The following is a 54,800-nucleotide window of genomic DNA, read 5'->3' as shown; positions in this document are numbered from 1 at the left end:
CGAGGCCTCCGCGGCGGAGATCCCGTCGCTGGCCGAAGCGACGCGCGCCGCCATCACGGCCTTCCTGCATGCCGGCACGTCGCCTTCGTTCTTCGTCGCGGACCTGGCGAAGGAACGGGTGCGCCAGATGGTCCGCAAGCACATCACCTCGGCACGGCTGACGCCTGCCCGGCTCGCCGCCGCCGCCGGCCTGTCGCGTTCCGCGCTCTACCGGTTGTTCGAGGCGGAGGGTGGAGTCGCGGCCTATATCCGGGACATGAGGCTGGCCCTGGTGCATTCGGCGCTGCGCGACCCGGCCAGCGCAGGCCTCAGCATCGCCGAGCTCGCCGCGGCGCACGGCTTCCCCGAGCCCTCGGCCTTCTCGCGCGCCTTCCGCCAGGTCTATGGCGCGACGCCGGGCGAGGTGCGCGCCTCCGGGTTGCCGGGCCCGGCGCCGCCGCCCCGGCGCGCCACGTCGCTGGTGGCGCCTCCCGCCAATTCGGTCGGCGACTTTGCCGCATTGCTGTACGGAACGCCGGGCCGCCGCGGCGACGGGCGGCCGCTCGGGTAGCGCAGGATTCGCCCGGCGCGGAGGGCGTTGCGCGGCGGCAGCCGCCACGTTGCCTCCGGGGCCGGTGAGCCGCGCGGCACCGATGCCGCGCGCTGCCGCCATGGGCCCGATGACCGCCAGCCCTGCGGTCCCGGGCCGTCGCGTCAGGCCTTCGGCTTGGCCGAATAGGCGCCGCCGGCCGCCCGCACCTCGGCCGCCGTCTTCGCGGCGCGCAGCCGCGCCAGATGCTCGGCCTCGCCGGCCAGCATCTTCTCGGCATTCTCCAGCACCTGCGCGGCCCGATCCGCGGGAAACTTCACCGCGCCATTCTCGTCCATGTGGATCAGCTCACCCGGCGCGACATCCATGCCGCCGACCGAGACCGGCACGTTCACCGCCTGCACCGCCATCTCGCCATGCCCGGCCGTGACGCCGCCGAGCAGCATCTGGAAGCCCAGCTTGCGGACCGCATCCACGTCGCGCGACGGGCCGTTCGACAGCATGCCGATGCAGCCGACCGACAGCATGGAGGTGATCATGATCTCGCCGGCGAGTCCGGCCTTCGCCATCAGCTCCGGCGGCCATTTCTGCTGGATGACCAGGATGGTCGGCTTCGGCATGGCATCGAGCGCGTCGATCACGTCCATGAAGCCGAGGCGTCCGCTGTAGTTCGGGTCGGGCAGGCCGTAGACGCAGGTGACCGCATGGCCGATGACCGGCCCCATCTCCGGATAGAGGCAGCGGATCGAGGTATCGGTGTACCAATTCTCGGTCCACGGATTGTACAGCCCGAGGCAGAGCGGATTCTTCGGGTAGGTCGCCACGACGTTGGTGATGGTTGGCGTGTCGATCTTGCGCAGTCCGGCGAAGATCTTGTCCGTGTCGGTCGCCATGGCGGCGCTCCCCTGGTTAGGCGGGCGCATGGTTGCGGGTTGGGCGCGCCCCGTCCAGGCCCCCTCGCCGCGACCTGGCGCCCGCCGCGCCCTCGGGCCTGGCAGCGCAGACCGGGCCGTGTCCCTGCCCTGCCGCTGGCCGCGGCGGGATCCGCCGGGTCCTCGGGGCGTTGTGGTTCATGGCCTGCGCCAGCGTCGCCTTGCTGCCAGGGGGTGCAGGGAGACGGGGCATCGAAACCCTCTCACTGGCGATGAGGTGACGCGCGCTCTTCCCGATACCTGGGTATCTAGCCTCATGACCGACGACGCTCCCGACCCATCTCCCCTGTCCTCCGCGCGGCGCCAGGCGTTGCAGGATCGCTTCCAGCGGGCCAAGACCATCGCGGCGCAGGCCGCACGGGCGCGGGTCGCGGGCGGCGCGCCAAGCGCCGAGGAGGCAGCGCGGCTCGTGGCCGAATTCCACGCGCAGGGCGGCCAGGTCACCGTTTGCCCCCCCGCGGAGGATGAGCCGACGGAGAAGGGCGCCAAGCGCTAGGCGATGCTTCCGCTCGCACAGGCTCGCGGAGCCTGGTCCAGGCCGTTGTTTGATCGCGTGATTCACGCTTTTCGGTAAGTCCACCTCAAGCGATCACGCTCTGGACCATGAACCGCTCACTCAGGTTCGCGGATCATGGTCCAGGCCGTTGTTTGATCGCGGGATTCACGCTTTTCGGTGCAATCCACCTCAAGCGATCACGCTCTGGAGCCGGGCGTGGTCCAGCCGCCGGCGCGGGACGCGGGCGGCCGCCCTGCCATCGGCGGCTGGCCCCGCAAATCGCTGGATGGGGCATCACAGGATGCGTAACGTCCTGCCGGGGCGGCCAGAGACCGCCGGCAGGGAGGACCGCATCCATGATCGACCAAGCCCAGCGGCGCTGGCGCCGCTTCGGCCGCAGGGCCCTGATGACGGCGGGCGCCGGGCTCGCCATCCCCGGCCTCGCCGGCGCGCAGGGACCGCGCGGCTCCGGAAGCTGGCCCGAGCGGCCGGTCAGCCTCGTCGTCGGCTTCCCGCCCGGAGGGCAGACCGACCTCGCCGCCCGCGTGTTGCAGAATGCGCTGCAGGCCGCGCTGGGCCAGCCGGTGCCGATCGACAACCGCGCCGGCGCCGGCGGCAACATCGCCGTCGAGCAGGTCCTGCGCGCCCGCCCGGACGGGTACACCCTGTCCGTCGGCAATGTCGGCACCTTCGTGCTGAATCCGCACACGATGCCGGGCATGACCTTCGATCCGCTCGACCTCGTGCCCATAGGCTTGATGCTGCAATCGCCGCTGCTGCTGATGGTGCATAGCGGCATCCCCGTCCATACCTTTCCCGAGTGGCTCGCCTGGATGCAGCGGCAGCAGCCGACCGGCATCGATTTCGGCACCACCAGCGCCGGCGGCATAGGCCATGCGACGGCGGAAAAGCTGCGGGCGCGCCTCGGCGGCGACCCGGTCTTCAACATGATCCATTACCGCGGCAGCGGGCCGGCGCTGCAGGACTTCATCGGCGGGCGCTATCAGACGCAATTCGAAGCGCCGTCGCTGGTCCATGGCTTCGTGCAGGAAGGGCGGTTGCGGCCGATCTTCGTCACCTCGCCCACCCGCAACCCGGCCTTTCCGGATGTCCCGACGGCCGAGGAGGCGGGCTTGCCCGGCTTTCACGTGGCGGCCTGGGTCGGCCTGTTCGGGCCGCGCGGCCTGCCGCCGGAGATCGTCCAGCGGGCCAATGCCGCGCTGAACGAGGCCTGCCGGGACCCGGCGCCGCGTCAGCGGCTGGCCGAACGCGGCGACGAGATCGGCGGCGGCACGACCGAGGCCTTCGCCGCGCGCGTGCGGCGCGAGCACGCCGAATGGGGCGCGCTGGTGCGAGAGGCCGGCATCCGCGCCGCCTAGGGCACGTCCCCTGGACACCGGTTCAGGGGACGTGCCCTGGACCATTGTTTTCGGAGCATCTTCACCCGATCGGGTGGACCCGCCCGAAGGGGGTGAGGTTGCCCCGACAACAACACGCTGGAGCATTGGCCGCGACCGCGGGGGAGCGGACAATGCCCGGGTGTTCTGCCCGCGGCCGTCGTGGGTGGATCGACGCGGGCCGTGGGCCGGGCGCCGGCCTCCTGTCCCGGCGACACCCTCCGCCATCAGCCGACCCGCGACGCCCAGATCCGCCAGGCTGCCGGCGCGTTGCCAGGAGCCCAGGGGCAGGCCCCCGGATGGATGGCGATGCCCCGGGCGCAGGACGCCGAGGCGGGATCGCCGGGACCACGGGGCCGGGACGGACGAAGGCTGGAGGAGGCCCCGTGAACCATCCTGTCACGCCGGACGGACGATACATCGTGGTGCGCGGCCGGTTGTGGCGGCGCTCCAACCCGATGCTCGATCCCGCCACGCGGGCCACGCTGACGCGCGAGCTGATGGCGGCGCGTCGGGCCAAGGGCGAGGCGCTGCGGCAGGACGATGCCGCGGCGCGCGAGGCCGCGCGGGCGCGCGTGGAGGCGGCCAAGCGGGCGCTGGGCGAGCGCGGCCCGGTCTGGTGGGCGGATGGCGCGCCCGACTACAACCGCCACATGGTGCACACCACGCCCTACGCGGCCTGGTACGGCGCCCTCCCCGGAGCCGGGCCGGCCGATGCCGCGCCGACGGGTGGCTGATCCTCGGGCGGCATCCCGCGGCTGCGCCAGGCTCCGGCTTCCCCGGCGGCCGGGGATGCGGCCAGGGCCGGCCCCGCCCCAGTCCGCGTCCATGCCTTGAAAGGCGTCGGACGCTCGCCATCTACCATCCACATGGATGGCAAGAGGATGCTCCCGGGATGGCGGACAACGTGCGGGACCTCCAGCCCAGGACCGGCGGCGACACCGAGAAGATCACCATCAACCTCGGCTATGTCGATCTCGGCCATATCGACCTGCTGGTCCAGGACGGCTTCTACTCGAACCGCACGGACTTCATCCGCACCGCGATCCGCAACCAGATCGAGCGGCATGCCGACGCAACCCGGCAATCGGTCGCCCGGAAGAGCCTGGATCTCGGCCTGCGGCATTTCAGCCGCGCCGATCTCGAGGCGGTGCGTGCCGCGGGACAGCGTCTCGACATCCGGGTGCTGGGCCTCGCCAGCATCGCCGCCGATGTCACGCCGGAGCTCGCCCGGGCGACGATCGCCTCGATCTCCGTCCTGGGCGCGCTCCAGGCCAGCGCCGCGGTGAAGGCCGCGCTCGCCGACCGCACCCGCTGACCGCCGCCGCGCGGCGGCACGGCCCCTCTCCGCTTCCACCACCGGCATTCCAGGACGGGATGCCGGACGACCCCGCCTGCGCCCAGGGCAACCCTGCGGCCGCGCATCGAAGGCACCCGACATGAACGCGATCCGTCCGAATGCCATGCTCGAGGCGACCCGCCTCACCCGCGAAGGCAAGCTGGCCGAAGCCTCGGCGCTGCTGCAGCGCCTGCTGCACGGCCAGGCGCCGGCTGGCGCCGCTCCGGCCGATCCGGGCGCCGCGACGCCGCCGGGGGGTCGATCCCCGTCGCGCATCGTCGATGTCGATCCGGAGACGGGCGAGGTATCGACGCCCGCCGCGGCAGGATCGCAGGCGGGGAGGACGGGTCGCGGGCCCGCCGCTGGCCCGGGCGCGACCCCGCGGCCGCGGCTGCCGGAGGCGCTGCGCGACCTCCTCGACCGGGGCGGCCTGGCGCAGGGCGCGGCGGCGCGCCGGGTGGAGCCCTTGCCGGAGGGCGCCCGGTTCCTAACCGGGCGGTTCGACGGCGCGGCCGGGAGCCGTGGCTACAAGCTCTACATCCCGAGCAGCCATCGCGGCGAGGCGGCGCCGCTGGTGGTCATGCTGCATGGCTGCACCCAGTCGCCCGACGACTTCGCCGCCGGCACGCGGATGAACGCCCTGGCCGAGACGCATCGCTGCCTGATCGTCTATCCGGGCCAGAGCCAGGCCGCCAATGCGCAGAAGTGCTGGAACTGGTTCAGCCCGGCCGACCAGCGGCGCGACCAGGGCGAACCGGCGCTGATCGCCGGCATCACCCGCCAGGTCATGCAGACCCACAGCATCGACCCGCGCCGGGTCTACATCGCCGGCTTGTCCGCCGGCGGCGCGGCCGCGGCCATCATGGGGCAGGCCTATCCCGATCTCTACGCCGCGGTGGGCGTGCACTCGGGCCTGGCCTGCGGCGCGGCGCACGACATGCCCTCGGCCTTCGCCGCCATGCGGCAGGGGGGCCCGAGGCCAGGGGCTGCCGACCCAGGCGCGGCCCCGGAGCGCCGCCGCCGCATCGTGCCGACCATCGTGTTCCATGCGGATCGCGACCACACGGTGAACCCGCGCAACGGCGACCAGGTCATCGCCCAGTCCGCCGCCGCCGGCGAATTGCGCACCGACATGCTGCGCGGACAGGTCCCGGGGGGCCATGCCTATACCCGCACCCTCTATATCGACCGCGGCGGCCGGCCGGTGCTGGAGCAGTGGCTGGTCCATGGCGGCGGCCATGCCTGGTCCGGCGGCAGCGCCGCCGGGACCTATACCGACCCGCGCGGCCCCGACGCGTCGCGGGAGATGCTGCGCTTCTTCCTGGAGCATCCGCGCGACACCGGGGCGGCCTGACCGGGCCGGCGCAAGCGAGCGCCGGGGATCCCGGCCGAGCGCGTCCGCGGGCAGGCCGGAAGCCATGGCGATCGGCGCCGGAGGCGGCGATCCCGCCCCCGGCGGCCTGTCAGCGTCGCGCCAGGATCGGCGGGCCTCTCGACGCTCTCCCCGCCGGGCGGCTTAATGAGGCCATCCACGCCTGAGGCAGGCCGCGGCGCGCCCCTGGCCCTTGTCCGGAGACGGAGCATGTCCGACGCACCCGCCAGCCCCGTCACCCTCTGCCCGCCGGTCCGGCGCGGGCCGTCCCGGTGCGCATGAAGGCGTGCGCATGAAGGCTGTGCTGCTCGCCCTGCTGGCCGCCCTGCTGGCCGCCCTGGCCGGCGCCGGCTGGTACCTCTACGACCCGGACAAGCCGCGTGCCGCGCTCGAGGCACGCTGGGCGCCGCCGCCCTCGCGTTTCATGGACGTGCTCGGGCTGCGGCTGCATGTGCGCGACACCGGCCCGCGCGAGGCGCCGGTGCTCCTCCTCATCCACGGCTTCGGCTCCAGCCTGCACACCTGGGAGGCCTGGGCCCCCTTGCTCGAGGACCGGTACCGGCTCATCCGCCTCGATCTGCCGGGCTTCGGCCTCACCGGCCCGGATGCATCGGGCGATTACACCGACGAGCGCTCCATCGCGGTGCTCCGGGCATTGCTCGACCAGCTCGGCGTGCCGCAGGCGGTGGTGGTCGGCAGTTCCATGGGGGGACGCATCGCCTGGCGCTTCGCGGCGGCGGAGCCAGGGCGCGTGGCGAGACTCGTGCTCATGGCGCCGGATGGCTTCGCCAGCCCGGGCCGCGACTACGATACGGTGCCCCGGGTTCCGATGCTGATGCGGGTGCTGCCCTACACGCTGCCGCGCTTCCTGCTCCGCCAGACCATGACCAACGCCTATGCGGTGCCGGGCGTGCTGACGGACCAGCTGTTGGAGCGTTACCGCGACATGCTGCTCGCCCCCGGGGTGCGGCGTGCCATCCTCGCGCGCCTGCCCCAGACGGTGCTGCCGCCGCCGGAGCCCATCCTCGCCACCATCCGCGCGCCCGTTCTCCTGCTCTGGGGCGCGTTGGACCGCGCCATCCCGGCCACGCATGCCGCGGACTACCTCCGCGCCCTGCCGGATGCCCGTGCCGTGGTGCTCCCCGGCGTCGGGCATGTGCCGATGGAGGAGGCGCCCGAGGCTTCGGCCGCGGCGCTGCGGGCCTTCCTCGATCACGGGTCGGACGGCAAGGACGACGACCGGTAGAGCAGATCCCGATCAGGGGGACTCACCTGATCGGGTGAAGATGCTCTGAAAACAATAGTCCAGCGCGGTGTTGGGCCGCGTGAGGGACGCTCCGGAGGCCCTCCCCGTCGCGGCCCGAGCCGGGGGGAAGCCCTACCCCGCCTTCAGATCGGTCGGCGGCACGCCCTGGGCCACGAGCGCGGCTTGCTGCGCGTCCCGTGCCCGCTGATAGCCGGGGCGCCTCGAGAGGCGCTCCCAGTACGCCGCCGCCTCCGGCGTGAATTGCGCCGCCATGCCGAGCTTCGTGGCGAGCAGCAGGGCATAGCCGATGGAGATATCGGCGGCGGTGAACCGGCCCGCGGCGTAGAAGCCGCCCTCCAGCCGCCCGAGGCCCTTGCGCAGGCGGGAGAGGAACCAGCGTTCGTAATCCTCCGCCACCTGCGGCAGCCGGCGTTCGGGTGGCTCGAGACGCCGGTAGCGCAGCACGAGGGTCTGCGGAAAGGTCAGCGTGGCCTCGCCGAAATGCAGGCCGTTCAGGAAGGCCGCATAGCCCGGCTCCTCCGGTGCGACAGCCAGGGATGACGGGCCGTGGCGGCTGACGAGGTAGTGGCAGATCGCCGCCGATTCCGTCATGCGCACCTCGCCGTCCTCGAGCAGGGGAATGGTGCCGAGCGGGTTGAGGGCGAGATAGTCCGGCGCCGCGGCGCGCGGCGGGAAGGGCAGCATCCGCAACGCATAGGGCAGCCCCATCTCCTCCAGCGTCCAGAGCGGACGGAAGGAGCGCGCATCGGAACAATGGTGCAGCACGATCATGATCGCCTCCCCGCCTCGGCCCCAAGGATGCCGCAATGTCCATGGGCCCGCCGCGCGGGATGCGTGCCCCGCGCGGCGTGGCGTCCGCGCGGGAAGTGCGAGACCATCCCGATCCATTCGGCGCCGGCAAGCCTGAACGGCCGCGGAATGGAAGAGTGGGGCAGCGAACGGGTGGCTGGCAAGGGGCCACCCGGAGGGAGGAACGACAATGACAGCAACCGGGACGCCGGACCCATCGCGGCGCAGCCTGCGCCACGCGTCACGCCGGACCACGCTCGGCGCGGTCGGCACCCTGCTCGCCGCGCCGCTGGTCGGACGCGCCGGGCCGAGCCAGGCCCAGACGGGAACGGACTGGCCCAGCCAATCGGTGCGCTACATCAACCCGTTCCCGCCCGGAGGCGCCACCGACACGCTGTCCCGCCTCTGGTGCGCCCGGATGACCGAGATCGCGGGCCAGCCCTTCGTGGTCGAGAACCGCAGCGGCTCCGGCGGCAATGTCGGGGTCGATGCGGTCGCCAAGTCCCGACCGGACGGCTACACGATCGGCATGGGCGGCATCGCCTCGCATGCGATCGCGCCGACGCTCTACGCCAGCCTGCCCTTCGATCCGGTGCGCGACTTCACCTTCGTCTCGGGCCTGTGGCAGCTCCCGAACATCGTGGTCGTCAACAACGACCTGCCGGTGCGCAGCGTGCCGGAGCTCATCGCCCTGTTCAGGGCCAGCCCGGGCCGATACGCCTATGGCTCCTCCGGCATGGGCACGACGCCGCATCTCTCGGGCGAGCTGCTGAAGCAGCTGGCCGGGGTGGACATCCTGCACGTGCCCTATCGCGGCGGCGCGCCGGCGCTGCTCGACCTCATGGCCGGGCGGGTGCATCTGATCATGGACAACATCCCGGGCTACCTGCCGGCGGTGCGCGACGGCAAGATCCGCGCGCTGGCCGTCACCAGCCCGCAGCGGAACCCGGTGGTGCCGGACCTGCCCAGCATGGCGGAGGTCGTGCCGGGCTTCCAGATGACCTCCTGGGCCTGCGTCTGCGGACCGGCCGGGATGCCGCGGCCGATGGTGGAGCGGCTCTCCGGCCATGCGCGGCGGGCCCTGGAGAGCGCCGAGCTGGTGCGCAGCTACCAGGATCTCGGCGCCACGCCCTGGTGGACCACGCCCGAGCAACTCCTCGACATCCGAGCCCGGGAGGAGGCGCGCCTGGCGCCGCTGGTCCGGGCAACCGGGGCACGGGTCGAGTAGGCACGCCCCGCCCGGGAACCGTCATAGCCTGCCGCGGCAAGGCCGCGGCAGGACAAGGGTCGGCGCCGGCTTCGACAGGCGTCCGAGGTCGCCGCACGGCGCATCGACGATCAGCGCTCCTGATCGACCTGGAGAAGGTCCCGATCAGGTGGACTCACCTGACCGGGTGAAAGAGGCGCTGAACCAGGAGCCTGGAGCGCTACCCATGAACCGGTGTTCGCGGGCGGCGGCAGGCGCGGCGTCAACGGGACGTGCCGGCGCGCCCAGGCTGGTTGCCGCTGCCGATGCCGCCGGCACCACCGGGCATGACGGGCGTGGGGACGCCGCCCCCCGTGGCCGCTCCACCCGCCGAACCGGTGGGAGACATCGCCGAGGGCGCCATGGGTTCGCCCGCGGTCGCCCCGCGGCGTGACGAGCCGGTGTCGCAGCCAGCGACGAACAAGAGGGCCGCGACGCCGCAGCCTGCACGTAAGATCATCGAGGTATCGTCCCGCTTCAATCCGAACCCTCAACGGCGCGACCAGTGAGAGGTTGCACATGTCCAACTGCTCCCCCTTGCGCCGGGCGAGGCAGGGCGGCGTCGTCCGCCGCAGGGCCGAGGGTCTCGACGGCCCGAGGCCCGGGCGCGGATCACCCCTTCGCCGCGGCTTTCGCCAGCTTCTCGCCGAGCGCGCTGGCATACTCGTCGGCCTTGTAGATATCGGCGACGATGGCCTTCAGCCGGGCGACGTGATCCTTCATGCCGAGGGCTTCGGCATAGGCCGTCGCGGTGCCGAAGCCGGCGATCCCGTAATGGGACATGCGCTGGTACTGCGAGATGATCTCCGCATCGAGCAGCTCCTCGGTCTTCGGCGCATCGTCGCCCGTGTGCTTCAACGCCTCCCTCACCAGGCCTTCCATTCCCTGGCAATGCTCCTTCGCCACCTCCGCGCCAGCCTCCTGCAGCAGGGCCTTCAGCGCGTCGCGGTGCGTGTTGATGCCCTTGATGGAGGTCTCGAGCGTCTGCTTCAGCTTGGGATCGTGCGCCTTGCCGGCCATTGTCCCGACGGCGCGCGCCATCTGGTCGTTGGCCGACCACAGGTCCTTCATCTCGTCCGCATAGACGTCCTTGAGGGTGCCGGGATTGGACATCGTTCGCTTCCTCCGCCAGCAGCCACCGGTGCGATCGCCGCTGCAAGCAGCGAGAACAACAGACCCGTCGGAGGAGTTCGGCGAAGGCGGCGAGAAAGTTGGCCCGCATCGCCACCAGCGGGGAATGGGTGGAGCATGGGGCTGGCTTGCGCTCCCGCTGCCTCGTGCAGCGCCAGGGTCCATGCCGCGGAGCAAGCGACGAACGATGCCGGGCCGGCTTGGCGCGAGGGCGTTTCGAACCGACGGCCCGGCGGCGGACAGGGTCGGGTGGCGCCCGCTCGCACAGGTCCGCGGCCATGGTCCAGCGCCGCGTTTGGTCGCGTGCGCCGCGCCCTCGGCGATTCCACCTTGGGCGATCACGCTCTAGCCTCGTCCTTCCTGATGGTGAGGGAGGAACACGGAATGGATCGACGTCGCTTCCTGGCGCTGGGCGCGGGCGCCGCGGCGCTCCAGGCCGGCCCGGCGCGTTCGCAGCATGCCGGGCATGGCGGGCTGCAGCCGGCCCCCTCCTCGCCCGAACCCTATGCCCGCCTGCAGGGCGGCGGCATGATGGGCCACCTGATGCCGGACCAGGAGGCGCAGCGCGTCACCGACAGCCCGGCGCCGCCCGGCCCGCCGGGGCGATGGAGCCCGCGCGCCGCCCTGCCCTTGCCGCGCTCCGAGATGGCCTGGGCGACGGCCTGGGAAGGGCGCATGCACATCGTCGGCGGCTATGGCGAGGGGCGCGTGGACCGCGCCTATCACCATGTCTACGACCCCGCGGCGGACCGGTGGCTGGTCGCGGCGCCGCTGCCGCGCGGCGCCAACCATGTCGCGGTCTGCGCCGATGCCGGGCGGGTCTATGCGCTCGGCGGCTTCATCGAGCAGAACCGCAACCCCGACCACAACGCCTATGCCTATGAGGTGGCCAGCGACCGCTGGGTGCCGATCGCGCCGCTGCCGCGCCCGCGCGGCGCGGCGGCGGCGGTGGCGCTGGGCGGGAGGATCCACCTGATCGGCGGCGCCTCCGAGCCGAGCCTGGAGCGCGCCAGCGTCGGGTGGCACGAGGTCTACGACCCCCAGGCCGACCGCTGGGCGAGGCTGAAGGCGCTGCCCGGCGCGCGCGACCATGTGGGTTGCGTGGCGCATGCGGGCGGCATCCACGTCATCGGTGGCCGCTTCAACACCTTCGAGTACAACACGGATCTGCACCATGTTTACGTCGCGGCCCGCGACACCTGGGAGCTGCGCGCGCCGCTGCCCACGCCGCGGTCCGGCCATGGGCTGGTGCTCTATCGCGGCCGCTTCTTCGCCATAGGCGGCGAGGCCGGGGTCGTCGCGGACGGGCGCATCACCCAGGCCCGGGTGTTCGGCCAGATGGAGAGCTACGATCCGGCCGCCGATGCCTGGCAGTCCCACGCGCCCATGCTGACGCCGCGCCACGCCGTGGGCGCCGCGACGCTGGGCGACGCGATCTACGTGGCCGGCGGCGGCGCGGTGACGGGCGGCGCGGTGCAGTCGGCGGTGCACGAGGCGTTCACGCTGGCCTGATACGAACGGCCGTTGCTGGCGACCCAGCAACGGCCCCCACTGGCCGTCCCCTTGGCGCCGGGCGCAACCCTCCGGTTTGCCAGGGCCTGCGCCGTGTCGCGCCGACAGGCGGCGCCCATCCGGGCGCTCGGCATGCACGACGCGGTCATGTCGTTGGCATGAGGACGATGGGCTGCCGGAAAGCCGGGCCTCTCGCGGGCCGCCCGCGCAAGAACCGGAACCGTCCGCGTCCGGCAGGCCGGCTGGCTGGGGCGCCAGGATTCGAACCTGGGAATGGCGGTACCAAAAACCGCTGCCTTACCGCTTGGCTACGCCCCACCGTCGCCTGGGCGCTGAATAGGCGTCAGCCGGCCTCGCCGTAAAGCCCCCCCGCCTCACGCCACCAGCCCGCCGGCAGGCGCGTCGCCGCCGCGCGGGCCGCGGCGGCATCGGCAAAGAGGCCGAAGCAGGTGGCGCCGGAGCCGCTCATGCGGGCCAGCAGGCAGCCCGGCAGGCTGCGCAACGCCGCCAGCACGGTGCCGATCGGCGGGCAGAGCGCGATCGCCGGCGCCTCCAGGTCGTTGCGCAGCGCCGCCAGGTCGCGCGCCATGGCCGGGCCGTCGGGCCAGCGGGTCGGCAAGGCGGCCGGCGGGCTGAACCCGCCCTGCCGCGCCCGGAACACCGCCGGGGTCGCCAGCGCGAGGCCGGGATTGGCCAGCAGCAGCCCGCAGGCGGGCAGGATCGGGGCGGGCGTCAGCACCTCGCCGATGCCCCCCATGCGCATCGGCCGGCGACCGAGGCAGACCGGGATGTCGGCCCCGAGGGAGGCGGCGATGCCGGCCAGGGCCGCCGCATCCAGGCCGAGGTCCCAGAGCCGGTGCAGCCCGCGCAGCGCCGCCGCCGCATCGGCCGAGCCGCCCCCGATGCCGGAGGCGACGGGCAGATGCTTGGTCAGGGTCAGCCCCGCCGCCGCCGGCCGGCCGGCCGCCGCCGCCAGGGCCCGCGCCGCCCGCAGGACGAGGTTGTCCGGCTCCGCCGCCAGCGCCCCGCCGAAGGGCCCCTCCAGGGCCAGGGTGAGGGACGCCGCCGGCGCGAGGGCCAGGACGTCACCCGCCGGCCCGAAGACCGCCAGGCTGTCCAGCAGGTGGTAGCCATCCGCCCGACGGCCGGTGACGTGCAGGTAGAGATTGACCTTGGCGGGCGCGAATTCGGCGAGCATCACCGCTGCGCGGTGCTGGCGGGGTCCCCGGCCAGGCCGTCGCGCAGCTTGGCCTCGATCTTCCCCACCTCGTCCGCCTCGGGCTCCATGGTGAGGGCGCGCTGCCACTGGAAGCGGGCCTCGCGCTGCCGGCCGCTCGCCCAATAGGCATCGCCGAGATGGTCGTTGACCACGCTGTTGCGGGATTCCAGCTCGGACGCCTTCTCCAGCCAGGTCACCGCCTCCGGCAGGTCGCCCAGCCGGTACAGCACCCAGCCCAGGCTGTCGGCGATGTTGCCATCCTGCGGCCGGAGCTCGGTCGCCCGCAGCAGCATCGCCTTGGCGCGGTCGAGGTTCTTGCCCTGCTCGGCCCAGGTGTAGCCGAGGTAGTTGAGGATGTAGGGCTGCTCGGGCGCCATCTCGAGCGCCCGCAGCAGGTCGGCCTCGGCCCGCGGCCAGTCGCCGGACCGCTCGAGCGCGATGCCGCGGGAATAGAGCAGCGGCCAGTCCTCGGCGGTGATCTCGCCGGTGCGGGAGACGGCGAGGTCATAGGCCTTTGCCGCCTCGGCGAAGCGGCTCCGCCGGCGCAGCAGGTCGCCGAGCCGCGCCGGCGCCTGCGGCAGGGTCGGATAGGCCTCGGTGAGCCGGCCCAGCAAGGTCACCGCCTCCTCCGTGCGGTCGAGCTTGTCGAGCAGCATGGCGCGGCGGAGATCGATCACCGGCGTCAGCGGATCCTCGGCCGGGATGCGGCCCAGCATCGCCAGCGCCTCGGCGGTGTGGCCCTGATCGGCCAGCGTGTCGGCGGTCAGGGCAAGCGCCGGGGCGAAGCCGGGCCGCAGCCGGCTGGCGAGCTGCGCCAGGACCAGGGCGAAATCCCCCGATCCCTGCGCCCGCAGCGCCGAGGCGAGCGCGGTATAGGCCTCCGCCCAGCCATCGGCCGGCGAGGCGACGCTGCGCTGCGCCAGCAGGCTGCGCCGGGCCTGGTCGGTCACCGCCAGCGCTGCGTCGTCGCCGCTCCGCGCCATCTGGTCGAGCAGCCGCTCGCCCTCCTGCGGCTTGCCGGCGCGAGCGAGCACGCCGGCCACCAGCACCGCGAGGCGCCAGGAGGGCTGTGGCTGGTCGGCGAGCGCCAGGCGGGCGAAGCGCTCCGCCTCACGCGGGCGGTTGGCCAGGTCGGCGATCAGCGCCGCATGCAGCCCGTTCAGCGCCCGCACCCGGTTCTGCTCGACCAACGGCCGCAAGGTGGCGATCGCCTGCTCCGGCTGGCCGCGCCCGAACTGCACCCAGGCGGTGAGCACGGGCTGCAGCATCTGCACCGGGCCGGTGCGGCCCATGCTCCGCAGCCGCTGCTCGGCCTTGTCCCAGCGGCCGGCCTGCACGTCGGTGCCGGCCAGCAGCAGGTTCGCCGCCGGGTTGTCGGCCAGCCGCCGGGCCAGGCGCGGCGCCTCCGGCCGGCCGTCCAGCAGGGTGGCGAGGAAGGCGCGGTTCAGCACCTCCGGCTGGTCCGGATCGGCCCGCAGCGCCGCCAGCATGTTGGTCGCCGCCGCGGCGGTGTCGGTCTCGGCGGCGGCGAAGCGGCCGGCGAGATAGGCGCCGAAGGCCCCGGCCGCCGCCGGGGCGCCGGGGCCGCCGCGGGCGCCCCGCTCGCTGGGCGCGGCAGCGGCGCTCGCCGAGAGAAGCACGGCGGTCAGAAGGGCGAGCCGCGACGGCAGGGCGGGAAACTGCATGCCGCGAGGCTAGCAGCGGCGCCGGGCGCACGCCACGGTCAGGATGGCGGGCGGCTCGTTCCAGTGCAGGTTCAAAGGATACGGCCATAGCCGCCGAATTGCGCCTGCACCTCGGCCAGCTCGGCCTCGGTCAGCAGCACCGGGGCCAGGCCGGCGCCGCGCAGGGCGAGATACTGCCGCGCCAGGTTCTCCACCTCGATCGCCAGGGTCCGCGCCCCGGCCAGGCTGGCGCCGAGGGCGACGACGCCATGATTGGCCAGCAGCGCCGCCTTGCGGCCGGCGAGCGCGACGAGGCAGGCCTCGGCCAGGGCGGCGGTGCCGAAGGTGGCATAGGTCGAGCAGCGGATATCGGCGCCGCCCCCGAGGGCGATCATGTAGTGGAAGGCGGGAAGGCCCAGCCGGGCGCAGGAGAGCGCCGTGGCCATGGGGCTGTGGGTGTGCACCACCGCCCCGGCCTCGGGCCGCGCCGCATAGATCGCGGCGTGCAGCCGCCATTCCGAGGAGGGCGGGCGATGCCCCGCCAGCACCCGGCCCGCCGTGTCGAGCGTCACCAGATCCGCCTCGGCGATCCCGGCATAGGGCAGGCCGGCGGGGGTGATGAGGAAGCCGCCCGCGACGCGGATCGAGAGGTTGCCGGATTTCGAGGGCATGAAGCCCATCGCGTCCAGCAGCCGCGCCGCCGCGATCAGCTCCGCCGCCTGCGTCATGCTCAGGCCGGGTGGCGGCGGCCGACGATCAGCTCCGCCCCCTCGGGGCCGGCGGCCTCGGTATGGCGATGGCCGGCCGCGAGGGTGAAGACCTGCCCCGGCCCGCAATCCTGCCGCTGCGCGCCCGCGGTGACGATGAAGCGGCCGCGCAGCACCAGGCCGCGGACCTCCCAGTCATGGTCGTGCTCGTCGAGCGCCTGGCCGGGCGGGATCTCCCGCCGCACGGTCTGCTGGAACCCGTCCGCGCGCAGCGCGGCCTCGAAGGCGGCGGTGTCGGTCATGCATCCTCCCTGCGGGACATCCCTGGGCCGGCCCCGCGCCCGCGGCGCGGCCCGCCCGATCCGGCGCATCCCGGGCAGAAGACTAGCCTGAAACGCCATCGGCACCGATGCCGCAATCCCTGCCGGCAGGTTGCTTCTTCGCCAGGGTCGGGTCGCCGCCCCCCCGGCCGGCCCGATGCGATGCGGGACCCCTGGCCGCGGCAGGGGGATGGGTGGAGCATGCCCCCGGCCCTGCCGATCCGCCGCGCCCGCGGGAGCCTCCCGGGCGCGGCGGGCCGGACGGGCGCTGACACGGGCGGGGCGCCGAGACCCCGCGGGGAGGATCATCCGATGCAACGCCGCACCCTCTTGCCGGGCCTGGCCGCCCTGCCCTGGGCCGCCGCCGCCATCCCTGCCGCCCGCGGCCAGCCCGCCGCCGGGCCGGGCTGGGCGCCGGACCGGCCGATCCGCATGCTCGTCGGCTTCGCCGCCGGCGGCAGCACCGACACCACGGCGCGGATCGTGGCGCAGGCCCTCACCCCGGCGCTCGGCCAGTCGGTGGTGGTCGAGACCCGCAGTGGCGCCGGCGGCAACGTCGCCTCCGAGGCGGGGGCGCGGGCGACGCCCGACGGCTACACCCTGGTCATGGGCTCGATGGGCACGCATGCGGTGAACCAGTCGCTCTACCGCTCCCTGCCCTTCGACGTGGCACGGGACTTCACCCCCATCTCGCTGGTCGCGCTCAGCCATTGCCTGCTGGTGGTGCACCCTTCGGTGCCGGCGCGCAGCGTGGCGGAGCTGCTGGCGCTGGCCCGGGCGAAGCCGGGATCGCTGAATGCCGGGACCGGCGGCTCCGGCAGCTCGCAGCATTTCGCGCTGGCCTTGTTCGAGCACGAGGCCGGGGTTCGCTTCACCCAGGTGCATTACCGCGGCGGGGCGCCGGCCATGGCCGATCTCGTCTCCGGCCGGGTGGAGCTCGTCTTCGCGCCGGTGGTCGAGAGCCTCCAGCAGGTCCGCGCCGGCCAGATCCGGCCGCTCGGCATCACCCGGCAGGAGCGCTCGCCGCAATTGCCCGACCTGCCGACCATCCGCGAGACGGTGCCGAGCTACGGCTTCCAGAGCTGGCTCGGCGTCTTCGCGCCGGCCGGCACGCCGGCGCCGGTCGTCGAGCGGATCTCGACGGCGATCCAGGCGGCGATGCGCGAGCCCGCCATGCGCAGCCGCATGACCGAGCTGGGCTACGAGCCGGTCGGCAGCACGGCGGAGGAATTCGCCGGCTTCCAGCAGGCCGAGATCCGCCGCGCCGCCGAGCTGGTCCGGATCTCCGGCGCAACGGTGGAGTAGGTGGCGCCCGCCATTGCCCTTCCGGGGCTTTGCCTCGGAAGGGCGTGACGCGCCTTTGGCCCAAGGCGACTCACGGGGCCCCCGCGACGGCGCGCAGCGACGTCGTGGGGATGGAATTACATCCCGCCGATGTAGTTCGGGCCGCCGCCGCCCTGGGGCGTCGTCCAGTCGATGTTCTGCGACGGGTCCTTGATGTCGCAGGTCTTGCAGTGCACGCAGTTCTGCGCGTTGATCACCAAGCGCGCCCCGGCATCGCCGGCCTCGACCTCGGCGCCCTCGCCCGTCGCCTCGGCATCCGGCGTGCCCTTCAGCTCCCGCTCCGCCTCCGGCCCCACCGCCTCGTAGACCGCGGCCGGGCAGTAGCGGCTCTCCGGGCTGCGGAACTGGTCCCAGTTCACGCCCTTCCAGCGGCCCGGATCGCGCAGCTTCAGATGCGCCGGCTGGTCCTCCTCGTGGTTGGTGTTCGAGAGGAAGACCGAGGAGAGCCGGTCGAAGGTCAGCTTGCCGTCCGGCTTCGGATAGGTGATGCGCTTGGCCTCGGAGGCCTTCTTCAGCGTCTCGTTGTCGGCATGGTGGCCCCAGGTCCAGGGCGCCTTGCCGCGGAACAGGTAGGTGTCGAGCGCGGCATTCACCAGCCCGCCCCAGAGGCCGTACTTGGCGAAGCCCGGGCGGATGTTCCGCACCCCCTGCAGCTCGGTCCAGACCCAGCTCCGGCGCAGCGCCTCGGGATAGGCCTCGAGCACCGGCGGGCGGGCCTCGCCGGCCAGCGCCGCGGCGACGGCCTCGGCGGCGACCATGCCGGACTTCATGGAGGTGTGCGTGCCCTTGATCTTCGGCACGTTGAGGAAGCCGGCGGTGTCGCCGATCAGCATGCCGCCCGGGAAGACCAGCTTCGGGATGGCCTGGAAGCCGCCCTCGTTCAGCGCCCGCGCGCCATAGGCGATGCGCTTGCCGCCCTCGAGCATCCTGCGCACCTCCGGGTGCGTCTTGAAGCGCTGGAACTCGTCGAAGGGCGAGAGCCAGGGATTGGGGTAGTCGAGCCCGATCACGAAGCCGATCGAGACCAGGTTCTCCCCCAGCATGTAGAGCCAGGAGCCGCCATAGGTGTCGCTCTCGAGCGGCCAGCCGGTGGAGTGCCAGACGAGGCCGGGCGTGTGCCGCTCCTTCGGGATCTCCCACAGCTCCTTCATGCCGAGGGCGAAGGTCTGCGGCGCGACGCCCTCGCGCAGCTTGTAGCGCTCGAAGAGCTGCTTGGTGAGCGAGCCGCGGCAGCCCTCGGCGAAGAGGGTGTAGGTGGCGCGCAGCTCCATGCCCGGCTCGTAATTCGGGCCCTTGCTGCCATCCTTCAGGATGCCGGCGACGCCGGCGACGACGCCCTTGACCTGCCCGTCCTCGATGATGGTCTCGGAGGCGGCGAAGCCGGGATAGATCTCGACGCCCAGCGCCTCGGCCTTGGCGCCGAGCCAGCGGCAGACATTGCCCAGCGAGACGATGTAATTGCCGTGGTTGTTCATCTGCGGCGGCGTCGGCAGCTTGTAGGCCTTGGTCGCCGTCAGCAGCATGAAGCGGTCGTCGCCGGCCGGGGTCGCGAGCGCCGGCGGGTCCTCGCGCCAGTCGGGGATCAGCTCGTCGAGCGCCCGCGGCTCGAGCACCGCGCCCGAGAGGATATGGGCGCCGATCTCGCTGCCCTTCTCGACCAGGCAGACCGTGGCGTCGGGCGCGACCTGTTTGAGGCGGATCGCCGCGGCGAGCCCGGCCGGGCCGCCACCCACGATCAGCACGTCGAACTCCATCGCTTCGCGCTGTTCCGCCTCCGACATGCCCGGCTCCTCCATATCGTCGGGGCATGTAGCCCCGCTCCGGGTTGCGCGGAACCCCGTCCAGGACCGATACCGGCCCCGGAAGCGGGCGGATATGGGCATGGAGGCCGTGACACCGGAGGCGTTGCTCGCGGCGCTCAGGCTGCAGATCGACTGGGGCGCCGACGAGGCGCTGGACCTGGCGCCGCAGGACCGGACCCGGCCCATGCCGCCCGCCGTGGCGCCCGCCCTGCCGGCAGCCGGGGCCACGCCCGCCCGGCCGGCGCTGGTGGCGCCGCGCCGGGCCGCCATCGCCGCCCCGCCGGCGGCCGGCCGCGCCGCCGCCCTCGCCGCCGCGGCCGACAGCCTGCCGGCGCTGCGCGAGGCCATGGCCCGCTTCGACGGCAGCCCGCTGCGCGAGACGGCGACCAACCTCGTCTTCGCCGATGGCGCGCCGGAGAGCGGGCTGATGCTGATCGGCGAGGCGCCGGGCGGCGACGAGGACCGCCAGGGCAGGCCCTTCGTCGGCGTCTCCGGCCAGCTGCTCGACCGGATGCTGGCCTCGATCGGGCTGCGGCGGGAGGCGGGCGGCTTCTACATCACCAACATCCTGCCCTTCCGGCCGCCCGGGAACCGCACCCCGACGGATGCGGAGATCGCCCTCTTCCTGCCCTTCGTGCTGCGCCACATCACCCTGGCCCGGCCGCGGCACCTGGTGCTGCTCGGCGGCGTCGCGGCCAAGTCGCTGCTGCGCTCGCGCGAGGGGATCACCCGGCTGCGCGGCCGCTGGCACGAGGTGACGACCGAAGCGGGGGAGGCCTGGCCGGCGCTGGCGACGCTGCACCCGGCCTATCTGCTGCGCACCCCCTCGGCCAAGCGGGAGGCCTGGAGCGACCTGCTGCTGTTGCAGCGCCGCCTCGCCGCCGAGCCGGCGCCGCCGCCCTCGCCTGGAGCATGATCCGCGCACCGGCGTGAGCGGATCATGGTCCAGGGCGTTGCCTGGCCGCATGGGCCACGCCCTGGTTGTATCGTTTCCGCATTGAGTGGTAACGGGAATGTGCCATGCCCGTGATCCCATCCCTGGCCCGGCGCGCCTGCGGCTGCCTCCTGGCGGCGGCGATGCTCGCCACGGCGCCCCCCGCCCGCCGCCCGGCCCTGGCGCAGCCGGCGCCGCGGCCCGCCGCGACGGGCGAGGCCGGCCTGCCGCAGGTCCTCGCCGCCGCCGACGCGGCCCGGCTGCGGCGCATCCTCGACCTGCAGGCCGGCGGCGACATCGCCGGCGCGGCCCGCGAGGCGGAGCGGCTGGCGGATCGCCGGCTGCTCGGCCACGTCCTCGCCGACCGCTACCTGCGCCCCGGCGCCAGCCCGGGCGCGGCCGCGTTGCGCGCCTGGCTCGCGCTCTATGCCGACCACCCCGAGGCGCGGCCCGTGCAGGCGCTGCTCGGCAGCCTCCGGCCGGGCGAGGCGGGCCCGTCGCCGGAGGGCCCGGCCTCCCCCGACGCAGCGCCGCGCGACCCCGAGCTCGAGCGCCTGGTGCGCGAGCGGGCGCGCGAGGGCGACGCGGCCGGCGGCCTCGCGCGCATCGCCGAGGCCAGGGGCCTCACCCCGGCCCAGGCCGGGCGGCTGCGGGCCGAGCTCGGCCTCGGCCTGTTCCGCGCCGGCCGGGATGCCGAGGCGCTCCGCATCGCCGCCGAGGCCGCCCGGGCCGGCGAGCCCAGCGGCCTCGCCGCCTTCGCCGCCGGCCTCGCCGCCTGGGGCCTGACGCAGCCGGAGGCCGCCCTGCCCTATTTCGAATGTGCCGCCCGGCAGGAGGGGGCGCCGCCGGCGCTGCGCGCGGCGGCCGCCTTCTGGACGGCGCGGGCCGCGGTGCGGGCGCGGCGGCCGGCGCTCTACGTGCCCTGGATGCTGCAGGCGGCGCAGGCGCCGCGGAGCTTCTACGGGCTGGTCGCCCGGCGCGCGCTCGGCCTCGGCGCCGGCTTCGCCTGGGAGGAGGCGCCGGCCGATACGGGCCCCGTCTTCGCCCCCCTGGCCGAGACCGCCGGCGGCTGGCGGGCCCTCGCCCTGCTGCAGATCGGCGAGCCGGCGCGGGCGGAGGCGGAGCTGCGCCAGCTCCGGGAGCAGGCCGGCCGCAATCCCGCGCTGCTGCGGGCGATGCTGGCCCTCGCCCGGCACGCCCGGCTCGCCGGCCTCGCGGCGCAGCTCGCCGCCGAGGCGGGCGAGGCCCCCGCGCGTGACCTCGCCCGCTACCCGGTGCCGCGGCTGCAGCCCGAGGGCGGCTACCGCATCGACCCGGCCCTGCTCTATGCCGTGGCGTTGCAGGAGAGCCATTTCGATGCCGCCGCCGTCTCGCCGGCCGGCGCGCGGGGGCTGATGCAGCTCATGCCGGCGACGGCGCGCTTCCTGACGCAGGACCCCGGCCTCGGCGGCGAGGGGGCGCGGCGGCTGCACGATCCCGCCCTCTCCCTCGAGCTCGGGCAGCGCTACCTGCACCACCTGGCGCGGCAGGTGGGGATCGAGGGCAACCTCGTCCGGCTGCTCGCCGCCTACAACGCCGGGCCGGGCAACCTGCTGAAATGGCTGCCGGCGCATGGCCGCCGCGAGGACCCCTTCCTGTTCATCGAGGCGATCCCCGTCGAGGAGACCCGCCTCTACGTGCAGCGGGTGCTGGCCGCGTCCTGGATCTACGCCTCCCGCCTCGGCCTGCCGGCGCCGAGCCTGGAGGCGCTGGCGGCCGGGCGCGTCCCGCGCTTCGCCGGGCCCGAGCAGGTGACGGCCTTGCTGCAAGGGCGGGAGCGCAGCCTACATTAGGGGCAACGGGCCAGGCGGCCCCCGGGGCGGATGGCCTGCCTGGAGGGCCGGCGACCCGCTCCCCCGCGACGCATCCGGAGCGCCCCATGCCGATCGACGAGAGCCTGCCCTTCCTCCCCGTCAACATCGCGGTGCTGACCGTCTCCGACACCCGCGACCTGGCCAGCGACCGCTCCGGCCAGACCCTGCAGGAGCGGATCGAGGGCGCCGGCCACCGCTGCGCGGCGCGCGAGATCGTCCGCGACGAGGCGGAGGCGATCGAGGCCATCCTGCGCCGCTGGATCGCCGACCCGGCCATCGACTGCGTCATCACCACCGGCGGCACCGGCATCACCGGCCGCGACGTGACGCCGGAGGCCTTCAAGCGGGTGCTGGAGAAGGAGATCGAGGGCTTCGGCGAGCTGTTCCGGATGCTGAGCTACCGCAAGATCGGCACCAGCACGATGCAGAGCCGGGCGCTCGGCGGCGTCGCCGGCGGCACCTACCTCTTCGCCCTGCCCGGCAGCACCGGCGCCTGCAAGGATGCCTGGGACGACATCCTGGTCTTCCAACTCGATGCCCGGCACCGGCCCTGCAACCTGGTGGAGCTGATGCCGCGGCTGCAGGAGCATCTGAAGGCGGCGTGAGTGAAGGCGGCGTGAGTCCTGGCCGACGACGCCCGCCGCCCGTGCCGTCGCGGGCGCGCGGCCATGCCCGCCTGCGGGCCAGACCACGATCCAGCGCGGTGTCGGGTCGCGTGCGTCACGCCTTCGGCGAGTCCAGCCCGGGCGGTCACGCTCCAGGCGGGATGCCGGGGCCTTGCCCGGGCGTGGCGACGGCCGGCTGAGCCCGCCATCCGGCTGACGCCAGCCCTGACCCGGGCAGGATCCTGCTTGCCGGGCCTTTTCGTTCCCTATATGTTCCGATTTGGCGCGATCCCGCGCCCGGGCGACGAGGGAGGTGCGCATGCGGCAGCCCGTCACGCTCCGCCGCCCGGCCCCCAGCCGGCTGCCGCGGCCGGCCCGGCCCGGACTGCCCCTCCCCGTCCTGCGCGGACGCTCGCCCGGGACGGATGGGCCCGAGACGCGCGGCCATCCCGATGGCGGCGGCTGTGTCCGAAACCCGCCGCCGGTCGCGATCAGGGGATTTGTCCGAACGTCGCGCAGGCTGCGCCTGGCGCGCGGACACGGAGCCCGCAGGCCCGACCGGCGGCGGCGGAGCCCTGGACGGGCGCCGCTTCGCCCAAGGCCCCGGGTCCCTACCCCGCTCCCTCCACCGGCGGCACCGCCCCCTCCCGCGGCAGGATCGGCAGCAGCCGGTCCTGCCCGGCGATGCGCTCGAACACCGCCGCCGCGGCCAGCGCCACCGCGTCGCGCCGCGGCGGCGCCGCCACCTGCAACCCGACCGGGCGGCCATGCTGGTCCTGGCCGCAGGGCACGGCGACGGCGGGGCAGCCGGCCAGGGTGAAGGCGGCGTTCCACATCGAGCCGGCCATGTAATTCTCCAGCTTGCGGCCGCCGATGCTCTCTGGATGCCGCAGCATGACGTCGAAGGCGGGCGTGCCGGCGCCGGGTGTCACGATCACGTCGAAGTCGGCGAAGACGGCGATCACCCGGCGGTACCAGGCGGCGCGCTCGCGCTCGGCCCAGGCGAGTTGGCTCGGCGTCGCCGCCAGGCCGCGCTCGGTGTTCCAGACGATGTCCGGCTTGATCTGCACCCGGTGCGCGGCGAGTTGCAATTCGCGGTCGATGACGAATTGCTGGCTGCGCAGCACCAGGAAGGCCTCCTGCAACGCGCCGAGCGGCAGGTCGATGGCCTCCACCGCGCAGCCCGCCTCGGCGAAGCGGCGCACCGCCGCGTCGCAGAGCGCCCGCATCTCGCGGTCGATCGGCAGGCTGCCGAAATCGGCCGTGTAGGCGACGCGCCGGGGCGGCCGCGCCGCCGCGACGGCCTCGGCATAGGGCGTCGCCGGCGCGTCATAGGTCAGCGGGTCGCGCGCGTCCCAGCCCGCCATGGTGTCGAGGAAGAGCGCCAGGTCGGGGATGCTGCGCGCCATCGGCCCCTGCACCGAGAGCGGCGAGAACAGCCCGTTCACCGTGCCCCGCGTCACCCGCCCCGGCGAGGGCCGCAGCCCGGTCACGCCGCAATAGGTGGCCGGCCGGCGCAGGCTGCCGCCATGGTCGGTGCCCTGGGCCAGCCAGCACTCCCCCGTCGCCAGCGCCACCGCCCCGCCGCCGGTGCTGCCGGCGGGGGTGAGCGCGGTGTTCCAGGGGTTGCGGGTGCGGCCGAAGACCTCGTTGAAGGTGGAGCCGCCGGCGCCGAATTCCGGCGTGTTGGACTTGCCGATGACGATGCCGCCGAGCGACTCGATCCGCTCGACCAGCGGGTGCGAGCGCTCCGGCACATGGTCGCGGAAGAGCGGCGAGCCATAGGTGCTGCGGACGCCCGCCACATCGGTGAGGTCCTTGATCGTCACCGGCAGGCCGGCGAGCCAGCCCGGCTCCCCCGCCCGCTCCGCGCCCTCACCGGCCATCAGCCGCCGGGCCTGCGCCCGCGCCCGGTCGAGGCAGAGGGTCGGCAGGGCGTTCACCGCCGGCTCGACCGCGGCGATGCGGCGCTCGGCGGCATCGATGAGCTCGAGCGGCGAGACCTCCCGCCGCCGCAGACGGGCGACGGCCTCGGTGGCGGTGAGGCGGATCAGCGCGTCGGACATGCGGCACCCCTGGGCAGAGACGGGAGTGCAGCGCGTCCCGGCGCCGACGGCAATGCGCGCCGGCCGCGCTCAGGCGCGATGCGCCTCCAGCCCGGCCCAGTCGAAGCCGATGCCATGGCCCGGCCGGTCCGGCGCCACCGCCATGCCCGCCTCGATCAGCAGCGGCTGCTCGATATAGCGGTCGAGGCCGAAGCCATGCGCCTCGAGGTAGAAGCGGTTCGGACAGGCGGCGAGGAGCTGCACCGTCACGTCATGCGCGCCATGGCTGGTCAGCGGCAGGTGATGCGCCTCGGCGAGATGCGCGATCTTCATGAAGGCGGTGACGCCGCCGCAATTGGTCACGTCCGGCTCGGGGTAGGAGACGCCGCCGGCGGCGATCAGCGCCTGGAAATCCCAGAGCGAGCGGAGATTCTCCCCGGTGGCGATCGGCACCCCGCCCTCGCGCAGCACCCGCGCATGGCCGGCGACATCCTCGGGCACCACCGGCTCCTCCAGCCAGGTCGGGTCGTGCGGCGCGAAGGCGCGGGCGGCGCGGATCGCCACATCGGCGGTCCAGCGCATGTTGGCGTCCACCATCAGCGGGAAGCCCTCGCCGAGATGCGCCCGCATGGCGGCGAGCTTCGCCACATCCTCGGAGAGGCGCGGCCGGCCGACCTTCATCTTGATGGCGCGGAAGCCGCGCGCCAGGTTGCCCTCGGTCTGCCGGATCAGCGCCTTGGCGTCGAGCTCGAGATCGATGCCGCCGGCATAGCAGGGCACGCGCGGATCGTAGCCGCCGAGCAGCCGCCAGAGCGGCAGCTTGGCGCGCCGCGCCTTCAGGTCCCAGAGCGCGATGTCGATGGCCGATTGCGCCAGCACCGCCGGCCCGCCGCGGCCGCCGTAATGCAGGCCCCACCAGAGATGCTGCCACAGCGCCTCGATCGCATCCGCCTCATGGCCGGCGGCGAGCTCGGCGATCTCGCGCGCCAGGATGTCGTGCGCCGCGCCGCCGTTGCGGCCGACCGTGTAGGTGTAGCCCACCCCCTCGGCCCCCTCGGCGTCGCGCAGGCGGCAGGTGACGAGCTCGAAATGCGTCATCGCGCCATGGGTGCTGTCGGTCAGCACCTCCGGCAGCGGGATGCGGTAATGCCCGGCCTCGATGCGTTCGAGCTTCGGCATGGCGTCTCTCCCCGTCTCGCGTTGCGCGGCAGGCTACGCCGCGAGGCCGGGCGGCGCGAGAGGGTCAGCCAGCGCGCAGCCAGCGCAGCCGGGCCGGCTGCCCGAGGCGCAGGGTCACGATGGCCCGCTGCCGGAAGCGCCGGCCGAGCACGGCGAGGCGGCGCGGATCGCCGGCCAGCAGCAGGTGGCGCTCCCGCCAGCGCGGCGTGCCGCCCCAGCCCTCGATGGCCGGCAGGCGCCGCGCCGCCGCGCGCAGCGCCCGGTGCCGGCGCGCGTTCCAGCCCGGCGGATAGCGCCGGCTGCCGGGATTCCAGGCGCCGACGAAGCCGCCCTGGCGCGCGCCGAGCCGGCGCAGCAGCGCCTCCACCGCCGCGCTGCGCCGGCCGATCCGCGCCACCGCGCCCGCCGCCTCATAGGCGCTGGCGGCGTAGGCGGTGCGGAGCGCGGCCGTCACGCGAGCTGGACGAGCAGCGCCTTCAGATAGGCGCTCTCCGGCAGCTGCGGATGCACCGGGTGGTCCGGCCCGGCGCCGCCCTGGAAGAGCAGCTTCGCCTCCCGCCGCGCCCGCCCGAGGCCCCAGATCACCGCATCGGCGAAATCCCCCGGCGCCACGTGATGGGAGCAGGAGGCGATGAAGAGGAAGCCGCCCGGCGCCACCAGCGCCGCGGCGAGACGCGCCAGCTTGCCGTAGCCGCGCAGCGCCTGCGGCTGGTCCTTGCGCGACTTGGCGAAGGCCGGCGGGTCGGCGACGACGATGTCGAAGCGCGTCCCGGCGGCGCCCATCCGCTCCAGCGCCTCCAGCGCCTCGCCGCGCTGCGCCTCCACCCGCTCCGCCAGGCCGTTGCCGCGAGCCGTTTCCATGGCGAGGTCGAGCGCAGGCGCGCTGCGGTCGAGCAGCGTCACCCGCGCCGCCCCGGCGGCGGCGCAGCGCAGCCCGAAGCCGCCGGTGTGGCAGAAGGCGTCGAGCACCGTCGCGCCCGGGGCCAGGCGGGCCACCCGGTCGCGGTTCTCCCGCTGGTCGTAGAACCAGCCGGTCTTCTGGCCGCCGAGCAGGTCGACGGCGAAGCCGAGGCCGCCCTCCTCCACCCGCGCCGTGGTCTCGCTGCCGAGCAGCGGCGCCACCCGCTCCTCCAGCCCCTCGAGCTGGCGCACCGCGGCATCGTTGCGGGCGACGACGAGGCGGGGCGCGAGCAGGCGCCGCAGCGCCTCGATCAGCACCGGCGTCAGCGCCTCCATGCCGGCGGTGTTGGCCTGCAGCGCCAGGGCATCGCCGTAGCGGTCGATGACGAGGCCGGGCAGCCCATCCGCCTCGGCATGCACGAGGCGGTAGAAGGGCGTGTCGTAGAGCCTTTCGCGCAGGGCCAGGGCGGCGCCGAGGCGGCGCTCCGCCCAGGCGGCGTCCAGCGCCGCGTCCGGATCGCGGTCGAGCCGCCGGGCGGCGATCAGGCTGTGCGGGTTGAAGCTCCAGCAGCCGTGCCGCCAGCCATCATCGCCCTCCAGCCGCACCGCGCCGCCCGGCGGCAGGGCGCGGATCGCCGGGGTCATGGCGATCTCGTTGGAGAAGGCCCAGGGGTGCCCGGCCTTCACCCGGCGGTCATGCCCGGGGAGGAGGCGGATCAGGGGACGGTCGCCAGGGGAGATGGCCGGGGTGCTGCTCATGCGGCGGCGGATATGCGCCCCCCTGCCCTTGCGGCGCAATCGGCAACGGTGCAGATGCTGGGGCATGAGGATCGCCCGAGACCTGAGCAGCCTGCGCGCCGAAGCGGCACGCCTCGGCCCCATCGCCCTGGTGCCCACCATGGGCGCCCTGCACGAGGGGCATCTGTCGCTGATCCGCGCCGCGCGGCGCGAGGTCGCGGCGATGGGCGGCGCGGTGGCCGCCTCGATCTTCGTCAACCCGCTGCAATTCGGCCCGAACGAGGATCTCTCGCGCTACCCGCGCGACGAGGCGGGCGACCTGGCGGCGCTGGAGGGCGCGGGCTGCGACCTCGCCTGGCTGCCGAGCGTCGAGGCGATGTACCCGCCCGGCCGCGCCACCGCCATCGAGGTCGGCGGCCCCTCGGAGGGCTGGGAGGGCACCGCCCGCCCCGGCCATTTCCGCGGCGTCGCCACGGTCTGCGCCAAGCTCTTCCTGCAGACCGGCGCGCGCGTCGCCATGTTCGGCGAGAAGGACTGGCAGCAGCTGCAGGTGATCCGGCGCATGGTGGCCGATCTCGACCTGCCGCTGCGCATCGTCGGCTGCCCGACGGTGCGGGAGGCGGACGGGCTGGCCATGTCCTCGCGCAACCGCTTCCTCTCGCCGGCCGAGCGGCACCAGGCGGCACGGCTTTTCGCCGCCCTCACCGAGACGGCGACGGCGCTCGGCGCCGGGCAGCCGGCCGCGGCGGCGCTGGCGGCGGCCCGGGCGCGCCTCGCCGCCGAGGGCTTCGGCCTCGACTACCTGGCCCTGGTCGAGCCGGAGAGCCTGCGAGAGACCGATTCGCTGCCCGGCCGCCTGATCGCCGCGGCGCGCCTCGGCAGCGTGCGACTGCTCGACAACATCGCCGCCGGCTGAGCCGGGCCGCATGGGGCGCCGGCGCGGCGGCGCGTCACCAGCCCGCCAGCCGCCGCACCGCGTCCGGGCCATGGCCGGCCGCGCGCAAGGCCTGCAGCGTCGGGGCCTTGTCCCGCTTCGCCAGCCGCCGCCCGTCCGCGCCGAGGATCAGCCCGTGATGCGCATAGGCCGGCTCCGGCCAGCCGAGCAGCGCCTGCAGCAGCCGGTGCAGATGCGTCGCCGGCTTCAGGTCGCGGCCGCGGGTGACCAGCGTCACCCCCTGCCGCGCATCGTCATGCGTGACGCAGAGATGGTAGCTCGCCGGGATGTCCTTGCGGGCCAGCACCACGTCGCCGAAGGGCGCCGGGTCGCAGGGCAGCCGGCCCTCGCCGAGCTCGTGGAAGGAGAGGCCGCGCGGCGCCGCGGCCAGGGCGGTCGCCATGTCGAGGCGGAGCGCATGCGGCGTGCCGGCGGCGAGCCGCGCCGCCCGCGCGGCGGCGGACAGGCGGCGGCAGGTGCCGGGATAGGCGGGCCCCTCCGGCCCCCCGTCCTGGCCCTGGCCTTGGGGCGCGCCGCCGGCCGCCGCGATCTCGCGCTGGATCTCGGCCCGGGTGCAGAAGCAGGGATAGAGCAGGCCGCGCGCTTCCAGCCGGGCGAGCGCGGCGCGATACTCCGGCATGTGGCGCGACTGCACCCGCACCGGCCCGTCCCAGCGGAAGCCGAGCCAGGCCAGGTCGGCCTCGGCCGCCGCGGCGAATTCCGGGCGGCAGCGGCTGCGGTCGATATCCTCGAGGCGGAGCAGGACGCGGCCGCCGGCCTGCCGCGCCAGGGTCTCGGCGAAGAGCGCGGCATGGACATGGCCGAGATGCAGCAACCCAGTCGGGCTCGGCGCGAAGCGGGTCACGGCGCCCGCGGGCAGCTCGGGCAGCAGGGGGCGCAGGCCATCGGGGACAACCATCGGGGTCGCGCGTAGCGACCGGAGCAGCAGGGGAGCAAGAGGCATGGCGCAGCTCGACGGACCCCGTTTCGGTCCCCTCTCGAGGGGACCCGCGCAGCAGCTCGTGGTGGTGCTGCACGGGCTCGGCGCCGATGGCCAGGATCTCATCGCGCTGGCGCCGCACTGGGCGCGGGCGCTGCCGGACGCCGCCTTCGTCGCGCCCGATGCGCCGGAGCCCTGCGACATGGGCCCCTATGGGCGGCAATGGTTCAGCCTGCAGGACCGCCGGCCGGCGGCGATGGCGGCCGGGGCGCGGGCGGCCCGGGGGGCGCTCGACGCCTTCCTCGAGGCCGAGCTGGCGCGGCTGAGCCTGCCCGGCTCGGCGCTCGCCCTCGCCGGCTTCAGCCAGGGCTGCATGATGGCGCTCTATGCCGGCCTGCGCCGGGCGGTGCCGCCGGCCGCGATCCTCGGCTATTCCGGCGCCCTGGTCGCGCCCGAGACCCTGGCCGCCGAGGCGACCGGCCGCCCGCCGGTGCTGCTGGTGCATGGCGAGGCGGACGAGGTGGTGCCGGCGGCGGCGAGCCGGGCCGCCGAGTCGGCCCTGCGGGCGGCCGGCATCCCGGTGCAGGCGCTGTACCGCCCCGGCCTCGCGCATGGCATCGACGAGGCCGGCATCGAGGCCGGTGCCCAGGCCCTCAAGGCGGCCTTCGCCGGCCCTGCCCTGGCATGACGATGGGATGAAAGACCGGCCGCTGTCCGGGGCGTGGCTTGCGTCCTGCCGCCGGCCCGGGCAAGAATGCCGCGTAACACGGCGGTGCCACAGGATATGGGGCCCAATCGTTGTTCGGCCCTCTATCGGTAGCGGCGCTGCTTCGCATAGGAGCGGCAGTTGCCCGACGGCGGCAGTTTCATCACCGGCCAGTCCTTCCCGGCCCTCGTGCTGAACGCGGATTTCCGCCCGCTCTCCTATTTCCCGCTCTCGATCTGGGCCTGGCAGGATGCGGTGAAGGCCGTCTTCCTCGACCGCGTCTCGGTGCTCAACGAGTACGAGGCGGAGGTGCATTCGCCGACCCTGTCCATGCGCCTGCCGAGCGTGATCGCGCTGAAGGAATACATTCCCGCGGCCCGCCGCCCCGCCTTCACCCGCTTCAACGTCTTCCTGCGCGACCGCTTCGAATGCCAGTATTGCGGCGAGGGCCGGCCGACGCATGACCTGACCTTCGACCACGTGATCCCGCGCAGCCGCGGCGGCCGCACCACCTGGGACAATGTCTGCACCGCCTGCGGCCCCTGCAACCTGCGCAAGGGCAACAAGCTGCCGCGCGAATGCCACATGCAGCCGCGCCAGGCGCCGCGCCAGCCGACGAGCTGGGAGCTGCAGGAGAACGGCCGCGCCTTCCCGCCGAACTACCTGCACGAGAGCTGGCGGGACTACCTCTACTGGGATTCCGAGCTGGAGAGCTGAGGGCGGGCGTCGCGCCTCAGCAATGCCGCACCGCCCATTCCGGCGGCCGCCCGGCGAAGGTCTCGCGCAGCCAGCCGGCCGCCTCGCGCATCGCCGCCGTCGCGTGATCCACCTTGCCGGTCCAGGAGTAGAAGCCGTGGTTCAGCCCGCGCCAGCGGGTGCAGGCGACCGTGACGCCGGCCTTGCGCAGCGCCTCGGCATAGGCCTCGCCCTCGTCGCGCAGCGGGTCGTATTCGGCGGTGGTGACGAGGGCGGGCGGCAGGTTGGCGAGGCTCTCCGCGCGGATCGGCGCGGCATGCGGATGCGCGGCCTCGCGCGCCGGATCGGCCAGGTAGTGGCCCCAGAACCACTCCATCGTCGCCCGGCCCAGCCCGTAGCCCTCGGCATTCTCGGCATAGGAGGGCCAGCCGGGCGTGTGCCAGTCGGTCACCGGATAGAGCAGCATCTGGCCGAGCAGCGCCGGCCCGCCCTCGTCGCGCACCCGCAGCGCCGTCACCGCCGCCAAGTTGCCGCCGGCGCTGTCGCCGCCGATGACGATCCGCGCCGGATCGGCGCCGAGCTCGGCCGCATGCGCCGCGCACCAGCGGGTGGCGGCGAGGCAATCCTCCGGCGCCGCCGGGAAGCGGTGTTCCGGCGCCAGCCGGTAGTCCACCGAGGCGACGACGCAGCCCGCCCCGGCGCAGAGGTTGCGGCAGGTGCCGTCATGCGTGTCCAGGCTGCACAGCACGAAGCCGCTGCCATGGAAGAAGACCAGCAGCGGGAAGGGCCCCTGCCCCTCCCCTGGCCCCTCTGGCGTGTAGACGCGCAGCCGCAGCGGCGCGCCCTCCGGCCCGGGGATCGTCCGCTCCTCCACCCGCGCCACGGCGGTCGGCGGCGCATAGGCGGCGGTGCGGGCCTCGTACATCGCCCGCGCCTCGGCGACGGGCAGGGACTCGGTGCGCGGCAGGTGGCGGCCGGCATCGAGCAGCGCCTGGATCTGCGGATCGACGGGCATGGCGGGCGTCCCTCCTCGGTCTTTGCGCCGAGGGTGGCGCAGCCCCGGCCGCGCCACAACCGGGGCCGGCGGCGCCGGACCGCGATCCGCTCAGCCGGGTTCGCGGACCATGGTCCAGCGCGGTCCCGGGTCGCGTGAGTCACGCCTTCGGTGATCCCACCTCAGGCGATCACGCTCTGGACCATGATCCGCTCACTCCGGTTCGCGGATCGTGGTCCAGGCCGCTGCTTGATCGCGTGATTCACGCCTTCGGTGATCCCACCTCAGGCGATCACGCTCAACGCGCCTTGACCGGCCGCGTGCCGTGGCTGTCCTGCGGCACGCCCTTGCCGAGGGACATGTGGCTGTGCACGCCGAGCCAGCGCCCGTCCGGCTGCCGCGCCAGCACGATGGTCGCGCGGCCCGGCCGCGGGAAGGGGGTGCCGTCGGGGTGGAAGCCGGTGCTGGTCCAGGGCGCCACCGCGACCGCCATGGCGCCGTCGGGCGAGGCCAGCACGAGGGTGTTGTCGAGGTCGAAGGCGAACTCCGCGGTGCGCGGCCAGACATTGTCCCATTGCCGGTCGGTCCAGGCCTGCCGGCTCCGCACCAGCTCCTGGTAGGTGCCGAAGATGACGATGTCCTCGTGCCAGAAGGGATAGGCGCCGGCATAGTCCACCTCGCGGACGCGGGCGGCGAAGCGGTCCAGCCAGTCGCGGATCGCGGCGCCGGTCTCGGCATCCGCCTCGGGCAGGGGCAGGGTCGTCATGGCGCGGCTTCTCTCGCCTTCGGATCGCGCCATGGCGCGGCAAGCCGGCCGGGGGGTCAAGCCGGAAGGTCAAGCATGGGGGTAAAGCCTGCCCGGGCGGCCGGGCTACACCCGTTCGCTCACCTTGATCGCCAGCTTGCAGCCGGCCTTGATCACGGCGCTCAGCGCCCGGTAGGCGGGCGCCAGCTCAGCCTCGTTCTCGAGGCCGATGTCGCGGTGCTCCAGCTCCTCAGCGCGGAATTGCGCGATATGCGCGCGCAGCGGCGCCTCGTCCTCGCCCAGCTCCCGCTCCTGCGCCTGGTAGTGCTCGTCGATCGCCTCCTCGACGGCGACGGTGCAGGCCATGGCGCCGCGATGGCCGAGCAGCGCCGTCGCCGCGCCGAGGGCGAAGCCCGCCACGTGCCAGACCGGCAGCAGCGCCGTCGGCCGCACCCGCCGCGCCGGGATCATCCGCGCGAAGGTGTCGAGATGCACCTGCTCCTGCGCTTGCATGTGGCGGATCAGCCCCTCCCAGCGGGTGCCGCGCAGCACCGCGAGCTGGCCCTGGTAGATGCGCTTGGCGCCGTACTCGCCGGCATGGTCGACGCGGATCGCGCGCTCGACGACCTGCCGCGGCGTCGGGTCGCCGGGCAGCCGCCCCTCCCCCGTCCGCCGCCCCTGCCCATGCGCCATCCCCGTCTCCGTCATGCCGTGGTTCCCTTGCGCAGGAAGATGAGGCCGAGCCCGGCCAGGGCAAGCGCATAGAGCAGGTTCATCGCCGCCATCGAGAGGGGCAGGCCGGGGATCAGGTAGGTCGGCGCGTCGCAGGGCTTCGAGGGCATGGCCGGGAGGCTGCGCAGCATGTCCTCGACCCCCGTGCCTCCGAGGGCCCGCGGCGCCTGGCAGCCCGGCAGCGGCGAGGGCCACCAGCCCTGCTCGACGCCGATATGGAAGCCGGCGACGAGGCCGGAGCCGAGCACCGCCAGCACCGCCAGCCCGCCCAGCAGGCGACGGCCCCGCGGCAGCAGCGCCGCCGCCAGCGCCAGCGCCGCCGCCGCCCAGTAGGGCCAGCGCTGCCACAGGCAGAGCTCGCAGGGGGCGATGCCCCAGATCCCCTCGCTGGCCCGGGCGAAGAGCGGCGCGGCGGCGGCGAGCAGCGCCAGGAGCAGCATGGACGGCATGCGCCCTTCTCCCGCGCGGCCCGCGGGCTGGCAAGCCGCCCGGTTGGGGACCGGGAGCGCGGGTGGTAGGGTCCGGCGAACTGGAAGGGGATGCGCCATGCTGAAGATCTGGGGACGGACCAGCTCGAGCAACGTCATGAAGGTCCTCTGGCTCTGCGAGGAGCTGTCGATCGAGTACGAGCGGATCGATGCCGGCGGCGAGTATGGCCGGACCAGGGACCCCGCCTACCTCGCCATGAACCCCAACAGCCTGGTGCCGACCATCGAGGAGGCGGACGGGTATTCGGTGTGGGAGAGCCACACGATCCTCCGCTACCTGGTGGCGACGCGCACGCCGGGCGATCCGATCCATCCCACCGCGCCGCGCCACCGCGCCGATGTCGAGCGCTGGATGGACTGGCAGCTCGCCAGCCTCAGCGGGCCGATGACGCCGCTCTTCTGGACCTATGTCCGCACGCCGGAGGCGCAGCGCGACCTGGCGGCGGCGGCGAAGGCGCGCGACGCGGCGGAGGCGCTGTGGCAGATCGTCGACCGGCAGCTCGCCGGCCGCGACTACGTCGCCGGCGGCTTCTCGCTCGCCGATATCGTGCTCGGGCCCTATCTGCATCGCTGGTTCGCCCTGCCGCTCCAGCGCCCCCCGATGCCCAACCTCGAGGCCTGGTACGAGCGGCTGCGGGAGAACCATGCCGGCTTCGCCCAGCACGTCGCGGTGCCGCTGGCCTAGCATGCCGAAGCTCCTGACCGTCTGGGGACGGGCGAACTCCGTCAACGTCATGAAGGTGCTCTGGCTGCTCGACGAGCTCGCCCTGCCCTTCGACCGCATCGATGCCGGCGGCGCCTTCGGCCGCACGGGCGACCCCGATTACGCGGCGATGAACCCCAACGCCACCGTGCCGACCCTGGTGATGCCGCATGGCTACACGCTGTGGGAGAGCCATTCGATCCTGCGCTACCTCTGCCGCACCCAGCCCGGCGGCAACGGCTTCTACCCGGAAGCGCCCGAGGCGCGGGCCGATGTCGAGCGCTGGATGGACTGGACCCTCGCCTCGCTGAACGACCCGCTGCGGGTCATCTTCTGGACGCTCGTGCGCACGCCGGAGGCCGAGCGCGACATGCAGGCCGTGGCACGCGCCCGCGACGCGGCGGAGCGGCTGTGGCAGATCGTCGAGGCGCAACTCGAGGGGCGCGACCACATCGCCGGCGGCTTCAGCATCGCCGACATGGCGCTCGGCGGCTTCCTGCATCGCTGGTTCGCGCTGCCGATCGAGCGGGCCGAGCTGCCGCGGCTGCGCGGCTGGTACGACCGGCTGCTGGCGCGCCCGCCCTATGCCAAGCACGTCGCCGTGCCGCTGAGCTGAGGCGGCGGCGGGGCCACCCCCGGCCCGCCGTCCTCAGGGGGGATCGGCCAAGGGCGCGGCGGGCGGCGCGGCGCGTGGCGCGCTGGATGGCGCGGCGGGCGGCGCCGCATCCGACTGGCGCGCGACCTGCAGGCAGGCCTGCACCGCCTCGCGCAGGGTGGTGGCGACCTGGTCGGTCCCGAGCGCGACCTGCAATTGCCGGTCCCGCAGCACCGGCTCGCCCTCCGGCCAGAGCCCGACCAGCACCGGGCGGTCGGGCAGGCGCTCGCGCAGCCGGCGCAGCAGGTGGCGCAGATGCGCCGGGCTGCCGCTGAGGTCGAGATAGAGGAGGCAGGCCATCCTCGCGCCCGCGATGTCGAGCGCCTGGACCCGGCTGCGCGAGACCGCCTGATAGGGCACGACCTCCGTGCCGAAGCCATGCTTGCGGAGAAGCTGCGCGAGCATGCCGGCCGCCGCCTCGTCCAGCGGGCCGCGGCCGGCGATGCAGAGGATCGTCGCCTTCTCCCCCCAGCCCGCCGGCGCCATCCCGGCCGCCGCCCGGTCCGGCGCGCCCTGGCCGGCCCGGCCGGCGGCCTTCGCCAGCTTCGGGTCGGCATCCGGATAGGCCTCGAGATCCTCGACCAGCCCGTGGATGGAGTCCCGGATGGTCCGCAGCTGCTCGCGCGGCAGCACGCCGCGGTTGACGTCGCGCGCCGCGAGTTGCAGCCCCTTCAGCGCCACCTCGTCGTAATAGGTCGAGAGCGGGACCTGCTTCAGCATCAGCTCCGCCTGGTCCAGCGCCTCGTCCGGATCGTCGGCCAGCAGGCGCTGGTAGAAGCTCTCGACCGGGGTCAGGGCCGGCTCGTCGCCGAGCAGCACATCGAGGAATTCGAGCTGCTCGACATGCCGCCCGAGCACCACCAGGCAGAGCGTCAGCGGCGTCGAGAGGATCAGGCCGATCGGCCCCCAGAGCCAGCTCCAGAAGATCGCGGCGATGACCACCGCGATCGGCGAGAGGCCGGTGCTGTGGCCATAGACCATCGGCTCCACCACCTGGCCCATGATCGGCTCGGTCACCAGGAACAGCCCCGTGGTCCAGAGCGCGAGCGACCAGCCGGGATCCACCGCGGCGGCGAGCGCCACCGGCAGGGCGCCGGCGAGCGGCGCGCCGATATAGGGCACGAAGCGCAGCAGCGCCGCGAGGATGCCCCAGAGCAGCGGCGAGGGCACGCCGATCAGGAAGAGGCCAAGGCCGATGATGCAGCCGAACAGGACGTTGATGCCGAGCTGGGCGAGGAAGTAGCGGCTGAGGCGGTGCGCGGCATCGTTCAGCGCCGTGGTGGTGCGGTGCAGGTCGGTCGCGCCGGCGAGGCGGATGATCCGGTCGCGCATGTCCTCGCGCTGCAGCAGCATGAAGACGGTGACGACGAGCACGATGGCGGTGGTGCCGAGCGGCCCGAGCACCGGCGCGAGGATGCGCTGCGCCAGGTCGAGCGGCGAGGTGGTGCTGTCCGACCCGGCCTGCTGCGGCTGCGCCGCGCCGGCCTTCGGGGCGGTCTCCACCTCGGGCTGCGCCGGGCCCGGCAGGGCGGCCTGTCCCGGTTCCGCCCCGGAATGCGTGAAGCGGCCGGCGATGGCGTTGAGCCGGCCGATCGTCGCCTCGCGCACGGCGCCGACCTTGTGCTCGATCGTCATGGCGTAGCGGGGCGCATCGGCGGCCAGCGACGCGACCTGGGTGCCGATCAGGCCGCCGATCAGCAGGATCGCGCCGAGGGCCAGCAGCACGGCGAGCAGCACCGCCGGCACGCGGCCGAGCCAGAGCCGCCGCAGCAGCTCGACCAGGGGCGCCAGCACGAAGGAGAGCAGCACCGCGAGGGTGATCGGGATCAGCACCTCCTGCGCCAGGTAGAGCGCCGCCACCACCACGACGCCGACCGCGAGCGTCATCAGGGCGCGCAGGCCCGGGGGCTGCGCGCCCGGCAGGCGCGGCGGGATGTCCTCGATCGGCTGGCTGCCCGGCATGCCCCTTCCTCTCCCGTGTTGTCCCGATGCGCTCACCGGGCCCCAACAACGCCCTTCGGCGCGCCCGGTATGCAAGGCAGCGGAGGGGGCCCCGCCGCCGGCGGCGCGCCGCTCATACCCGTCGCATGAGTTTCTGGCCCGCGGCCCGCGGGGCCGAGCGCCCGAACGGGCGCCGCCGGTCGCGCCGCAAGGCGCGCCTGTCAGCGCGACGCGGCGAGGGCCCAGGCGAACCGGAGGGTGCGCCCGGCATCCGAGGGGCAGGACGGCGAGGCCGTCCTGCGCTCGGCATCAAGCGTCGTTGGCGCCTTCCAGCCGGCTGAGGAAATCGTGGCACCAGGCCTGCGCCCCGTCGCGGCGGACCGAGACGACGCACTCCTCCCAGCGCGCGCGGCGGTCCTCGCGCGGCATGGTCAGCGCCTGGTCGAGCGCCTCGGCGATCTCGTCCGGATCGAGCGGGTTGACCAGCAGCGCCCCGGGAAGCTGGGCGACGGCGCCGGCGAAGCGCGAGAGGACCAGCACGCCCGGATCCTCCGGGTCCTGCGCCGCCACATACTCCTTCGCCACCAGGTTCATGCCGTCCCGCAGCGGCGTGACCAGGCCGATGCGGGCGAGGCGCATGAAGCCGGCCAGCACCGGCCGGGCCACCGCCCGCGTCATGTAGCGCAGCGGCATCCAGTCCGGCTCGGCATACTGGCCGTTGATCCGCCCCGCCCATTCATCGAGTTCGCGGCGCAGCGCCCGGTACTGCGCCACGTCGCCGCGCGAGACCGGCGCCACCTGCAGGTAGGTGACCTTCGAGCGGTGCTCGGGGAAGCGGGCGAGGAGCTGGCCGAAGCCGCAGAAGCGCTGCGGCAGGCCCTTGGTGTAGTCGAGCCGGTCGACGCCGATGATGAGCGAGCGCCCGACGAGGCTCTGCTGGAAGCGCTCGGTCTCGCGCTTGACCATCGCCTTCTCGGCGAGGGCGGTGAAGGACTCCGCCTCGATGCCGATCGGGAAGGCGGCGACGCGCGAGACCGCCTCCTCCTTGCCGATGGCCGCCAGCGCGCCGCGCAGGTTGATCGCGTCGTCCTCGCTCTGGACGCCGATGACGTCGTAGGCGGCGAGGTCGGCGAGCAGCGCCTCCGCCTGCGGCAGGGCCCAGAACAGCGCCGCCGGCGGGAAGGGCACGTGCAGGAAGAAGCCGATCCGCTGCCGACAGCCGAGGCGGCGCAGCTCGGCGCCGAAGGGAAAGAGGTGGAAGTCGTGCGCCCAGATCGTGTCGTCCGGGCGCAGCAGCGGCGCCAGGGCCTCGGCGAAGGCGGCGTTCACCCGGCGGTAGCCGGCCAGGTCGTCGCGGGAGAATTGCACGAGGCCGAGCCGGTAATGCAGGGTCGGCCAGAGCGAGGCGTTGGAGAAGCCCTGGTAGTAGCGGCGGTAGTCCTCGCGCCCGAGATCGAGCGTCGCATAGGTGATGCGGCCGACGCGGAATTCGCGCGGCTCGATCTCGGTCGTCTCGGCCGTCTGGCCCGACCAGCCGAACCAGAGCGCCTCGCGCCTGGCCAGGGCGTCCCTGAGGGCGACGGCGAGGCCGCCAGCGGTGGCGCCGCGCTCCCGGGGGTTGGGGACGCGGTTGGCGACGATCACCAGCCGGTTCACGGCGTCGTTCCGGCCGGTCCCGGCGGGGCCACCGCCCGCGCCAGCCAGTCGCGCAGCGCCGCCGGGCTGCCGAACGCATCCTGCAGCTTGAAGCCGAAGCCGCCGAAGCGGCGGGCCACCTCCATCCCCTCCTCGTCGGTGACGTCGTCGCCGATGAAGACGGGGACGCGGCCGGCGAAGGGCGCGCGCTGCATCAGGGCCTGCACCGCCGTGCCCTTGGAGGCGCCGCGCGGCCGGATCTCCCAGGCCATCCGCGCCTCGAGCAGGTCGAAGGCGGCCGGGTCCTCGGCGACGAAGGAGGCCATCAGGGCCTGCGCCTCGGGGCCGAGCCCGGGGGCCTGGCGGTAATGCAGGACGAAGCCGTGGTCCTTGTCCTCGATCAGCGCGCCGGGATGGTGCGCGACCAGCGCCGCCGCCCGGGCGCGCCAGGCGGCCGGCGGATGCGGCAGGTCGGGGCGCAGCGCCGGGGCGGCCGGGTCGGGCCGCAGCGTGGCGCCGTGGTCGCCGGCCATCGGGATTGGCACGGGGAGGAAGGTGTCGAGGTCCCGCAGCGACCGCCCGCTGACCACCGCGAGGGCGCCCGAAAGCTCGCCCGCGAGGCGGTAGAGGAGGTTCGGCAGCAGGGGGTCGACGCGCACGGCATCGGGCGTGGCGGCGATCTCCACCAGGGTGCCGTCGAAATCGAGAAGCAGGGCCGCGCGCTCGATGGGGCCCATTCCGGGCACGCCTGGTGGCGGCGGCAGGAGGAACGGTCCAGCCATACTTTCTGGACAAGACCGATCGGCGCCGTCAGTTGCGTCGCGAACGCGCGAGGGTAGCAAAAGATCCGCGGGGCGGAGGGCTCAGCGCGCCTGGACGGCTGCGGTCAGCGGGCCGCTTCCGCATCGGTGTGCCGCATGCCCCAGAGGGCGAAGGCGGGCGGCAGGACGCCGACGATGAGCCAGTGGACGAGGGCGGCCTGCCGGGCGAGCCAGCCCGCATCCCAGAGCGCGACGCAGGCGAGCTGGACCACGAGCATCCAGAGCACGGCGATGACCAGCGCGCGCTGCTCGGCGCGCGCCTGTTGCCGGGAGGCGTGCCGCATCAGCGGTGTTCCTTCAGCGCAAGGCGTTGCGAGGCGTCCGCCTCGGATGATGTGCATCTCTAATACACACTCTCGTGAGCAAAACACACGGAAAAGAGAGATGTGATGCGATATCACCAACCTGCCCCGCACACCCCGGCCGGGGCGCATCCGGGGCGGACCGCGCGGCGAGAGCCCGGCCGGCCGCCTGGACCGCCTGGCGCCCGAGCCCCCCATCCGCCGGCGGGCAGTCGGCGACACACGCGATACGCGTCGTCCTTGGGCAAGGCACGCGCAGCGGTGGTTCATTCTATGTTAAAACTATTCCAGCATCTCGAGTGCGGCACTGGCCTGCTCGCAGCGGCTGTTGGCGTCCTGGCGCCATCCACTCGAGGCGGCTGAGCGCTGGTGCAGCATCGCGTCCCGAGTTATCACCGAAACGCTATGAAAATTGTCTGACTTTGGGCTTGCTCACGCTTAATGAATTCCGTTACCAAAACGCCATCGGGCCTCTGTCGGAAATGGTAGACGACCGCGACCTAGGATGAACAACTGGGTGCCCCGGTGGAAATGCCGGGAGTAGAACCGCTCAAAGTCGGGGAAGACTTCACTGTTGATCCCGAGCCAAGCCCAGACATGGGAAGGTGTAGAGACTGGACGGGCGGCGCCTAACCCACGCGAGTGGTAGGGCGAAGGGACAGTCCAGACCACGAACCCGGCAACGGGGCGGCGAAAGCCGAAGTGGTATGAGTGTCGCGGGCCTCAGAGGCGTCCTGGTTCGAGTCCAGGGAGGCCCACCATCGATTGCTTGTGAGCAACGCAGCGCCGCCTGGGCAGGTCCCAGGCGGCGCTGCCGCGCATTCGACCCCCTCTCTCCCCCTCGCCCTCGCGCCACCGTCGCGATCCTTGCGCCGCAGGCGGCCGGGCCCTATCCAGGGGCGGCCGCGGGGGTGTGGCGGAATTGGTTGACGCAGGGCACTCAAAATGCCCCGACCGCAAGGTCTTGCCGGTTCGAGTCCGGCCACCCCTACTCTCCCGGCAGCACCCTCCCGGCCCGGCTTGCGGTTTCATGGCGGCCCCGCCATCCGCCGCGCCGCGGGCCTCGCGGGACGCCCGCCGCGCGCGCCCCGGCCTGCTGGACAAGCCGGGCGGTTCGGGCGAAAGACCCGCCTGTTTCACAGCCCAGCCCGGAGATTCGCCATGGCATCGGCGTTCGACCGCATCGCCGACATCATCGCGGAGACGTCCGACGTCCCACGCGAGACGATCCTGCCGGACAGCCATGTGATCGAGGACCTGGGCATCGACAGCCTGGACTTCCTCGACATCGTCTTCGCCATCGACAAGGATTTCGGGATCAAGGTGCCGGTCGAGACCTGGACGCAGGAAGTGAATTCCGGCCAGGCGCCGGCCGAGCAGTATTTCGTCATGAAGAACCTCGCGACGCGCATCGAGGAGCTGGTGGCGGCGAAGGCCGCGAACGGCTGACCCCGGGCCGTGCGCCTCGAGTATTTCCAGATGATCGACCGGGTGCTCGCGGTCGGTCCCGAGAGCATCGAGGCCGAGGCGCTGGTACCGGCCGCGAGCCCGGTCTTCGAGGGGCATTTCCCGGGATATCCGCTCGTCCCCGGCGTGCTGCTGGTCGAGACCATGGCCCAGGCCGCGGGTTATCTGCTGCTCTACCGGCAGGACTTCGCCCGCATGCCCTTCCTCGCCGCCGTGAAGGAGGCGAAGTTCCGCAATTTCGTGCCGCCCGAAACCCGGCTCGAGGTCTCGGCCCGGCTCGCGCATGACGGCTCCGGCTATGCGGTGCTGCGGACCGGCGTCGCCAGGGGGGGCCAGCGCCTCTGCGACGCCGAGCTGACGCTCCGCACCCTGCCCTTCCCGACGCCCGAGCTCGAGGCCGCGATGCGCGCCCAGGCGGAGCGCATCGGGCTCGCCGCCGCGCCACGGCCCTGACCGCGCCTCAGCAGGCATGATCCGAGCGAGCACAGCATGACCGAGAGCATCTGGATCACCGGCATCGGCCTGGTCTCCTCGCTCGGCGAGGGGCCGGAGATCCATCGCGCCGCCCTCGCCGGCCGCGCGCCCGTGGTCGATGACACGAGCTTCGCCCCCTACCCCATCCACCCCCTGCCGGCGCTCGAGCTCGACCGGCAGATCCCGAAGCGGGGCGACCAGCGCCAGATGGAGCCCTGGCAGCGCCTCGGCACCTATGCCGCCGGGCTCGCGCTCGACCAGGCCGGGGCGCGGGGCTGCGTCGCCGACATGCACCTCGTCGTCGCGGCCGGCGGCGGCGAGCGCGACACCGCGCTCGACGAGGCGGTCTGCGCCGAGATCGCCCGGCTGCCGGCCGGGGAAGCGGGCGAGCGGCTGAACGCCCTGCTCGCCTCGGGCCTGCGGCCCACCCTCTTCCTGGCCCAGCTCTCCAACCTGCTGGCCGGCAACATCTCCATCGTCCATGGGGTGACCGGCTCCTCCCGCACCCTCATGGGCGAGGAGGCGGCGGGGGCCGATGCGGTGCGCATCGCCGCGGCGCGGCTGGCCGAGGGGCGCGGCGGCATCGCCCTGGTCGGCGGCGCCTATGTCGCCGGGCGCTGGGACATGCTGCTGCTGCACGCCGCTTCGGGCGAGCTCCGGCGCGGGCCCTGGGTGCCGCTGGCCGAGCGCCCGGCGGACGGCCCGGGCCTCGTCACCGGCAGCGCCGCGGCCTTCCTGGTGCTGGAGACCGAGACCCATGCCCGCGGCCGCGGCGCCGGCGGCCTCGCCCGGCTCGGCCCGGTGCGCAGCGGGGCCGCCCGGCGCACGGCCGAGGACACGGCCGAGGCCTCGGCTGCCGCCCTGGCCCGGGACCTGCCGCTGCGGCCCGGCCATGTCGTGCTCTCCGGCGCCAGCGGCGCCGCCGCGGCCGGCTTGGCCGAGGCCCGCTTCCTCGCCGGGCTGCGCGCCGGCGGCGCCGCGCCCGGCCCCGTCATCCACAGCGCCGACCTGATCGGCCATGCGGTCGAGGCGGGCTTCCCGGCCAGCCTCGCCCTCGCCACCCTCGCCGTCGCCGCCGGCGACGCCCCGCAGGCCCTCGTCACCGGCTTCGGTGCCTGGCGCGGCGAGGCGCTGGCCCTGGTGGAGCCCGTCGCATGACCGAGACAGCCCCGCCGCCCCCCGGCACCGCCCTGCGCGACCACCGCGGCCGCCCCCGCGTCGCCGTCACCGGCATCGGCCTGGTGACGCCGCTCGGCCTCGGGGTGGCCGAGAGCTGGGCGGCGCTGCTCGCCGGCCGCTCCGGCATCCGCCGCATCACCCGCTTCCCGACCGCGCATCTGAAGACGACCATCGCCGGCCAGGTGACGCTGCCCGAGGATGCGGCGGGCGAGGTCCTGACCTCGCCGGTCCGGGTCGAGCGCATGGCCGTCCTGGCGGCGGCGGAGGCGATCGCCGGCGCCGGCCTCCCCGGCCAAGGTCGCTTCCCTGGCCCGCTCTGCCTCGGCATGCCGCCGGTCGAGGTGGAATGGCCGCATCGGCTCGCCCTGGCCCGGCAGGCCCTGGCGGCGTCCGCGGAACCGCCCCGCTACCCGGCGCTGGCCGCCGCGGCGACGGGGCAGCGGGCGCTGCACGAGCAATGCCTCTTCGGCGGCATCGGCGAGCGGCTGGCGGCGCGCTTCGGCACCCTTGGCGCGCCGCTCGAGATCACCACCGCCTGCGCCACCGGCGCCTCGGCCATCCAGCTCGGCGTCGAGGCGATCCAGCGCGGCGAGGCGGCGGCGGCGCTCTGCATCGGCGCCGAGGGCAGCGTGCAGCCGGAGGCGCTGATCCGCTTCTCCCTGCTCTCGGCCCTCTCCACCCGCAACGACGAGCCGGAGCGCGCCTCCCGCCCCTTCGAGAAGGGCCGCGAGGGCTTCGTGATGAGCGAGGGCGCGGCGGCGCTGGTGCTGGAGAGCCTGGAGGCGGCGACGGCGCGCGGCGCCCCGGTGCTCGGCCTGGTGATGGGCTGCGGCGAGCGGGCGGACAATTTCCACCGCACCCGCAGCAACCCCGATGGCGGCGCCATCATCGGCGCCATGCGGGCGGCGATCGCCGATGCCGGGCTCGAGCCCGGCGCCATCGACTACGTCAACGCGCATGGCACCGGCACGCCGGAGAACGACAAGATGGAGACGCTCGGCATGCGCGCCGTCTTCGGCGAGTCCTGCCCGCCCATCTCCTCCAACAAGTCGATGATCGGCCATACCCTCTCGGCCGCCGGCGCGATCGAGGCGGTGTTCAGCCTGCTCGCCATCCGCGACGGGATGCTGCCGCCGACCATCAACCACGAGGTGCCCGACCCCGCCATCCCGCTCGATGTGGTGCCGAACCTGGCGCGGCCGGCGGCGGTGCGGCACGTGCTCTCGAACAGCTTCGGCTTCGGCGGGCAGAATGTCTGCCTCGTCCTCGGCGCCGCCCCCCAGGCCTAAGCGGCAGGCATAGGAGCCGGCATGCGCGCCCTGCAGCTCTACGGCGACCGCGACACGCGGCTGGTCGATCTCCCCGAGCCGCCGCCGCCCGGGCCGGGCGAGGTGCGGCTGCGCATGCGGGCGGTCGCGCTCAACCACATCGATGTCTGGGGTTGGCGCGGCATGGCCTTCGCGAAGCGCCGCCTGCCGCTGACCGTCGGCGCCGAGGCGGTGGGCGAGGTGGTGGCGCTCGGCGCGGGCGTCGAGGGCTGGCGCCTCGGCCAGCGCGCCGTGCCCTATGGCGCCGTCACCTGCGGCCAGTGCCGCGCCTGCCGCGAGGGGCGCGACAATCTCTGCGAGGATGTGCGCGGGGTGAAGGGCTTCCACCTCGACGGCTTCGCGCAGGAGCTGGTGAACCAGGAGGCGCGGCTGCTGGTGCCGGTGCCGGAGGGCGTCGCCCTGGAGGACGCCGCCTGCGCCGGCATCACCTTCTCGACCGTCGAGCACATGCTCTTCGACAATGCGCGGCTGGAGCCCGGCGAGACCGTGCTGGTGCAGGCCGCCGGCTCGGGCATCGGCACGGCGGCGGTGCGGATCGCCAAGTCGATCGGCTGCACGGTGATCGCGACCGCCGGCTCCGACGAGAAATGCGCCCAGGCCCGGGCGCTCGGCGCCGACCACGTGGTGAACTACACGACCGACCGCTTCGAGGCGGTGGCCCGCAAGGTGACGCGCAAGCGCGGCGTCGATGTCGTCTTCGAGCATGTCGGCGCCGCCACCTGGGCGGGCTCGCTGCTCTCGCTGCGGATGGGCGGGCGGCTGGTGACCTGCGGCTCGACCAGCGGCGCCGCCGCCGAGACCAACCTGATGATGCTGTTCCAGCGGCAATTGCGGATCATCGGCAGCTTCGGCGCCCCGATGCGCCGCATCGGCGACGGGCTGGCGCGGATGGCGCAGGGGGTGACGCCGGTGCTCGACACCGTGGCGCCGCTCGAGGGCTTCGCCGAGGCGCTGCAGCGGCTGGAGAGCCGGCGCGTCTTCGGCAAGATCCTCGTCACCCTGTAGCGGCGATGCGCCGCCGCCTGCGTCGCGCGGCGGATGCCGCCCTCGCCCTGCCGGTGCGCGGCCTCGTCGCCCTGATGCGCCTCCTCGGCCCGGATCGCGCGGCGGCCTTCGGCGCCGCCCTCGCCCGCGGCATCGGCCCCTGGCTGCCGGCGCACCGCACCGCGCTCGACAACATCCGCCAGGCCTTCCCCGAGCTGCCCGCGGCCGAGCATGCCCGGATCGCCCGCGCGGCCTGGGACAATCTCGGCCGCACCGCGGCGGAATACCCGCATCTCGACCGGCTCTGGGATTTCGACCTGGAGGCAGCGCGGCCGGGGCGCATCCGCATCGCGCCCGAGGTCGCCGCCCGCTTCCTGGAATTGCGCGAGGACGGCAAGCCCGCCCTGCTCTTCGCCGCGCATCTGGCGAACTGGGAGCTGCCGGCCATCGCCGCGGCGCGGCACGGGCTGCCGGCGGCGGTGCTCTACCGCACCCCGAACAACCCCCATATCGCCCGCGACATCGTGGCGCTGCGCAGCACCAGCATGGGGCGGCTGATCCCGGCCGGGATCGAGGCGCCGCTCCGCATGATGGAGGCGCTCGACGAGGGGCTGCATGTCGGCATGCTGATCGACCAGCGCTTCGGCCGCGGCCCGCGCGTGCCCTTCCTCGGCCGGCCGGCGGCCGCCAACCCGCTGGTCGCGCATCTGGCGCGGCGCTTCGATTGCCCGGTGCATGGCGCACGGGCGATCCGCGAGCCGGATGGCGGCTTCCGGCTGGAGCTGACCGAGGCCATCCTGCTGCCCCGCGATGCCCGCGGGCGGGTGGATGTCGAGGCGGCGACGGCGCTGCTGAACCGCATCGTCGAAGGCTGGGTGCGCGAGCATCCGGGGCAGTGGCTCTGGATGCACCGGCGCTGGCGGTAGGGCGATCGAAGGGAGGAAGGCGATGCGGATCCTGGTGCTCGGTGCCGGCGCGCTCGGCGGCTATTTCGGCGGGCGGCTGCAGCAGGCGGGGGCGGAGACGGCCTATCTGGTCCGGCCGCGGCGGCGCGAGCAGCTCGCCCGCGACGGGCTGGTGATCGAGAGCCCCTTCGGCGATGCGCGGCTGCCGGCCGCGACCCATGCCCCGGGCCAGGGCGGCGGCGGCTGGGACCTGATCCTGCTCACCTGCAAGGCCTATGACCTGGAGGCGGCGATCGCCGCCATCCGCCCCTCGGTCGGGCCGCAAACCGCCATCCTGCCGGTGCTGAACGGCCTGTCGCACATCGCCCGGCTGCAGGCGGAGTTCGGCGCCGGCGCGGTGCTCGGCGGCCTCGCCAAGATCCAGGCGACGCTCACCGCCGAGGGGGTGGTGCGGCAGCTCAACGACTGGCGCTGGCTCACCTTCGGCGAGACGGATGGCCGGATGAGCCCGCGGGTCGAGGCGCTGGCGGCGCTGGCCGCGCGCGCCGAGGGCATGGTGGCGAGCGCGGTGCCGGACATCCTGCAGCGGATGTGGGAGAAGCTGGTGCATCTCGGCACCAGCGCCATCGGCACGGTGCTGCTGCGGGCCAACACCGGCGAGATCGCGCGCTCGCCCGGCGGCGTCGGCGTCATGCACCGGCTGCTGGAGCGCAACGCCGCCATCGCCGCCGCCAACGGGCATCCGATGCCCGAGGCCTTCCTGGCGGAATTCCGCGCCCTCTTCGCCGATCCGAAGGGCAGCTACGCCACCTCCATGCTGCGCGACCTGGAGGCGGGCGGGCGGATCGAGGCCGACCACATCCTCGGCTTCCTGCTCGAGGCCGCGCGGGCGGCCGGCGTGCCGCACGAGCTGCACGAGGCCGCCTATCTGCACGCCAAGGCCTATGAGCAGCGGCGCGACGCCGGCAGGCTGCCGCGGGGCTGACCCGGCCGGACGACGGTCCGGCCGGAGGGTTGCGCCCGGCGCCAAGGGGACCGCCCATGGGGGCCGTTGATGGGTCACCGGCAACGGCCGTTCGTATGGCACCGGCCTGTCGGCGCACCAGCCGCCGGCGATCAACCCTCAGCCGGTGAGCCGCTGGAGCGGCAGGCGCAGCTCGACCGTCAGCCCCTCCGGCGCCCAGCGGAACTCCGCCGTGCCGCCGAGCTGCGCCGCGCTCTGCGCGACGAGGCGATGACCGAAGCCACGACGGGCCGGCTGCACCACGGCCGGGCCGCCGCGCTCCGACCAGCGCAGCCCGAGGCTCGGCGCCTCGATCCCCCACTCGATCAGCACCAGGCCGCCCGTGCGCGACAGCGCCCCGTATTTCGCGGCGTTGGTCGCCAGCTCGTGCAGCGCGAGCGCGATCGGCGGGGCCGCGGCCGGCCCCAGCGGGATCTCCGGCCCCTCCAGGCGAAGCCGCCCCGCCGCCTGCTCCCCCGCCGCCCGGAAGGGCGCCAGCAGGGCGTGGACCAGGGCGGCGAGCGTCGTCGAGCGGATATCGCCGGCGGCGCCGGCGATCGCCGGGCGGACCAGGTCGTGCGCCTGCGCCAGCGCCTCGATCCGCCCGAGCAGCGCCTCGCACATCGCCTGCGGCGAGGCCGCCTCGCGGGCGCTGAAGGCGACCAGCCCGCCCATCACCGCGAACAGGTTCTTCACCCGGTGATCCAGCTCGCGCAGCAGCAGCTCGCGCGTCCGCTCGGCCCGCTTGCGCTCCGTCACCTCCTCGCAGACGATGCCGAGGCCGATGACCTCCTGCGTCTCCGGGTCGCGCAGCGGGTAGAACTGCTCCACCCAGTCGCGCTTGACCCCGGGCGCCTTCGCGGTCTCGCCGATGAACTCGATGCCGGTGATGGTCTCGCCGCGGTCCAGCACCCGCCGCATCAAGGGCTCCGCCGCCGCCTGCAGGTCCGGGACCAGGTCCCAGACCACCCGGCCGATATGCGCCTCGACCGGGAAGCCGTTGATCTCGGCCAGGGCCTCGTTGATGCGCACGAAGCGGAGCGAGCGGTCGAATTGCGCGAGGCCGAGCGGAGCGAAGTGATAGAGGGTCTCGAGCTCGGCCAGCCGGCGCCGCGCCTCCCGCTCGCTCTCGACCCGGGCCGCCTCCGAGGCGTGCAGCACCGTGAGGTCGTGATGCGTGCCGGTCATCACCAGCGGCCGCCCCGCCGGGTCGCGCTCGATGACGACGCCGCGGCTCAGGACCGGGATGTAGCGCCCATCCACGTGCTGCAGGCGCAGCACGAGCTCGTAGCGGTCGATCTCGCCGGTCAGGATGGCCTCGGCATGGTCCTGCAGCACCGCCCGGTCGGCGGGATGCACCAGCTTGCGCCAGGCCGGCACCGGCAGGGTGTGCATGGGCGGCAGGCCGAGCATGGCGCACCAGCGTGCCGAGACCTCGATCAGCTCGGTGCGCAGGTTGCGGTGCCAGGCGCCGAGCTCGGCCCCGGCCAGCGCCGCGTCCAGCCGCCGCTGCACCCGGGCCAGCCGCGCCTCCGCCCGCTGCTGCCGGGTGATGTCGGTCAGCCCGACCGAGAGCAGCCGCCGGCCCTCGAGCGTGATCTCGCGGGCATGGACCAGCACCGCCCGGGTCCTGGCCCCGGCGAGGACGAAAGGCGCGTCGAACACCTCGGTCCGGCCATCCCCGGCGATGCCGGCCAGGCGCTGGGCCAGGGCCCCGCCCTCGGCGCCGCCGAGCACCGCCGCCCAGGCCGCGGCCAGATGCTCGGGGGGGCAGCCGAGCAGCGCGGCGGCCTCCCCGTTGCCGAGCAGCAAGCGCAGCCCCGGCCGCTCCAGCAGGAGGGTCGGGACCGGCACCAGGCCGAGGGTGTCGGCAAGGGCGGTGAGGCTGGGCACGGCAGAAGGGACCATAGGCAACCAGGCTGGACCGAATGGGGAGGCATCCGGTCAGGGGCGCCCCCGCGCCGGAGCGCACCGGCGCGATCCCTGCCCAGCGCCGCGGAGGACGGCTGGGACGATCATCGCGCCCGGGTGCAGGCTGCCGCAAAGGCGTCCGCAGGTTACCTCATGGATGATGCGTTTTCCATCCGTGACGGAAGACCGGCTCAGCCTTCGCGGAGCAGACGGATGATGCCGGAGAAATCCACATCCCCGCCGCCCGCCTCGACGAAGCGCCGGTACAGCGCCAACGCCTCGGCGCCGAGCGGCGTCGTGGCACCGGCCGTCGCCGCGGCCTCCTGCGACAGGCCGAGATCCTTCAGCATCAGGGCGGCGGCGAAGCCCGGCCGGTAGTCGCGGTTGGCCGGGCTGTTCGGCACCGGCCCCGGCACCGGGCAATAGGAGGTCAGCGCCCAGGACTGGCCGGAGGACTTGCTGGCGACGTCGAACAGCGCCTGATGCGTCAGGCCGAGCTTCTCGGCCAGCACGAAGGCCTCGGCGGTGACGATCATGTTCGCCGCCAGCATCATGTTGTTGCAGACCTTGGCCGCCTGGCCGGCGCCGGCCTCGCCGCAATGCACGATGGTCCGGCCCATCGCCTGCAGGATCGGCAGCGCCGCGGCATAGGCCGGCGCCGGCCCGCCCACCATGAAGGTGAGCGTCGCCGCCTCCGCCCCCATGGTGCCGCCCGAGACCGGCGCATCCAGCATCGGCTTGCCCGCGCCGGCGGCGACCTCGCGCGCCGTCGCCACGTCGATGGTCGAGCAGTCGATCAGCACCGCCCCGGGCGCGCTCGCCGCCGCCAGGCCGCCGGCGCCGAGCCAGGCCTCGCGCACATGCCGCCCGGCCGGCAGCATGGTGACGACGAACGCGGCGCCGGCGGCGGCCTCGGCGGCGCTGCCGGCGGCCTGGCCGCCCGCGCCGGCGAAGGCCTCGAGCGCCGCCGGGACCAGGTCGTAGCCGGCGACGGCATGCCCCGCCCGCAGCAGGTTGCGCGCCATCGGCCCGCCCATGTTGCCCAAGCCGACGAAGCCGATGCGTGCCATGCGCCCTTCCTCCCGATCCGTCCGGCGCAGGGTAGAGCGGATCGGCGCGGGGCGGAAACGCCCCGCCGCGCCGGCAGCGTCCCGGCCCGCGCCCGTCACGCCCGCAGCAGCCGGTCGGGCCGCCCGGCCTCCAGCAGGAAGCGGCCACGATCCTCGCGTGGCGCGCCGGGCCGGCTCACCCGCGCCACGGCGCGGAAGCAGGCCTCGAAGCGGTCCGGCGTCACCTCGTGCAGGGTGTAGCCGCGGCGGTCGTTGAAGAAGGCGACATGCGGGTTGCGCCGCAGGATCTCGGGCGTCGAGGGCTGGATCTCCGCGCCGTCCCCCTCGCTGGTGATGCTGGTGCCGGTGAACTCGGTGGCGAGCACCGGGCTCGCCGGGTCCAGCGGATCGCGGTGGAGCTGCCCGGCCCAGGCATTGTGGACATCGCCGCTGAGGACCACCGCCCGGCCGATCCCGCGCGCCGCCAGCCCCTCCAGCACCCGGGCGCGGGCGGCGGGATAGCCGTCCCACTTGTCCATCGAGAGGCGGCCCTGCGGCAATTCGCGGCGCATCATCATCACCTGCTGCGCCAGCACCTGCCAGCGCGCGCCCGACGCCGCCATCCCGTCGAGCAGCCAGGCCTCCTGCCCCGGGCCGAGCATCTGCGCCTCCGGCCGCGCCACCGCGGCGCAGGGCGGGCCGCTGCCGTCGCCGCAGGGCTGGTCGTCGCGGAAGCTGCGGGTGTCGAGCACATGCACCTCCAGCAGCCGCCCGAAGCGCAGCCGGCGGAAGGCGGTGATCTCCGGCCCGCGCGGCAGCAGGGCGCGGCGCACCGGCATGGCCTCGTACCAGGCCTGGAAGGCGGCGGCCTTGCGCAGGGCGAAGACCTCCGGCGGCACGGCGACGGGATGGCGGGCGCCGCCATCCTCCTCGCTGACGGGGCCGGCCCAGTTGTTGTCCACCTCGTGGTCGTCGAAGCTGCAGAGGAAGGGATGCGCCGCCTGCGCCGCCTGCAGGTCGGGGTCCAGCCGGTACTGGGCGTAGCGGCGGCGATACGCCTCGAGCGTCATGGCCTCGCCGCCGGCATGCTGGCGCACCGGCGGCGGCCCCCAGCCGCCCTGGCCGGGCTGCCGGCCCGCCTGCTCGTAGATGAAGTCGCCATAATGGAAGACGAGGTCGATCGCCTCCTCCTCGGCGGCATGCCGCCAGGCGGTGAACCAGCCATGCTCCAGATGCTGGCAGCCGGCATTGAGGACGCGCAGCCGCGCCGGCATCGCGCCCGGCGCCGGCGCGGTGCGGGTGCGGCCGACCGGGCTGGCCTCGCCGCCGGCGCGGAAGCGGTACCAATAGGGCCGGCCGGGTTGCAGGCCGGCGACCTCGGCATGCACCGCGAAGCCGCCCTCCGGCCGGGCCAGGGCAGTGCCGCTTGCGGCGATGCGGGCGAAGCGCTCCTCCTCCGCCACCTCCCAGCCGACCTCGACCGGCGCCGCCGGCATGCCGCCGAGCGGCGCCAGCGGCTCCGGGGCGAGGCGGGTCCAGAGCACCATGCCGTCCGGCCAGGGATCGCCGCTGGCGACGCCGAGGCGGAACAGCGCCGCGCCGCCGCCCGCCGGCTGGGCGCGCGCCGGCGGCAGGGCGCCGAGCGCGGCGAGGCCGAGGGCGCCGCGCAACAGGCCGCGGCGGTGCAGGGCGAGGAGGTGACGGGCCAGGCTGTCCATGCGCAATGCGTCCCTGATGGCCTGCTGGCGACGCCCGCGGGACTTCGCCAGCAGGACCCTGGCGAGGGCATCCGGCCCCCTGGCTCCGGCGGGGCCATCCTGCCCCAGGCGGGCGCGGCGCGCAGGCCCGGTTCGATGACAGGCAGGCCCGGCGGGGGCAGGATGCCGGACTGCCCCCCGGAGATCCGACGCTTGCCCCCTGCCCTGCCTCCTTCCCTGCCCCCTGCCCTGCCCGCCGCCTGCCTGCCGCCGCCCGGCGATTTCCTGCTCTACCCGCCGACTTTGCAGCCCTGGGCCTATCGCATCGTCGACCAACTCTTCGCCCATCGCGTGGTCCGCCGCGGCACGCCGCGCCCCTGGGCGCGGGGCGCGGACATCGCCGGGGCGCTGGCCGAGGCCGGGCTGGCGGTGGAGGATGTCATGGCCCGGAATTGCCTGGCCGGGCTGCTGGTGGTGCAGGACGGGCGCGTCCGGCTGGAGCGCTACGGGCTCGGCCTCGGCGAGGCGGATCGCTGGAGCACCATGTCCACGGTGAAGTCGCTCACCGCCGTGCTGGTCGGCGCGGCGATCCAGGACGGCGCCATCGCCTCGGTCGAGGAGCCGGTGACGCGCCACCTGCCGGAGCTGCGCGGCACCGCCTATGACGGCGTGACGCTGGAGCATCTGCTCACCATGGCCTCCGGCCTGCGCTGGACCGAGGTCTATGCCGACCCGGAGAGCGAGGTGAACCGCTACAGCCGCGCCCTCGCCGCGCGGCAACCCGGCGGGGTGCTGCGGCAGATGGCGGCGCTGCCGCGCGACGCCGCGCCCGGCAGCCGCTTCCTCTACAACTCGGGCGACACCTTCGTGCTGGGCGCCTGCCTCACCCGCGCGGTCGGGATGCCGCTCGCGGACTACCTCTCGGCGCGGCTCTGGCAGCCGGCGGGGATGGAGTTCGAGGCCTTCTACACGCTGGAATCGGAAGGCGGGCAGGAGATCGGCGGCAGCCGCGCCGGCATGGCGCTGCGCGACTTCGGCCGCATCGCCCAGTTCATCCTGGAGGACGGCATGATCGCCGGCCGGCGCGTCCTGCCCGAGGGCTGGGTGGCGGCGATGGCCACGCCGCGCTTTCCGGTGCCGGAGCCGCGCGCGCCCGGCATCACCCATTACGGCTATTGCTGGTGGCTCGGCGAGGGGCTGATCTCGGCGCTCGGCTTCGCCGGCCAGCGCATCGACATCCTGCCGGCGGAGCGGCTGGCCGTGATCACGCTCGGCGCCTTCCCGCAGGCGCCGCATGTCCCGCCCGAGACCGACCGGGCGCATCGCCAGGCGGTCGCCGATTTCGTCGCCGCGGTGCGGCGCCTGCTGGGCGGCGAGGCGCCGCCGCCGCTATGATGCGGGACGCGGGAGGGGCGGCATGCGGGCGATCATCATCGGCGGCGGCATCGGCGGGCTGACCGCGGCGCTGGCGCTGCAGGCGGCGGGGATCGAGGCGCAGCTGTTCGAGAGCGCCGCCGAGATCCGGCCGCTCGGCGTCGGCATCAACCTGCAGCCGCATGCGGTGCGCGAGCTGACCGAGCTCGGCCTCGGCGAGGCGCTGGCCGCGACCGGCATCGCCACGCGCGAGTTCCGCTACGCCAACCGCTTCGGCCAGACCATCTGGGCCGAGCCGCGCGGCCTCGCCGCCGGCTATCGCTGGCCGCAATACTCGATCCATCGCGGCCGGCTGCAGATGCTGCTCTGGGAGGCGGCGCGGGCGCGGCTCGGCGCGGACCGGGTGCAGGCCGGGCGGCGCCTCATCGGCGTCGAGCAGGACGCGGCCGGCGTCACCGCCCGCTTCGCCGATGGCGGCACGGCGCGCGGCGCGCTGCTGATCGCCGCCGACGGCATCCATTCCGCCGTCCGCGCGGCCTTCTTCCCCGCCGAGGGACCGCCGAAATGGAACGGCGCGCTGCTCTGGCGGGCGGTGAGCTGGGCGCCGCCCTTCCTCACCGGCGCCTCCATGGTGCAGGCCGGGCACCGCGACACGAAATTCGTCTGCTACCCGATCGGCGCCGCGCCGGATGGCAGGCTGCTGGTCAACTGGATCGCCGAGCAGCGCTTCCCGACCGACACGCCCTGGGCGCGGGAGGACTGGAACCGGCCGGGCCAGGTGGAGGATTTCCTGCCGATCTTCGCCGATTGGCGCTTCGACTGGCTGGACGTGCCGGGGCTGATCCGCGCCGCCGAGGCGGTCTACGAATTCCCCATGGTCGACCGCGACCCGCTGCCCTGGTGGAGCCGGGGCCGGGTGACGCTGCTCGGCGACGCGGCGCATCCGATGTACCCGATCGGCTCGAACGGCGCCTCCCAGGCCATCCTCGATGCCCGCTTCCTGGCGCTGCAACTGGCGACGCAGCCCGACATCCCGGCGGCGCTCGCCGCCTATGAGGCGGTGCGCCGGCCGGCCACCGCGGCGGTGGTCGAGGCCAATCGCGGCGACGGGCCGGACCGGGTGATGGACCTGGTGCATGCCCGGGCGCCGGAGGGCTTCACCGATCTCGCGGCGGTGGTGCCGCGCGCCGAGCTGGAGGCGACCATCGCGGGCTACAAGCGCATCGCCGGCTTCGACCCGGAGACGCTGAACCGCCGCGAGAGCTGGTCGGTGGGACGGGCCGGCTGACACCGGGGATTCGGGTCGCGGCTCATGCCCAGCCGCCGCGGCGATGCCGCGCGGCGAGGGCCGCGACGAGACATGGGAGACCAGAATGACGCTTGACCGACGTGGCCTGCTCACGGCAGCCGCGGTCGCCTGCCTGCCGGCCGGGCCCATGGCCCGGGCGCAGACCGCCCGCGACACCACGATCCGCCTCGGCGCGCTCACCGACATGTCGGGCCCCTACCGGGATGTCGAGGGCCCGACGGGCACGGCCTGCGTCCGCCAGGCCGTGGCGGAGTTCACCGCCGCCAATCCCGGCGCCGTCGTCGAGGTGGTCGTCGCCGATCACCAGAACAAGCCGGACGTCGCCAGCAGCATCGTGCGCGAGTGGTTCGACCGCGGCGGCGTGGATGCGATCTGCCAGGTGGGCAACACCGCGGTGGCGCTCGCCGCCAACACCGTGGCGAAGGAGAAGGACAAGGTGCACCTGAACAGCGGCGCCCTGTCCTCGGTCCTGACCGGGGCGCAGTGCTCGCCGAACCTGGTGCACGGC

The 54,800-nt window shown here is 74.2% G+C and carries 52 protein-coding genes and 2 tRNA genes (2 of these 54 running past the window's edge); 29 read left to right on the top strand and 25 right to left on the bottom strand.

The window, feature by feature from the left end; genetic code table 11:
• A protein-coding gene (locus tag DOO78_RS13310; protein ID WP_111470275.1) for a helix-turn-helix domain-containing protein crosses the window boundary here: on the top strand, positions 1-550 show its 3' portion. The gene continues 536 nt to the left of window position 1, outside the view; the window shows 550 of its 1,086 coding nt (coding positions 537-1,086); its start codon lies beyond the left edge, outside the window; the stop codon is at positions 548-550.
• A 143-nt stretch (positions 551-693) separates the two neighbouring features.
• Here DOO78_RS13310 and DOO78_RS13305 read toward each other — a convergent pair whose 3' ends face one another.
• Positions 694-1,422 (bottom strand): RraA family protein, encoded by a 729-nt coding sequence (locus tag DOO78_RS13305; protein ID WP_165838876.1) that lies wholly within the window; start codon positions 1,420-1,422, stop codon positions 694-696.
• Between the two features lie 295 nt (positions 1,423-1,717).
• Here DOO78_RS13305 and DOO78_RS13300 point away from each other — a divergent pair, with 295 nt between their 5' ends.
• The 6 genes from DOO78_RS13300 to DOO78_RS13275 all read left to right on the top strand — a co-directional run bounded on the left by DOO78_RS13300 (position 1,718) and on the right by DOO78_RS13275 (position 7,311).
• The gene (locus DOO78_RS13300) at positions 1,718-1,957 is read left to right on the top strand and encodes a hypothetical protein (RefSeq protein ID WP_111470273.1); all 240 of its coding nucleotides are present in this window, start codon (positions 1,718-1,720) and stop codon (positions 1,955-1,957) included.
• Between the two features lie 356 nt (positions 1,958-2,313).
• Positions 2,314-3,336, top strand: a complete 1,023-nt coding sequence (locus tag DOO78_RS13295; protein ID WP_111470272.1) for a Bug family tripartite tricarboxylate transporter substrate binding protein — start codon at positions 2,314-2,316, stop codon at positions 3,334-3,336.
• A gap of 404 nt (positions 3,337-3,740) precedes the next feature.
• Positions 3,741-4,091, top strand: coding sequence for a hypothetical protein (locus DOO78_RS13290; RefSeq protein WP_111470271.1), 351 nt, complete (start codon positions 3,741-3,743; stop codon positions 4,089-4,091).
• Positions 4,092-4,249: 158 nt separating this feature from the next.
• Positions 4,250-4,672: a CopG family transcriptional regulator gene (locus tag DOO78_RS13285; RefSeq protein WP_111470270.1), complete on the top strand. Its 423-nt coding sequence runs from the start codon at positions 4,250-4,252 to the stop codon at positions 4,670-4,672.
• Positions 4,673-4,793: 121 nt separating this feature from the next.
• Positions 4,794-6,047 (top strand): extracellular catalytic domain type 1 short-chain-length polyhydroxyalkanoate depolymerase, encoded by a 1,254-nt coding sequence (locus tag DOO78_RS13280; protein WP_111470269.1) that lies wholly within the window; start codon positions 4,794-4,796, stop codon positions 6,045-6,047.
• Between the two features lie 310 nt (positions 6,048-6,357).
• On the top strand, positions 6,358-7,311 hold the full coding sequence (locus tag DOO78_RS13275; RefSeq protein WP_111470268.1) for an alpha/beta fold hydrolase: 954 nt from the start codon (positions 6,358-6,360) through the stop codon (positions 7,309-7,311).
• A 132-nt stretch (positions 7,312-7,443) separates the two neighbouring features.
• On the opposite strand, the gene DOO78_RS13270 is transcribed toward DOO78_RS13275, so the two are convergent.
• The gene (locus tag DOO78_RS13270) at positions 7,444-8,103 is read right to left on the bottom strand and encodes a glutathione S-transferase family protein (RefSeq protein WP_111470267.1); all 660 of its coding nucleotides are present in this window, start codon (positions 8,101-8,103) and stop codon (positions 7,444-7,446) included.
• Between the two features lie 208 nt (positions 8,104-8,311).
• Between DOO78_RS13270 and DOO78_RS13265 the strand changes: the two genes are divergently transcribed.
• Positions 8,312-9,349 (top strand): Bug family tripartite tricarboxylate transporter substrate binding protein, encoded by a 1,038-nt coding sequence (locus DOO78_RS13265; protein WP_111470266.1) that lies wholly within the window; start codon positions 8,312-8,314, stop codon positions 9,347-9,349.
• A gap of 630 nt (positions 9,350-9,979) precedes the next feature.
• Here the strand turns inward: DOO78_RS13265 and DOO78_RS13260 are convergent.
• On the bottom strand, positions 9,980-10,480 hold the full coding sequence (locus DOO78_RS13260; RefSeq protein WP_111470265.1) for a YciE/YciF ferroxidase family protein: 501 nt from the start codon (positions 10,478-10,480) through the stop codon (positions 9,980-9,982).
• A gap of 402 nt (positions 10,481-10,882) precedes the next feature.
• On the opposite strand from DOO78_RS13260, the gene DOO78_RS13255 reads away from it, so the two are divergent.
• Positions 10,883-12,010, top strand: coding sequence for a Kelch repeat-containing protein (locus DOO78_RS13255; protein WP_111470264.1), 1,128 nt, complete (start codon positions 10,883-10,885; stop codon positions 12,008-12,010).
• Between the two features lie 243 nt (positions 12,011-12,253).
• Here the strand turns inward: DOO78_RS13255 and DOO78_RS13250 are convergent.
• The 5 genes from DOO78_RS13250 to DOO78_RS27090 all read right to left on the bottom strand — a co-directional run bounded on the left by DOO78_RS13250 (position 12,254) and on the right by DOO78_RS27090 (position 15,902).
• Positions 12,254-12,328, bottom strand: a tRNA-Gln gene (locus DOO78_RS13250).
• Between the two features lie 25 nt (positions 12,329-12,353).
• A complete protein-coding gene (locus DOO78_RS13245; RefSeq protein ID WP_111470263.1) occupies positions 12,354-13,208 on the bottom strand; it encodes a 4-(cytidine 5'-diphospho)-2-C-methyl-D-erythritol kinase in 855 nt (284 codons plus the stop codon).
• On the bottom strand, positions 13,208-14,914 hold the full coding sequence (locus tag DOO78_RS13240) for a tetratricopeptide repeat protein (protein WP_111470262.1): 1,707 nt from the start codon (positions 14,912-14,914) through the stop codon (positions 13,208-13,210). Before DOO78_RS13240 ends, DOO78_RS13245 begins: the two co-directional genes overlap by 1 nt.
• A 71-nt stretch (positions 14,915-14,985) precedes the next feature.
• Complete coding sequence (locus DOO78_RS13235; RefSeq protein ID WP_111470261.1) at positions 14,986-15,621, bottom strand: class II aldolase/adducin family protein; 636 nt, start codon at positions 15,619-15,621, stop codon at positions 14,986-14,988.
• Positions 15,622-15,623: 2 nt separating this feature from the next.
• Entirely contained in the window at positions 15,624-15,902 is a 279-nt protein-coding gene (locus DOO78_RS27090) for a cupin domain-containing protein (protein WP_165838875.1), read from the bottom strand.
• A gap of 330 nt (positions 15,903-16,232) precedes the next feature.
• On the opposite strand from DOO78_RS27090, the gene DOO78_RS13230 reads away from it, so the two are divergent.
• Positions 16,233-17,225, top strand: a complete 993-nt coding sequence (locus DOO78_RS13230; RefSeq protein ID WP_165838874.1) for a Bug family tripartite tricarboxylate transporter substrate binding protein — start codon at positions 16,233-16,235, stop codon at positions 17,223-17,225.
• Positions 17,226-17,341: 116 nt separating this feature from the next.
• Here the strand turns inward: DOO78_RS13230 and DOO78_RS13225 are convergent, their stop codons facing one another.
• Positions 17,342-19,045, bottom strand: a complete 1,704-nt coding sequence (locus tag DOO78_RS13225; RefSeq protein WP_111470304.1) for an electron transfer flavoprotein-ubiquinone oxidoreductase — start codon at positions 19,043-19,045, stop codon at positions 17,342-17,344.
• A 100-nt stretch (positions 19,046-19,145) separates the two neighbouring features.
• Between DOO78_RS13225 and DOO78_RS13220 the strand changes: the two genes are divergently transcribed.
• From DOO78_RS13220 to moaB, 3 genes are all read left to right on the top strand, one after another.
• Positions 19,146-19,982, top strand: coding sequence for a uracil-DNA glycosylase (locus tag DOO78_RS13220; RefSeq protein WP_111470303.1), 837 nt, complete (start codon positions 19,146-19,148; stop codon positions 19,980-19,982).
• 104 nt (positions 19,983-20,086) lie between these two features.
• Positions 20,087-21,832, top strand: a complete 1,746-nt coding sequence (locus DOO78_RS13215) for a lytic transglycosylase domain-containing protein (protein WP_111470259.1) — start codon at positions 20,087-20,089, stop codon at positions 21,830-21,832.
• An 86-nt stretch (positions 21,833-21,918) separates the two neighbouring features.
• The gene (gene moaB / locus DOO78_RS13210; RefSeq protein ID WP_111470258.1) at positions 21,919-22,458 is read left to right on the top strand and encodes a molybdenum cofactor biosynthesis protein B; all 540 of its coding nucleotides are present in this window, start codon (positions 21,919-21,921) and stop codon (positions 22,456-22,458) included.
• A gap of 611 nt (positions 22,459-23,069) precedes the next feature.
• Here moaB and DOO78_RS13205 read toward each other — a convergent pair.
• The 4 genes from DOO78_RS13205 to DOO78_RS13190 all read right to left on the bottom strand — a co-directional run bounded on the left by DOO78_RS13205 (position 23,070) and on the right by DOO78_RS13190 (position 27,341).
• Positions 23,070-24,524 (bottom strand): amidase, encoded by a 1,455-nt coding sequence (locus DOO78_RS13205; RefSeq protein WP_111470257.1) that lies wholly within the window; start codon positions 24,522-24,524, stop codon positions 23,070-23,072.
• A 69-nt stretch (positions 24,525-24,593) separates the two neighbouring features.
• Entirely contained in the window at positions 24,594-25,682 is a 1,089-nt protein-coding gene (locus DOO78_RS13200) for a mandelate racemase/muconate lactonizing enzyme family protein (protein ID WP_111470256.1), read from the bottom strand.
• A 64-nt stretch (positions 25,683-25,746) separates the two neighbouring features.
• Positions 25,747-26,136, bottom strand: coding sequence for a DUF3293 domain-containing protein (locus DOO78_RS13195; protein ID WP_111470255.1), 390 nt, complete (start codon positions 26,134-26,136; stop codon positions 25,747-25,749).
• A complete protein-coding gene (locus DOO78_RS13190; protein ID WP_111470254.1) occupies positions 26,133-27,341 on the bottom strand; it encodes a class I SAM-dependent rRNA methyltransferase in 1,209 nt (402 codons plus the stop codon). Before DOO78_RS13190 ends, DOO78_RS13195 begins: the two co-directional genes overlap by 4 nt.
• A 64-nt stretch (positions 27,342-27,405) precedes the next feature.
• On the opposite strand from DOO78_RS13190, the gene panC reads away from it, so the two are divergent.
• Positions 27,406-28,236 (top strand): pantoate--beta-alanine ligase, encoded by an 831-nt coding sequence (panC, locus tag DOO78_RS13185; RefSeq protein WP_111470253.1) that lies wholly within the window; start codon positions 27,406-27,408, stop codon positions 28,234-28,236.
• 34 nt (positions 28,237-28,270) lie between these two features.
• Here panC and gluQRS read toward each other — a convergent pair whose 3' ends face one another.
• The gene (gluQRS, locus tag DOO78_RS13180) at positions 28,271-29,173 is read right to left on the bottom strand and encodes a tRNA glutamyl-Q(34) synthetase GluQRS (RefSeq protein ID WP_111470252.1); all 903 of its coding nucleotides are present in this window, start codon (positions 29,171-29,173) and stop codon (positions 28,271-28,273) included.
• A 43-nt stretch (positions 29,174-29,216) separates the two neighbouring features.
• Here gluQRS and DOO78_RS13175 point away from each other — a divergent pair, with 43 nt between their 5' ends.
• A complete protein-coding gene (locus DOO78_RS13175; protein WP_111470251.1) occupies positions 29,217-29,882 on the top strand; it encodes an alpha/beta hydrolase in 666 nt (221 codons plus the stop codon).
• A gap of 159 nt (positions 29,883-30,041) precedes the next feature.
• On the top strand, positions 30,042-30,617 hold the full coding sequence (locus tag DOO78_RS13170) for an HNH endonuclease (protein WP_207802890.1): 576 nt from the start codon (positions 30,042-30,044) through the stop codon (positions 30,615-30,617).
• A 16-nt stretch (positions 30,618-30,633) separates the two neighbouring features.
• Here the strand turns inward: DOO78_RS13170 and DOO78_RS13165 are convergent, their stop codons facing one another.
• The 4 genes from DOO78_RS13165 to DOO78_RS13150 form a co-directional block, all read right to left on the bottom strand.
• Entirely contained in the window at positions 30,634-31,611 is a 978-nt protein-coding gene (locus DOO78_RS13165) for an alpha/beta hydrolase (protein WP_111470250.1), read from the bottom strand.
• Between the two features lie 277 nt (positions 31,612-31,888).
• On the bottom strand, positions 31,889-32,356 hold the full coding sequence (locus tag DOO78_RS13160; RefSeq protein ID WP_111470249.1) for a YybH family protein: 468 nt from the start codon (positions 32,354-32,356) through the stop codon (positions 31,889-31,891).
• A 105-nt stretch (positions 32,357-32,461) separates the two neighbouring features.
• The gene (locus tag DOO78_RS13155; protein WP_243634532.1) at positions 32,462-33,043 is read right to left on the bottom strand and encodes a demethoxyubiquinone hydroxylase family protein; all 582 of its coding nucleotides are present in this window, start codon (positions 33,041-33,043) and stop codon (positions 32,462-32,464) included.
• The gene (locus tag DOO78_RS13150; protein WP_111470247.1) at positions 33,040-33,516 is read right to left on the bottom strand and encodes a disulfide bond formation protein B; all 477 of its coding nucleotides are present in this window, start codon (positions 33,514-33,516) and stop codon (positions 33,040-33,042) included. Before DOO78_RS13150 ends, DOO78_RS13155 begins: the two co-directional genes overlap by 4 nt.
• 97 nt (positions 33,517-33,613) lie before the next feature.
• Between DOO78_RS13150 and DOO78_RS13145 the strand changes: the two genes are divergently transcribed.
• Positions 33,614-34,240 (top strand): glutathione S-transferase family protein, encoded by a 627-nt coding sequence (locus DOO78_RS13145; RefSeq protein ID WP_111470246.1) that lies wholly within the window; start codon positions 33,614-33,616, stop codon positions 34,238-34,240.
• 1 nt (position 34,241) lies between these two features.
• Positions 34,242-34,874, top strand: coding sequence for a glutathione S-transferase family protein (locus tag DOO78_RS13140; protein ID WP_111470245.1), 633 nt, complete (start codon positions 34,242-34,244; stop codon positions 34,872-34,874).
• 33 nt (positions 34,875-34,907) lie between these two features.
• Here the strand turns inward: DOO78_RS13140 and DOO78_RS13135 are convergent, their stop codons facing one another.
• The 4 genes from DOO78_RS13135 to DOO78_RS13120 all read right to left on the bottom strand — a co-directional run bounded on the left by DOO78_RS13135 (position 34,908) and on the right by DOO78_RS13120 (position 39,594).
• Positions 34,908-36,875, bottom strand: coding sequence for an AI-2E family transporter (locus DOO78_RS13135; protein ID WP_111470244.1), 1,968 nt, complete (start codon positions 36,873-36,875; stop codon positions 34,908-34,910).
• A 288-nt stretch (positions 36,876-37,163) separates the two neighbouring features.
• On the bottom strand, positions 37,164-38,510 hold the full coding sequence (locus DOO78_RS13130; RefSeq protein WP_111470243.1) for an alpha,alpha-trehalose-phosphate synthase (UDP-forming): 1,347 nt from the start codon (positions 38,508-38,510) through the stop codon (positions 37,164-37,166).
• Positions 38,507-39,226 carry a trehalose-phosphatase gene (gene otsB, locus DOO78_RS13125; RefSeq protein WP_111470242.1) on the bottom strand — a complete coding sequence of 240 codons (720 nt, stop codon included), beginning with the start codon at positions 39,224-39,226 and terminating at the stop codon, positions 38,507-38,509. Before otsB ends, DOO78_RS13130 begins: the two co-directional genes overlap by 4 nt.
• Positions 39,227-39,375: 149 nt before the next feature.
• Positions 39,376-39,594 carry a hypothetical protein gene (locus DOO78_RS13120; RefSeq protein WP_111470241.1) on the bottom strand — a complete coding sequence of 73 codons (219 nt, stop codon included), beginning with the start codon at positions 39,592-39,594 and terminating at the stop codon, positions 39,376-39,378.
• A gap of 925 nt (positions 39,595-40,519) precedes the next feature.
• Here DOO78_RS13120 and DOO78_RS13115 point away from each other — a divergent pair.
• From DOO78_RS13115 to DOO78_RS13080, 8 genes are all read left to right on the top strand, one after another.
• Positions 40,520-40,603 (top strand) — tRNA-Leu (locus DOO78_RS13115).
• Positions 40,604-40,773: 170 nt separating this feature from the next.
• Entirely contained in the window at positions 40,774-41,061 is a 288-nt protein-coding gene (locus DOO78_RS13110) for an acyl carrier protein (RefSeq protein WP_111470240.1), read from the top strand.
• A gap of 9 nt (positions 41,062-41,070) precedes the next feature.
• Positions 41,071-41,532 carry a 3-hydroxyacyl-ACP dehydratase FabZ family protein gene (locus tag DOO78_RS13105; RefSeq protein ID WP_111470239.1) on the top strand — a complete coding sequence of 154 codons (462 nt, stop codon included), beginning with the start codon at positions 41,071-41,073 and terminating at the stop codon, positions 41,530-41,532.
• Between the two features lie 36 nt (positions 41,533-41,568).
• Complete coding sequence (locus tag DOO78_RS13100) at positions 41,569-42,711, top strand: beta-ketoacyl-ACP synthase (protein ID WP_111470238.1); 1,143 nt, start codon at positions 41,569-41,571, stop codon at positions 42,709-42,711.
• On the top strand, positions 42,708-44,021 hold the full coding sequence (locus DOO78_RS13095) for a beta-ketoacyl synthase N-terminal-like domain-containing protein (RefSeq protein WP_111470237.1): 1,314 nt from the start codon (positions 42,708-42,710) through the stop codon (positions 44,019-44,021). The genes DOO78_RS13100 and DOO78_RS13095 overlap by 4 nt, the downstream gene beginning before the upstream one ends.
• A 21-nt stretch (positions 44,022-44,042) precedes the next feature.
• Complete coding sequence (locus DOO78_RS13090) at positions 44,043-45,065, top strand: zinc-binding dehydrogenase (protein ID WP_111470236.1); 1,023 nt, start codon at positions 44,043-44,045, stop codon at positions 45,063-45,065.
• 5 nt (positions 45,066-45,070) lie between these two features.
• Positions 45,071-45,970, top strand: a complete 900-nt coding sequence (locus DOO78_RS13085; protein WP_111470235.1) for a lipid A biosynthesis lauroyl acyltransferase — start codon at positions 45,071-45,073, stop codon at positions 45,968-45,970.
• Between the two features lie 22 nt (positions 45,971-45,992).
• Positions 45,993-46,934, top strand: coding sequence for a ketopantoate reductase family protein (locus tag DOO78_RS13080; protein ID WP_111470234.1), 942 nt, complete (start codon positions 45,993-45,995; stop codon positions 46,932-46,934).
• A 138-nt stretch (positions 46,935-47,072) separates the two neighbouring features.
• Here the strand turns inward: DOO78_RS13080 and DOO78_RS13075 are convergent, their stop codons facing one another.
• The 3 genes from DOO78_RS13075 to DOO78_RS13065 all read right to left on the bottom strand — a co-directional run bounded on the left by DOO78_RS13075 (position 47,073) and on the right by DOO78_RS13065 (position 51,630).
• Entirely contained in the window at positions 47,073-48,845 is a 1,773-nt protein-coding gene (locus tag DOO78_RS13075) for a sensor histidine kinase (RefSeq protein WP_128080050.1), read from the bottom strand.
• A 209-nt stretch (positions 48,846-49,054) separates the two neighbouring features.
• Entirely contained in the window at positions 49,055-49,933 is an 879-nt protein-coding gene (gene mmsB, locus DOO78_RS13070; protein WP_111470232.1) for a 3-hydroxyisobutyrate dehydrogenase, read from the bottom strand.
• Between the two features lie 95 nt (positions 49,934-50,028).
• Positions 50,029-51,630 carry an alkaline phosphatase D family protein gene (locus DOO78_RS13065; protein ID WP_111470231.1) on the bottom strand — a complete coding sequence of 534 codons (1,602 nt, stop codon included), beginning with the start codon at positions 51,628-51,630 and terminating at the stop codon, positions 50,029-50,031.
• A 192-nt stretch (positions 51,631-51,822) separates the two neighbouring features.
• Here DOO78_RS13065 and DOO78_RS13060 point away from each other — a divergent pair, with 192 nt between their 5' ends.
• The 3 genes from DOO78_RS13060 to DOO78_RS13050 form a co-directional block, all read left to right on the top strand.
• On the top strand, positions 51,823-53,004 hold the full coding sequence (locus DOO78_RS13060) for a serine hydrolase domain-containing protein (RefSeq protein ID WP_111470230.1): 1,182 nt from the start codon (positions 51,823-51,825) through the stop codon (positions 53,002-53,004).
• A gap of 22 nt (positions 53,005-53,026) precedes the next feature.
• Positions 53,027-54,271, top strand: coding sequence for a flavin-dependent oxidoreductase (locus DOO78_RS13055; RefSeq protein WP_111470229.1), 1,245 nt, complete (start codon positions 53,027-53,029; stop codon positions 54,269-54,271).
• Between the two features lie 85 nt (positions 54,272-54,356).
• On the top strand, positions 54,357-54,800 hold the start of the coding sequence (locus DOO78_RS13050) for an ABC transporter substrate-binding protein (RefSeq protein ID WP_111470228.1). 798 nt of this gene lie beyond the right edge of the window; the window shows 444 of its 1,242 coding nt (coding positions 1-444); its start codon is at positions 54,357-54,359; its stop codon lies beyond the right edge, outside the window.

The sequence above is a fragment of the Roseicella frigidaeris genome (assembly GCF_003258945.1).
GTDB lineage: Bacteria > Pseudomonadota > Alphaproteobacteria > Acetobacterales > Acetobacteraceae > Paracraurococcus > Paracraurococcus frigidaeris.
This window is presented reverse-complemented; position numbering and strand designations above follow the sequence as displayed.

Bases quoted from the DNA above. Each gene is read 5' to 3' on its own strand.
- DOO78_RS13305 (WP_165838876.1), bottom strand. From the start codon at position 1,422: ATGGCGACCGACACGGACAAGATCTTCGCCGGACTGCGCAAGATCGAC.
- DOO78_RS13300 (WP_111470273.1), top strand. From the start codon at position 1,718: ATGACCGACGACGCTCCCGACCCATCTCCCCTGTCCTCCGCGCGGCGC.
- DOO78_RS13295 (WP_111470272.1), top strand. From the start codon at position 2,314: ATGATCGACCAAGCCCAGCGGCGCTGGCGCCGCTTCGGCCGCAGGGCC.
- DOO78_RS13285 (WP_111470270.1), top strand. From the start codon at position 4,250: ATGGCGGACAACGTGCGGGACCTCCAGCCCAGGACCGGCGGCGACACC.
- DOO78_RS13280 (WP_111470269.1), top strand. From the start codon at position 4,794: ATGAACGCGATCCGTCCGAATGCCATGCTCGAGGCGACCCGCCTCACC.
- DOO78_RS13275 (WP_111470268.1), top strand. From the start codon at position 6,358: ATGAAGGCTGTGCTGCTCGCCCTGCTGGCCGCCCTGCTGGCCGCCCTG.
- DOO78_RS13270 (WP_111470267.1), bottom strand. From the start codon at position 8,103: ATGATCGTGCTGCACCATTGTTCCGATGCGCGCTCCTTCCGTCCGCTC.
- DOO78_RS13265 (WP_111470266.1), top strand. From the start codon at position 8,312: ATGACAGCAACCGGGACGCCGGACCCATCGCGGCGCAGCCTGCGCCAC.
- DOO78_RS13260 (WP_111470265.1), bottom strand. From the start codon at position 10,480: ATGTCCAATCCCGGCACCCTCAAGGACGTCTATGCGGACGAGATGAAG.
- DOO78_RS13255 (WP_111470264.1), top strand. From the start codon at position 10,883: ATGGATCGACGTCGCTTCCTGGCGCTGGGCGCGGGCGCCGCGGCGCTC.
- DOO78_RS13245 (WP_111470263.1), bottom strand. From the start codon at position 13,208: ATGCTCGCCGAATTCGCGCCCGCCAAGGTCAATCTCTACCTGCACGTC.
- DOO78_RS13240 (WP_111470262.1), bottom strand. From the start codon at position 14,914: ATGCAGTTTCCCGCCCTGCCGTCGCGGCTCGCCCTTCTGACCGCCGTG.
- DOO78_RS13235 (WP_111470261.1), bottom strand. From the start codon at position 15,621: ATGACGCAGGCGGCGGAGCTGATCGCGGCGGCGCGGCTGCTGGACGCG.
- DOO78_RS27090 (WP_165838875.1), bottom strand. From the start codon at position 15,902: ATGACCGACACCGCCGCCTTCGAGGCCGCGCTGCGCGCGGACGGGTTC.
- DOO78_RS13230 (WP_165838874.1), top strand. From the start codon at position 16,233: ATGCAACGCCGCACCCTCTTGCCGGGCCTGGCCGCCCTGCCCTGGGCC.
- DOO78_RS13225 (WP_111470304.1), bottom strand. From the start codon at position 19,045: ATGTCGGAGGCGGAACAGCGCGAAGCGATGGAGTTCGACGTGCTGATC.
- DOO78_RS13220 (WP_111470303.1), top strand. From the start codon at position 19,146: ATGGAGGCCGTGACACCGGAGGCGTTGCTCGCGGCGCTCAGGCTGCAG.
- DOO78_RS13215 (WP_111470259.1), top strand. From the start codon at position 20,087: ATGCCCGTGATCCCATCCCTGGCCCGGCGCGCCTGCGGCTGCCTCCTG.
- moaB (WP_111470258.1), top strand. From the start codon at position 21,919: ATGCCGATCGACGAGAGCCTGCCCTTCCTCCCCGTCAACATCGCGGTG.
- DOO78_RS13205 (WP_111470257.1), bottom strand. From the start codon at position 24,524: ATGTCCGACGCGCTGATCCGCCTCACCGCCACCGAGGCCGTCGCCCGT.
- DOO78_RS13200 (WP_111470256.1), bottom strand. From the start codon at position 25,682: ATGCCGAAGCTCGAACGCATCGAGGCCGGGCATTACCGCATCCCGCTG.
- DOO78_RS13190 (WP_111470254.1), bottom strand. From the start codon at position 27,341: ATGAGCAGCACCCCGGCCATCTCCCCTGGCGACCGTCCCCTGATCCGC.
- panC (WP_111470253.1), top strand. From the start codon at position 27,406: ATGAGGATCGCCCGAGACCTGAGCAGCCTGCGCGCCGAAGCGGCACGC.
- gluQRS (WP_111470252.1), bottom strand. From the start codon at position 29,173: ATGGTTGTCCCCGATGGCCTGCGCCCCCTGCTGCCCGAGCTGCCCGCG.
- DOO78_RS13175 (WP_111470251.1), top strand. From the start codon at position 29,217: ATGGCGCAGCTCGACGGACCCCGTTTCGGTCCCCTCTCGAGGGGACCC.
- DOO78_RS13165 (WP_111470250.1), bottom strand. From the start codon at position 31,611: ATGCCCGTCGATCCGCAGATCCAGGCGCTGCTCGATGCCGGCCGCCAC.
- DOO78_RS13160 (WP_111470249.1), bottom strand. From the start codon at position 32,356: ATGACGACCCTGCCCCTGCCCGAGGCGGATGCCGAGACCGGCGCCGCG.
- DOO78_RS13155 (WP_243634532.1), bottom strand. From the start codon at position 33,043: ATGACGGAGACGGGGATGGCGCATGGGCAGGGGCGGCGGACGGGGGAG.
- DOO78_RS13150 (WP_111470247.1), bottom strand. From the start codon at position 33,516: ATGCCGTCCATGCTGCTCCTGGCGCTGCTCGCCGCCGCCGCGCCGCTC.
- DOO78_RS13145 (WP_111470246.1), top strand. From the start codon at position 33,614: ATGCTGAAGATCTGGGGACGGACCAGCTCGAGCAACGTCATGAAGGTC.
- DOO78_RS13140 (WP_111470245.1), top strand. From the start codon at position 34,242: ATGCCGAAGCTCCTGACCGTCTGGGGACGGGCGAACTCCGTCAACGTC.
- DOO78_RS13135 (WP_111470244.1), bottom strand. From the start codon at position 36,875: ATGCCGGGCAGCCAGCCGATCGAGGACATCCCGCCGCGCCTGCCGGGC.
- otsB (WP_111470242.1), bottom strand. From the start codon at position 39,226: ATGGGCCCCATCGAGCGCGCGGCCCTGCTTCTCGATTTCGACGGCACC.
- DOO78_RS13120 (WP_111470241.1), bottom strand. From the start codon at position 39,594: ATGCGGCACGCCTCCCGGCAACAGGCGCGCGCCGAGCAGCGCGCGCTG.
- DOO78_RS13110 (WP_111470240.1), top strand. From the start codon at position 40,774: ATGGCATCGGCGTTCGACCGCATCGCCGACATCATCGCGGAGACGTCC.
- DOO78_RS13100 (WP_111470238.1), top strand. From the start codon at position 41,569: ATGACCGAGAGCATCTGGATCACCGGCATCGGCCTGGTCTCCTCGCTC.
- DOO78_RS13095 (WP_111470237.1), top strand. From the start codon at position 42,708: ATGACCGAGACAGCCCCGCCGCCCCCCGGCACCGCCCTGCGCGACCAC.
- DOO78_RS13090 (WP_111470236.1), top strand. From the start codon at position 44,043: ATGCGCGCCCTGCAGCTCTACGGCGACCGCGACACGCGGCTGGTCGAT.
- DOO78_RS13085 (WP_111470235.1), top strand. From the start codon at position 45,071: ATGCGCCGCCGCCTGCGTCGCGCGGCGGATGCCGCCCTCGCCCTGCCG.
- DOO78_RS13080 (WP_111470234.1), top strand. From the start codon at position 45,993: ATGCGGATCCTGGTGCTCGGTGCCGGCGCGCTCGGCGGCTATTTCGGC.
- mmsB (WP_111470232.1), bottom strand. From the start codon at position 49,933: ATGGCACGCATCGGCTTCGTCGGCTTGGGCAACATGGGCGGGCCGATG.
- DOO78_RS13065 (WP_111470231.1), bottom strand. From the start codon at position 51,630: ATGGACAGCCTGGCCCGTCACCTCCTCGCCCTGCACCGCCGCGGCCTG.
- DOO78_RS13055 (WP_111470229.1), top strand. From the start codon at position 53,027: ATGCGGGCGATCATCATCGGCGGCGGCATCGGCGGGCTGACCGCGGCG.